The organism is Pseudarthrobacter sp. Pseusp20, from assembly GCF_059492155.1.
In genome coordinates this window covers 839,809-895,984 of the sequence record NZ_CP168521.1, presented here as the reverse complement: position 1 = coordinate 895,984, position 56,176 = coordinate 839,809, and the positions used below count along the sequence as shown (strand labels likewise).

Sequence of the window (56,176 nt, the reverse complement as noted above, 5' to 3'; positions counted from 1 at the left end):
GTCCGGCGCATCCAGGAACCACCACGGCGCTCCCAGGTACACCGACGGGTAGAACCCGGCCAACGGGGCAAGTTCCCGGGAGAACACCGTCTCGTCGAGCGTGAAGAGGACCAGGTGGAAGTCCTTGGCGGTCCCGAAATCCTGCAGCAGGGGCCGGATGGCCTCGGTGTAGTTGACCGCCACAGGAATATCGTGGCCGGTATCCGCCCCGAACGCCTCGAACGTGGGGGCATGGTGGTTGCGGAAGGATCCGGGGTGGACGGTCATCACCAGGCCGTCCTCCACGGACATCCGCGCCATCTGGTAGATCATGTGCGCTTCGAAGGCTTCCCTGTCAGCTGCATCCGCCTGGCCGTTGCGCCCGCGCTCAAAAAGCCGCTCCGCCTCGGCGTCGTCCAGCTTCAGGGTGGCAGGAGTGAAAACGCCGTGGTCGGCCGAGACGGCGCCCCGCTCCACGAAATGCCTGCGCCGGGACTCAAGCGCCTTGATGTACCCGGCGTAACCCGAAGCGCCATCCCCCGCCGAAGCGATCAGGCGGTCCACGTTGTCCCGCCAGGCCGGGTGCGCCATGTTCAGGTACTGGTCGGGGCGGAAGGTGGGCAGGACGCGCCCGGCAAAGGATGGGTCCGCGTGCAGCGCGGCGTGACTGTCCAGTGAGTCCAGGGGATCATCCGTGGTGGCCAGCACCTCGATGTTGAATTCCTTGAACAGCTCGCGCGGCCGGAAGCCCGGCTCAGAGAGCTTGGCCTGCAGGGCGTCGTAAAGCCGGTCCGCGTTCTCCCGGGACGGTTCCTCCGCCAGGCCGAACACGTGGGCGAACTCCTGCCGGATCCAGTAACCGGATGCCGTTCCCTCAAAGGTGGGCCAGGCGGCACAGAAGTGGCGCCAGACCTCCCGTGACGCGGCGGGTTGGCTGCCCAGCCCCAGCTGGTCCATGGGCACCCCGCCGGCGTGGATCAGCCGGGTGACGTAGTGGTCCGGGGTGACCAGCAGGGCAGCCGGGTCCGGGAAAGGGGTGTTCTGCTCGATGACCGCAGCGTCCACGTGCCCGTGCGGGGAGATGATGGGCAGCCCTTCCACATTTGTGAACAGTGACCGTGCGATGCTCCGGACACCCGGATCAGCCGGCAGCAGCCGGTCGGGGTGTTCCGCAATCGGCGTTCCCACGGGTCATCGCCTCCCTGCGGGGACGGAAAGTCCCGCCAGCGCGGCCGCGGAGCGGAGGTAGTCAAGGTTATCTGCCGTCCGTTCAGCCAGCGGGAGTTCGGTGGAGAAGTCCTCCACCGTCACCCAGCCGTCATAGCCATGGGCCGCTAGTGCCTTGAAGTACTCCAGCACGCTGCCCTGGCCGGAACGCAGCGGGGCCCACTCGTTCCGGAAGATGGCGGCACCGGAGTCGTCGGTATTGCCGCTGTTGACCCAGACGGCGTTTTTGACGTGCACGTGGGCCAGGTAGTCTCCCAGGAGCTGGAACGCGGGGAGGTAGTCCTCCTGGCCTTCGATCAGCAGGTTGCCGAGGTCATGGATGACTCCCACGTGCCGCGGATCGAGTCCGTCCAGCAGCCGCAGCGCGGACGAGGCCGAAGCGGTGATGGTGCGGTGGTGCAGTTCCACGAGTGCCTTCACGCCGTGGTGGGCAGCCCGTTCGGCGATCCACTCGAAGTCACGGCGGGCACCGGCAAACAGCTCAGGGTACGGGGTACCGCTGGCCGGTTCGTTCCCCCAGACGGCCGTTCCCAACGGAGGGGTGGTCACCCGGACCTGCCCGGCGCCGAGCCTGGCAGTGGCGGCCAGCATCCGGTCAACGTCCGCATGGTTGTCGCACCGTGCATATCCCCCGATGCCGGAGAATTCCAGGCCCGCGCCGGATGTGAGGGCGGCAATCCGGTCCAGCTGGTCCTCCATGCCGGTGAGCGGGACGGTGGCCTTGTTGCCGGCCCAGAAGCCCGGCTCGGCAGCGTCGGCCTGGTCGGTGATCCGCCACTCAATGCCATCCCAGCCCTGCCGGGCCAGGTGCTGCACTGCTTCGTCGGGGGTCCATTCGGGGGTTGATGCGGTAAATACTGAAAACTTCATGGCTCAGGCGCTTTCTGCCGAAGTGCCGCCGGTGCGGACTTCGAGGTCGTTGTACTTGCCGGCCAGGACATCGTCGAAGAGGACGGGCTGGCCAAGCGTGGCCGAAACGTAGACGGAACGCACCGCGGCGAGTGCGTTGACGGCGTCGCTGACGGTGACGCCGGCCTGCCGCCCACCGGCGATGGCGCCCAGGATGTCCCGGTACTGCCGGACGTGGCCGGCCGGATACACGGTGGGGTCCGCGGCCTTGTAGTCCTCCTCGGGGTATTTGGCCAGTTCCTGTTCCGCCTGGTTGCCCCCGCCCTGAAGGCCCATGTCCGCGGACTCGCCGCCCGCGTCCTTGCTGTGGAAGTACTGCAGCCGGTCGTTGTCCACCACCGCCGAGCCCTCGGACCCCATGAGCTGGACGCGTACGGTCAGCCCCGGGTAGGCAGCGGTGGTGGCGTGCAGGACGGCCAGGCCGCCGTTTTCGAAGGTGATGGTGGCAACGGCGGTGTCTTCCACCTCGATGCGTTCGTGCGCAAGCCTGGCGGTGTGCGCATGGATCTCAACGGGGCGTCCCATGAACCACAGCAGCAGGTCCACCGTGTGGACGCCCTGGTTCATCAGCGCACCGCCGCCGTCCATGGCCCAGGTGCCGCGCCAGTCGCCGGAGTCGTAGTACCCCTGGCTGCGCCACCAAGCCACGGAAGCGATGGCGGACGTCAGCCGCCCGAAACGTCCTTTGGCCACAGCGTCGGCAACGGCGACGCTTGACTGGTCAAACCGGTGCTGGCTGATCACCGAGGCAACAATCCCCTTGCTGGCCGCTTCCTTGGCTGCGGCTTCGATTTCCTGGGCCCGGGTGAGGTCAACGTCGAGTGGCTTTTCGATCACCACGTGCTTACCGGCGGCCAGGACTTCCAGGCCCTGCTGGATGTGGAGGCCGCTGGGGGTGGCCAGGGACACAAGATCGATGTCCTCAGCCGCAAAGGCCTCCGCCTGCGTGCTGTACAGCGCCGGCCTCTGGCCGCCGCGCTGTTCGATAAAGTCCGCCAGGGCCTCGGCGGCGGCCGGGATGGCATCCACCAGTGCCACGATCCGTGCTTCCGGAAACGCCTCGAGGGCTACGGCGTGGGTGCGCCCGATGACGCCGCATCCGGTGATGGCTACGTTAAGGGTGCTCATGCGGTCTGGACTCCTGCTTCTGCGGTGACTTTTGCAAAGGCGCGTGCTGCGATGCCGAACGCGGTGGGGCCGGAGAAACCGCCCAGTCCGTGGGCACCGGCGAGGTGCGGCTCCAGGGAGGCGAAGCCCTGGTACCCGTCTGCCTTCAGGGCCTCCACGGTGCGGAGCACATCCCCGTCGCCTTCACCTGCCGGCACCACGTGGCCGTTTTCGAACAGTGCGTCCTTGACCTGCAGGTACTCAAGGTGCGGACGCAGTTTGGCGTATCCCTCATCGAAGGGCTTGACCCCCACCTGGACGAAGTTCGCGGCATCCCATGCCACCTTCAGCGCGGGCGAGTTGACCGTTTCGATGATGTCCAGGACGCGGTCTGGTACGTCGCCGAAAATGTCTTTCTCGTTCTCGTGCAGCAGGATCACGCCCGCTTCCTCAGCCACATCGGCGAGCGCCCGCATGCGTTCGATGACGGCATCGCGGATGGACTCCACCTGTACGGACTCGCCGTAGTAGAAGGAGAAGATGCGGATGTACCTGGCGTCCAGGACCTTGGCGGCGTTGACCGCCCGGCGCAGCCGTTCCACTTCGTGCTCCACCGGCAGGCTGACGTCCACCTTGCCAATGGGGGAAGCGACGGCGGAGACCTTCATGCCCTTCTCCGCCAGCAGGGATGCCAGGGACTGGAGCTGTTCATTGCTCAGGTCCACGATGTTGGTGCCCCAGGCGCTGCGGACTTCAATGTGGTTGGCGCCGAGGGCCTGCAGCACTGCTATCTGGACCGCTGGGTCGTCGTCGATCTCGTCGCCGAAGCCTGACAGCTGCCACGTGACCTGGGTGGTCGAAACCATGGTTATTTAACTCCTCCGGCGGTGAGCCCGCCTACTAGGTAACGCTGGAAAATCAGGTAAAGAATGACCACAGGAGCGGCGCAAACCAATGCCGCCGCCATCATCTGGCCGTAGAACGGAATGGCGCCGCCTTCCTGCGAAGCACCAAAGATTTGGAGTGCGACGGCGGCCGTCTGGCTTTCCGGGCGGGTCATCACCGAGGCGAACAACACGTCATTCCAGCCCAGCAGGAAGGCGAAGATGCCCGAAACCACGATGCCGGGCCAGCTCAGCGGAAGGATGATCCGGAACAGGACGCCAAGGTGGGACGCGCCGTCGATCCGTGCTGCTTCTTCAAGTTCCTTGGGAAGCCCGCGAAGGTAGGTGACCATCACCCAGGTGGAGAACGGCATGGCGAAGGTGAGGTAGGTCACGAACAGGCCCCACTGGGTTCCGATCACCTGTATGCCGAGGTAGGTTGCCGCCGAGGAAAACAGGACGAAGACCGGCAGCACCATGAGGGTTCCGGGCACCGACTGCAGTGCCAGCAGCCCGCGGAGGATGGTCAGCCTGCCGCGGAAGCTGTAGCGGACCAGGACGAACGCAGTGGAGATGGACATCGCTGCGGAGACCACCGCGGTTGCTCCCGCCACCAGGACGCTGTTGGTGAGGCCGGTGGCCAGGCCAACGCTGGTCCAAATCTTCGAGTAGTTATCGAATGTGACTGAGGACGGCCAGAACTCGCCATTGGCCACCCCGATGTCCGAGTTCACCGAAGCCAGGAAGATGTACAGCACAGGGATCAGGACAAGTGCGCCGAGGAATACCAGGATGATGACCAGCAGGGGGCCCGGAAGGAGCCGGAGCACCTCATGTTGGCGGTGCGAGCCCGGACGGTCAACATCAACGGTTGACGCACTCCGCCGGGTGGCTGTCGTGGTGCTCATTTCTTCGCTCCTGGTGTTTCGGCGTCGTCAAGCTTGACGGCACGGAGGTAGACGAACAGCGGAATGGCGATCAGCACCAGGGAAATGAAGGCCATTGCGGCGCTGAGTCCAAAGCGGAAGCTCTGGAAGCTGGTGACGTAGGTCAGGATGGGGAGGACTTCGACGTCGGCCGGCGCAGGGACGCCGAACAGCACGAACGGGAGGGTGAAGTTGTTGATGTGGTGCAGCATCCCGATCAGGAAGGCCAGAGCCAGCGGGCCCTTCAAGTACGGGAACACCACGTACCGGAGCTTGTTCCACCACAGCGCACCGTCGAGTGCCGACGCTTCGTGCACCTCATGGTCCACCGACTGCAGGCCGGACAGGGCCAGCAGGTAGATGAACGGCCACGATGCCCAGATCTGGACCAGTACCAGCGTCCAAAAGGTCTGCGGGCCGTTGAGCCACAGCCCCACGTGGATCCCCACGGTGGCCAAGGCCTCGTCCACGATCCCGCCGGGCTGGAGCATGGTGCGCCAGACGGTGGCCACCACGAAGGATGGGAGGACGTACGGGATGAGGAAGACCGAGCGGATCACTGCCCGGCCCTTGAACGCGTTCTGCGTGGCCACCGCGGCGGCGATGCCCAGCGGCAGCGTCACCACCATGGCCAGCAGCGAGTAGCTGACACTGAGCCAGACGGCGTGCAGCAAGGGCGATGCCGTCACCGCTTCAACGAAGTTTTCGGCTCCGATGAGCGGCGCACTGATCCATTTCCGCAGGGTGTACTGGTCCAGGTTGAGGACGGACATGTAGATGCCCAGCAGCAGCGGGACCACGATGATGATGATCATCAGGACCCCACCCGGGATCAGCATCCAGAGCGGCCGGTTGCGTTCGCTCATTCCCTTGCGGCGTAGGCCGCCCCGGTGGCCGGGCTGTTGCCCGGCGTCGTGTGAATCGCGGGGCGCCCGGCCCGCGGCGGAATCCACCGCAGGCCGGACTTCATGAGAGGCGTCGGTTGACATCAGAACCTATCCTTTGGAGGCCCGGTCCAGGGAAGCCTGGCCCTTGTTCTGGGCGTCCTTGATCCTTTGTTCGAGTGCTGACTCGTCCACCTTGCCCGCGGCCAGGTCGGGGATCGACTGCACGGTGACGTTGAGGAGGCCGAGCTGGATATCGCCCCAGGCGCCAGTGAACGGTGTGGCCTTGGACTTGGCGGCGGCGTCAGCCACCGGCTTGAGCTTGGGGTCTGTCAGAGCGGCCAGGGCTTCGGCGTTTGCAGGCAGGTCGCCGAAGGTCTTCTGGTAGTTCAACTGCTCGTCCTTGGAAGTGATCAGTTTGATGTAGGCGAAGGCAAGGTCCTTCTGCTTGGAGTAATCAGCCACCACCAGGTTGTCGCCCGAGAGGATGCTGGCGGCCTCGCCATCGGACTTGGACTGCGTCTCGCCCGGTGCGACCGTGGGCATCAGGGCGTACTCGTACTTCCCGGCAACTGCGGACTTGTCCAGGGTGGGGATGGAGCTGGAAGTGGTCATCATCAGGTAGCCGGCCTTGCCGCTGGCGAAGGCCGCCACGGCGTTGCTGTTGCTCCAGCCGACGGAAGCAGGGTCAACGACCTTGTCCTGGGTCAACCAGCCGAAGTACGTCTGGTAGGCCTTCTTGACGGTGGGGTCGTCCATCTTGAGCTTGTTACCGTCGACCAACGGGTTTCCAGCCTGGACGGCCATGGCCCAGATGAACTTCCAGGGGTCATAGTTGTCCTTGTAGCCCGTGGCGATGCCATAGGTATCAGCCTTGGTCATCTTCTTGGCCTGGGCTGCGAGCTCGTCCCAGCTGGTTGCGGGCTTGTCAATGCCGGCCGCGGCGAGCAGGTCCTTGTTGTACGCCATCACGAACGGGCGGCTGACGAAGGGGATGCCGGCCTGGTGGTCCTTGTCCGGGCCGGAAATACCGAGGGCAGCCTGGTTGAAGCGGTCCTTGCCGCCAACCTTCTTCCAGTCGTCATCCGAGAGGGTGACGAAGGCCTTGGTGGCATAGGCCGTGGGGGTGAAGGTGGTGCCGAGTCCGTAGACATCCGGCCCCTGGCCGGAGACCACGGAAGTCTGGATGCGGGTGAGCTCGTCGTTGGCCGAGGCGAAGGTTTCAAACTTCACGTCGGCCCCGGTTTCAGCCTTGAACTTGGCTGCAATATCGCTCTGCCACTGTTTCTGCTGCTCGGGGTATTGGCTGAGAACGCCAGTCAGGACGTTCAGCGTCTTGCCCGTCCCGTCCACTTTGCCGTCCGCATTCGTGGACCCTCCCCCACCAGTCCCGGAACCCGAACCGCAACCGGTCAGGGCCAGTGCTGCAGCCGTAACAATCGCCGCAAGCCCAGTAGTCGATTTAAACCTCATTGTTTTTCTCCTCTAGGACACCCACATGGCCACATCCGTCCTGTGGCGGAAATCACTGCAGGCGACTCGAATGCCAGTCTAGGAAGGATGCAACAACTCCGGCAAGCGGTTGCCAAAAGTTGCCAAAAATGGTGGGATTAAGGCACAGAGTCAGGGGCCTCGCCGGCGTTAATTGTCGACGGCGGTTCGTCCAGCCAGCGAGGAAAGGTCCAGCGTCATGGCTGATCTACCCGTCGAAGCCACCACGCGCGGTGCGCTAGACCTTAACGCCAGTGCAAACCGGCCGCCCACCATCCGCGACGTGGCTGAACTGGCCGGAGTGGCCACCTCCACGGTGTCACGTGCCCTGTCGCGGCCGGACCGGGTCAATGCGAGGACCCGGCAGCGGATCGAAGAGGCAGCCGCGGAGCTGAACTACGTGCCGAGCTCCCAGGCGCGGGGACTCAGTTCGGGGCGCACCAACGCCGTGGCGGTGCTGGTGCCCGATATCACCAACCCGTTCTATTTCGACATCATCCGGGGCACGCAGCACCAGCTCAAGGCAGCTGGTTACACACAGCTGCTGGTGGACACTGAAGAATCCAACGAGGTGGAACTCGATGCATTGCACAAGATGCGCAAATCCGCCGACGGTTTCATTCTCGCTGCCTCCCGCCTGACGGACGCCCAGCTGGCGGAGGTCTCGCGGACGCAGCCCCTGGTCACCTTCAACCGCGCATCCACCAGCGCTCCCACGGTCATGATCGATACGCCGTCGGCCATCATCCAGGCCCTGGAACACCTGGCCTCCCTGGGCCACCACAAGGTCTGCTACGTCGCCGGACCACCCACGTCGTGGTCAAACCAGATGCGGTGGAAGGTCTTCGAGGAGGACGCGAAACGGCGCGGTATGGAGGTCCACCGGATCGGGCCCTACACCCCGAAGACGACGTCGGGGGCTGCCGCGGCGGACGCGGCGGTCAGGACGGGTGCCACTGCCTGCATCGTCTTCAACGACCTGTTGGCCATCGGCATGCTCCAGCGCCTCCAGGCCCGCGGCATCCGCGTCCCGGAGGACATGAGCATCATCGGGTCCGATGACATCTTCGGCGCGGACTTCTGCAACCCGCCCCTGACCACCATTTCAAGTCCCATCGAACAGGCCGGCCGGGTGGCGGTGTCCATGCTGCTGGCCCAGCTCAACCCGCTGGCGGGAAGAGCCGCCCGGCAGCTGGCGGTCATGCCCACCCACTTGACTATCCGGGAGTCCACAGGCCCTGCACGACTATAGGAAGGCGAGGCTCATTTCCCCCCCGGACGTCCGCGGCGGGCGATGGCGTCAACGACTTCCTGTCTGGAAAGGCCCCGCTGGCGCGGGTCCAGGTGGGGGCCGCTCCGGCGGGCGTACGACGGCGGGAGCCACCCGCCGTCGTACGCCCGCCCTGGAAAATCAGTGCTTAGGCTTCCACCAGCCTGGACCCCGCCGGAACCCCGGCCGGAACCTCCGCGGGAACACCGGGCTCACCGCGCCCGTACAACCAGTCGTTGTACTGGAAGTTGTTGTCGCCGCGGCTCTTGAACAGCATGTTCCGCAGGATGCGTGCCACGCCGCCCACGTGCCAGGACTCGCCCCAGATCCGGGCGGTGCGCTGCACTCGGGCCGTCCGCGCGGCGCGGGCTTCGTTGAACTCGCGGAAGGCAGCTTCCCAGGCGCCGGCGTCGATGCCCTCGGGCGTGAAGACCTTTTCGCGGGCCACGTCCTGCAGGACTGCCGCGTCCTCCAGCGCCTGGCAGGCACCCTGGGCCAGGTACTGCAGCATCGGGTGGGCGGCGTCGCCGATGAGTGCCATGCGGCCGGAAACCCAGTTCTCGATGGGGTCGCGGTCGTACATGGGCCAGCGGATGCCGGTGGCCAGGTTCTTCAGGGCTTCCTGCACGGCGGGGACGCAGTCCTTATAGGCTGCCTCGAGCTCGTCCACGCCGCCGTACTGCTCTTCGCCGCGCTCGAAGGACGGGGACTTGAACACCGCCACGGTGTTGAGCAGCTGGCCCTTGCGCAGCGGGTACTGGACCAGGTGGCAGTCCGGTCCCAGGTAGACGATGACGTCCTCCAGGTCCGCGGCCGGGGTCTCCTCGGTGATGGGCACGGTTCCGCGGTACGCCACGTAGGCCGAATTCACCGGACCGTCATTGGCAACGGTGCCGCGCAAGGTGGACTTGAGCCCGTCCGCAGCCAGGATGGCGTCGGCTTCGAAGACCTCGCCCTTGGCGGCGTAAGCGCGGGCCCGGTCGCCGTCGGTTTCCACCTTCTGCACCAGGACGTCGTTCACCAGGGTGACGCCGGCTTCCTGGCAGGCTTCGAGCAGGATCCGGTGCAGGTCGCTGCGGTGGATGACGACGTAGGGGGCGCCGTAGCGCTCCTCGAACTCACCGCCCAGGGTCTGGCGGGTCAGCTCCTCGCCGGTGATGGCGTCGCGGAACACCAGGTGCTTGGGCTGGACGCCAATTTCCAGCGCCTTCTCCAGCAGGCCCCAGCGCTTCAGGACGCGGGATGCGTTGGGGGCCATCTGCAGGCCCGCACCCACTTCACCGAAGGCCGGTGCCACTTCAACCAGGGTGACGTCGGCGCCGTTTTCGCGAAGCGCCAGCGCTCCGGCAAGCCCGGCCATGCCGCCGCCCACCACGAGGACGTCGGTGGACGCTTTGACGTTAGACATTGGAAACTCCTACTGCTGTTGATTTCTTGATTTTGATGCCGACTGCTGCGAGCAGGACTGCTGCTGCGGCGGCTGCTCCGGCAAACGCCAGGAAGTTTGAGTTGACGCCCAGGCCCGCTGCGAGCAGGAGCCCGCCGGCCTGCGGTGCGGCCACTGCCCCGATGCGGCCCACGCCGAGTGCCCAGCCAAGGGCAGTACCGCGGAGGTGTGCCGGATAGTGGCTGGCCACGGCCGCGATAATCAGGCACTGGGTGCCGTGCGTTCCCACGCCGGCAAGCACCAGCATGAAATAGACGACGGCGACGGGCGGCCCGGACACCAGGACCACCAGGGCGACGGCGGCCACCGCCGCTGCCGCAATCGCCGTGGGAATGGGCCCGAACCTTGTGCCGGCCCAGGCGGTCAGTACCGAGCCAGCCACGGCGCCCAGGTTGAGCGCCAGCGCGAACGTCAGGGCGGAGCCAAGGTTGTACCCGGCCAGCTGCATCAGGTTGGGCAGCCAGGTGCCCAGCCCGTACCAGGCGAACAGGGTCACCAGGGTGCCGATGGCAAACAGCAGGCTGGTGCCGAGGTAAGGCGCCCGGAGCAGGGAGCCGAATCCCACGGACTCCTTCGGGGTGCTGCCGCCGGTTGTCTTGGGTGCTAGTGTTTCCGGCAGGTAGCGGAACCCCAGCGGGATCACTACCACCAGGGCGACGACGGCCACGAGGAACATGATGGGCCAGCCGAAGGCCGGAATCAGCGGAATGCCCACCAGCGCGGCGAGGGAGCCGCCGATGGGAACGCCGGACATCATCAGGGTGGCGATGGTTGACCGCCATTTTTCCGGCACGAGTTCGGCCACCAAAGCGTTGGCTGAGGGCACCAGGCCCCCCAGTCCGATGCCGGCCAGCAGGCGGAGGCCGCCGAAGACCGGCGCATTGGGGGCAAAGGCGCAAAGGATGGTGAACGCGGAAAACACGATGGCGCAGCCGATGATGGTGCGCCGCCGGCCCCAGGTATCGGACATACGGCCGGCGAAGACCGCTCCGATCATCATGCCGACAAAGGCCATGGACCCGATGGTCCCGGCCGTGGCCTTGGTCAGGCCCCAGCCGGTGTCGCTGATGAGTGAGCCCTGGACGGTGCCGTAGACGATCAGGTCGTAGCCGTCGAAAACGACCAGCAGCCAGCACACCAGGACGGCAAGTACGGAACGCCGGGGGAACCCGGAAAGGCCTGCGCCCGAGGTGGGGGCGGCCATGCGCTGCGGCGCTGCAGCGGAAGTTGTGTGATTCATCCCACCACTGTGCTGGCAGTCATACCAGCGCGCCCATATTATTCTGTCATGCAGAATCTTCCTGCCCGGCGGAAGCCCACCTACTCCATCGAAGCGGTGGATAACGCCCTGCAGCTCCTCCAGCTCCTGCGGGACGTCGGCAGCCTGCGGCTCAAGGACGCTGCGGCGGAGCTCGGCGTTGCGCCGTCCACGGCACACCGGCTCCTGGCCATGCTGGTGTACCGGGGCTTCGCGGTCCAGGATGAAACGCGCCGGTATGTGCCGGGCCCCGCGATGGGCGCCGGCCCGGCGGGCTTGAGCTGGACACGCCAGCTGCGGGACATCTCCCGGCCACACATGGAACTGCTGTGCGCGCGCACCAACGAGACCGTCAACCTCATGATCCGGGTGGGCACAAAAGTCCGCTTTTTGGACACGGTGGAAAGCACCAACATCCTGCGCGTCGGGGACCGGCAGGGGACCCTGCTCCCCGCGCATAAAGCCTCGGGCGGGAAGGCCATCCTGGCGGAGCTCGATCCCGCCGTGCTGGAGCAGCTGTTCCGCAGCCCCAACGCGGAACTGGGCGGCGACTACATCCCGGACGCCGACTACCCCGCGTTCCTGCGCGAGCTTGAGTCCGTCCGCGCCAACGGATTTGCCGCCAACTTCGAGGGTACCGAGGAGGGCATCAGCGCCTTTGGGATGGCCCTGCACAACGGCAAGGGCATGGTGGTGGGCGCCCTGAGCGTGGCCACTCCCGTGGCACGGTTCCGGCCCCTGTTCGACGCCGGGCTGGTGGGCGTCATGATGGAGACCCGGCGCCAGCTGGAAATAGACATCGCGGCCAATCCGGCGGACGGGGCAGCCGGAAGCTGACCGGCAGGGCCGAAGGAATTCTGCATGCCAGAATATGCTGGGGATCACAGCAGATCTTCCCTAGGGTCGAATCCACGTCGCAGTCAGTCCGCACGCAAGGAGAAGGCCAGTGTCGATCAGCGCTGAAAACCAAACGCACGAATCCGTGGCGCAGGAACACCATGTTCCCGAGCCCACCCCGGAGGAGGCTGCGCAGCTTGAGCAGCTGTACCGGGATTTCGATAAGGAAAACCTGATTCCGTTGTGGACGGAGATCGCGGACCTGATGCCCATGGTCCCGTCCCCGAAAGCAGTGCCGCACGTCTGGCGCTGGAATGACCTGTACCCCCTGGCCGCCCGCGCCGGGGACCTGGTGCCGGTGGGCCGCGGCGGGGAACGGCGCGCCATTGCGCTGGCCAACCCGGGCCTGGCCGGCACGCCTTACGCCACCCCGACGTTGTGGGCGGCCATCCAGTACCTGGGCGGCCGTGAAACGGCCCCGGAGCACCGCCACTCGCAGAATGCGTTCCGGTTCGTCGTCGAGGGCGAGGGCGTGTGGACCGTGGTGAACGGGGACCCTGTCCGGATGTCCCGCGGCGACTTCCTGCTCACCCCGGGCTGGAACTTCCACGGCCACCACAACGACACCGACCAGCCCATGGCGTGGATCGACGGGCTGGACATCCCGTTCGTGCACTACGCGGACGCCGGGTTCTTCGAGTTCGGCACCGAACGCGTCACCGACGAAGCCACCCCGGACATCTCCCGCTCCGAGCGGCTCTGGGCCCACCCCGGACTCCGCCCGCTCTCCGGCCTCGATGACACCACCAACTCCCCCATCGCGGCGTACCGGTGGAAGTACACCGACGCCGCCCTGCGCGAACAGCTGCTCCTCGAGGACGAGGGCCACCCGGCCACCGTGTCACAGGGCCACGCCGCCGTTCGGTACACCAACCCGACCACGGGCGGGGACGTCATGCCCACCATTCGCGCCGAGTTCCACCGGCTCCGCGCCGGCGCCTGGACGGAGACGGTCCGCGAGGTGGGCTCCAGCGTCTGGCAGGTCTTCGAAGGCACAGGCACCGTGACCCTGAACGGCGAAACCAGGGCCCTGGCCAAGGGCGACCTCTTCGTGGTGCCGTCCTGGGCCGCCTGGTCACTGCAGGCCGAATCCGAGTTTGATTTGTTCCGGTTCAGCGACGCACCCATCTTTGAGCGCCTGAACTTCAACCGCACCTACATCGAAGGACGCACCAAGTAATGAAACTCCTCACCCTCCGCCTCCCCGCCGGCACCGGCAGCGGCAAGAGCACGACGGCGGTCCGCCAGGACGGCGAGACCCTCACCGAAATCCCGGGCTTTTCCGATGTCGGGGCACTCCTGCAGGACCCCAACTGGGAAACCATCGCCAAGGATGCCAACGGCGCAACGCACGCGTTCGACGGCGCCGACCTCGCCGCCGTCGTGCCTTCCCCGGGCAAGATCATCTGCGTGGGCCACAACTACCGCAACCACATCAAGGAGATGGGCCGCGATGTCCCCGAGTACCCCACCCTGTTCGCCAAGTACGCCGAGTCGCTGATCGGGCCCAACGATGACCTCGCGCTGCCGCAGGAATCGGACACCGTGGACTGGGAAGCCGAGCTCGCCGTCGTCATCGGCAAGGCCGGCCGGCGCATCCCGGAGGCAGAGGCTGCCGGGCACATCGCAGGGTACTCCGTGCTGAACGACATCAGCATGCGCGACTACCAGTTCCGCACCATCCAGTGGCTGCAGGGCAAGACCTGGGAGAAGTCCACCCCGTTCGGCCCGGCCCTGGTCACCAAGGACGAATTCACCCCCGGGCCGCTGATGACCTCGGCAGTGGACGGCGACGTCCAGCAGTCCACCCCCACCAGCGACCTGGTCTTCACCCCGGAATACCTGGTCTCCTACATCTCCACCATCATCACCCTCAACCCCGGCGACGTCATCGCCACCGGCACCCCCGGCGGCGTGGGCCACGCCCAGAACCCCAAACGATACCTCCAGGAAGGCCAGGTCCTGGTCACCACCATCGAAGGACTCGGCCAGCTGACCAACCGCGTGGTCAAGGAAGCCTGATGGTCGCCCGGCACGACCAGACCACCGACCCCGTCCTGCTCGACGGGCTCCTGCAGGCCCGGCGCGGCACCGCGTTCTTCGCCCGCAAGCTCAACGAGCTCACCGACGCGGAACTGGACGGGGGCTCGCTGCTGCCCGGCTGGACCCGCCGCCACGTTGTAGCCCACGTGGGCTACAACGCCAGGGCCATCGCCCGTCTGGTCGAGTGGGCGGCCACCGGGGTGGAAACACCCATGTACCCTTCCGTTGAGGTCCGCAACCACGAGATCGACTTCGGGTCCACCCTCAGTCCCATCGCCCTGCGGAACCTGTTCGACCACTCCGCCGTGCACCTGAACGTCGAATGGCGCGACCTGCCCGCCGCCAACTGGCACCACAAGGTCAAAACCGTCCAGGGCAGGACCGTCCCGGCCGAAGAGACCGTGTGGATGCGCACCCGCGAAGTCTGGGTCCACGCCGTGGACCTGGACAACGGGGCCACCTTCAAGGACATCCCTGCACCCGTCCTGGAACGCCTGCTCAAGGACATCACCGGCGCCTGGCATGCGCGCGGCACCGACGCCGGGCTCCTCATCACAGTGGACGGCACCGGCTTGTCGTTTGGGGACACCGCCGCCCTGTCGCCCACCGTGGTGTCAGGTTCACTGGCCGCCATCGCCCAGTGGGCCGCGGGCCGCGGCACGGACGGAACCACGGCGAAGCGCGACGGCGAAGCAGCTACCCCGGCGCCGCCGGCACCGGCCTGGATCTGACAGGCCGCCGTGGCACCCGCCACAGCACCGCACCAGAGGCGGGCCAGCACCGGCTGGCCCGCCTTTCGGCGTTCCTGCCCGCATGTCCCGTCACGTGCGGTGCGTCGCCTCAGGCTGGAGCCTAAAAAGGATCCCCTGGACTTGGAGGAGGTTCCATAAAATCAGCCCAGGACGCTGGATAGCATGAGGTGACCGGACAGAGCCGTCCGGTGGGATCGACGCAAAAGGACAACCCATGGCCGCGGTTACGGTGGATGACATCCTCTCGGATCTTCCCCTCGGCTTCGCCAGCCTCATCCTTCGCCCGGCCCCCTCGGCGCCGGACATCGAACGGTTCCTGATCGTCGACGCCGACGATGAAGCAGCCCAGGCCGGCAAAGCCTTTGTCCTGCTCATCGGGGTCCGTGGCCGTTCGGCGCTGCCTGCCCTCCGGCGCCTCCTGAAGGACCCGCCCCCGGTGGTCGCCGTCAAGGGCCAGCGCGAAGACCTGGCGGAAGCGGAAGAACTCCTCCGCGCAGCCGGATCGGGACTGCTGCTGGTGGATCCGGCAGCAGACTGGGACCGCCTGCTCTCCATTGCCAAGGACCGGATCCAGCCGCGCAGCTACCAGAGCGAAGTGCTGACCCTGCTCGAGGAAGACCTGTTCGCGATCGCCCAGACCACAGCGCGGCTCACGTCCAGCCACGTGCTCATCGAGGATGCGGCCAACAAGGTCCTGGCCTACTCCACCGTCACCAATGACATCGACGAACTCCGCAAGGCTTCCATCCTGGCCCGGCGCGGCCCCCGCAAATACGAACTGCTGCTCAAGGATCTTGGCGCCTACCGCGAACTGCACCGCACCCGGCAGCCGGTCCGGGTACCCGCACGGCCCCAGGACGGGCTGCGGGAACGGGTGGCCATCGCGCTCTTTGCCGGCGAACGGATCATGGGCTACATCTGGCTCCAGGAGACCGGAGCCGGCTTCGGCCCGGACGTTGAGTATGTCCTCACGGGATCCGCGGCACGCGTCTCGGCCGAACTGATCCGGTACCGCAACCAGCAGTCCGTCCATATGCGGGAGGACCGGATTGTTCGGATCCTGTCAGGTCCCGCGGAGGCCGCCGCCAGCGCGCACAGCGGAAAAATCCCTTCGGAACGTCCCGCCGCCCTCATCCTCATCGGCATGTCCGACGCCGACTCGCGCGCCGACGACGCCGCACTCAAGCACGGGGAACTTGCCAATCTCGCCTCCATCCACGCGGCCGCGTACAAGCCCACCGCCGTCGTGGGCCAGTTCAAGGGTGACACCGCCATCATCGTGCCTGACCTGCAGTCCAGCACCGCGGAATCGGGGCTGCGGTCCCTTGCCGAGGCAATCGTCCGGGATGCCCGCAAGCACCTCGGCATCAGTCCATTCGCGGCCGTGGGCCCCTTGGTGCCGGACCTGTTGTCCCTCCATACGGTGACCGGGGTGACGGAGGCGCTGCTGGCCTGCGTGGGCACGGCAGAACCCGGCACGGTTGCCGCGGTGGGCGATTTCGAAGCGGAAATCCTCTACCGCGAGGCGGTGCGGAACTTCCACACCTCACCGTTCCGCCACCGCGGCCTGGCAGCGCTCCTCCAGGAGGACGCCGAACTCGCCGACACCCTCCGCACGTATTTCGATGCGTCCTTCGACGTCGCCGAATGCGCCAGGCGGATGAACCTGCACAAGAACACTGTCTACTACCGGGTGGCCAAAGCCACCCGGGTGACCGGCCTCGACTTCGGCAGCCCCAGGGATTCCCTGGTGGCGCTGCTCCACCTCCAGGAGTGGGCCTCCACTTCCTACGACACTTCAGGCAGGAAATGACCACAACACTCGGCGCACCACCCCTGGACATCCTCCTCGAGGACATCGTCCGGCGTCACCGTCCGCGGAAGGAAACGGGTGCAGTACCCCGCAACATCCCCTTCCTGGCCAAGGTCCCCTTCGACCGGTTTGGCATTGCCGTCGCCACCACGTCCGGTGACGTTTTTTGCTCCGGTGACGCCGATGTCCCCTTCTCCATCCAAAGCATCTCCAAGGTCTTCACCCTGGCCATGGCGCTGCAGGGCGGCCGGTCCGCCCGGCTGTGGTCTCGGGTGCTGCGCGAACCGTCCGGAACAGCCTTCAACTCCCTGGTTCAGCTCGAGGCCGAACATGGCATCCCGCGCAACCCCTTCATCAATGCCGGGGCCCTGGTGGTCACCGACCACCTGATGCAGGAGACGCCCGACGCCGCCGCGCACCTCCTGCGGTTCCTGACCGGACAAGCGGGTCACCAGGGACAGGCGGACAGCCGGGGACAGGGGCCGTTCATTGACGAGGCAGCTGCCGCCGGTGAACTGGCCGGCAGCAGCCGCAACCTTGCCCTGGCGCATTTCCTGAAGGACTTCGGGAACCTCACGCAGCCTGCGGAATCAGTGGTGGAGAATTACGTCCGCCAGTGTTCGATCATGATGACCTGCGCGGAGTTGGCCAAGGCCGGCCTGTTCCTTGCCAATGACGGACAGGGAGCCGCCGGCACCGTGTTGTCCCGGAGCGAGGCCAAGCGGATCGGCTCCATCATGCTGACGTGCGGCATGTATGACGCCGCCGGCGAATTCGCCTACCGCGTGGGCCTGCCCGGAAAGAGCGGGGTGGGCGGCGGAATACTGGTCATCGTGCCGGGCCAGTGCGCCATCTGCGTCTGGAGCCCGCGCCTGGATGCCAAGGGCAATTCCCTCGCCGGCACGGCAGCCCTTGCCGACCTCTCCGACCGCACCGGCTGGTCAGTTTTCTAGTTTTTCCCATCCAAGACAGATCTTCCCCGGATCGAAAGGAAATACCCATGCCCAACAACCCCAATGACGAGGTTGGCTTCGACCACATAATTGATGGTGGTCACGCGCATGCGTCGGAGACCTCCCTGCACGCGGAGGACAAGGGTTACCACAAGAACCTCAAGCCCCGGCAGATCCAGATGATCGCGATCGGCGGCGCGATCGGCACCGGCCTATTCCTGGGCGCCGGCGGCCGGCTCAACGCCGCGGGCCCGTCCCTGGTCATCGCCTACGCGGTCTGCGGGTTCTTCGCGTTCCTGATCCTGCGCGCCCTGGGCGAACTGGTCCTGCACCGGCCCTCCTCGGGCTCGTTCGTCTCCTACGCCCGCGAATTCTTCGGCGAAAAAGCCGCGTTCGTCTCCGGCTGGTTCTACTGGATCAACTGGGCCACCACCACCATCGTGGACATCACCGCCACCGCCCTCTACATGCACTTCTTCGGCAACTACATCCCCTGGATGGCCGACGTCCCCCAGTGGGCCTGGGCACTGACCGCCCTCATCGTCGTCCTGGCCCTGAACCTGGTCTCGGTCAAGGTCTTCGGCGAAATGGAATTCTGGTTCGCCCTGATCAAGGTCGCCGCCCTGGTCGCGTTCCTCATCATCGGCACCTACTTCGTCATCTTCGGCACCCCCGTGGACGGCCAACAGGTCGGCATCAGCCTCCTGTCCGACAACGGCGGGATCTTCCCCAACGGCCTGCTGCCCATGATCATCCTCATGCAAGGCGTCCTGTTCGCCTACGCCTCCATCGAACTCGTCGGCACCGCCGCCGGCGAAACCGAAAACCCCGAAAAAATCATGCCCAAGGCCATCAACTCCGTGGTCTTCCGCATCGCCGTGTTCTACGTCGGCTCCGTGATCCTCCTGGCCCTGCTGCTGCCCTTCACCTCCTACCAAAAAGGCGTCAGCCCCTTCGTGACCTTCTTCGGCTCCATCGGCGTCCAGGGCGTAGACGTCATCATGAACCTCGTCGTCCTCACCGCCGCCCTGTCCTCCCTGAACGCCGGACTCTACTCCACCGGCCGGATCCTGCGCTCCATGTCCGTCAACGGCTCCGCACCCCGCTTCGCCTCCCGCATGAACAAAGCAGGCGTCCCCTACGGCGGCATCGCCATCACCGCCACCGTCTCCCTCCTCGGCGTCCCCCTGAACTACCTCGTCCCCGCCGAAGCCTTCGAAATCGTCCTGAACATCGCCTCCGTGGGCATCATCATGACCTGGGCCACCATCGTCCTGTGCCAAATCCAACTCAAACGCTGGGCCGACAAAGGCTGGGTCACCCGCCCCTCCTTCCGCATGTTCGGCGCCCCCTACACCGGCTACCTCTCCCTGCTCTTCCTCATCGGCGTCCTCATCATGGTCTTCATCGACTCACCCCTGACCATGCTCGTCACCGCCATCGCCTCCATCCTCATGGTCGCCGGCTGGTACGCCTGCCGCACCCGCATCCGCCAAATCGCCGAAACCCGCGACGGCTACACCGGAAAGTCCCCCGTCATCGCCAACCGCACCCCCATCTACTGACCCCATCCCTTCCGCCAACCTTCCGAGCCAAAGAAAGAACATGACACCAGAGCCGCAGCCCACCCTGACCTCCTCCCCCACCCGGCCCGCCGCCGTCGTCCATCACCAGGACACCGTGGCGCCCGCCCTGAAATCCGCGGGGCACGTGATCGTTGACTCGCTGGTGGCGCATGGCGTGGAACGCACCTATGTGGTTCCCGGCGAGAGCTTCCTGGATGTGCTGGACGGCCTGCACAACTCGAAGATCGAAACCATCGTCTGCCGCCATGAAGGCGGTGCCGCGTACATGGCGGAAGCCGACGGAAAGCTGAACCAGCGCCCGGGCGTGGCGATGGTGACCCGGGGGCCCGGCGCGGCCAACGCCCACGTAGGGCTGCACACCGCCTGGCAGGACTCCACGCCGATGCTGCTCTTCGTGGGCCTGATCCCGTTTGCCCACCGGGACCGCGAGGCGTTCCAGGAATTCGACATCAAGTCCTGGTTCGACACCGGCGCCAAGCGGGTGATGGTCCTTGACCACCCGGAACGGGCCTCCGAGATAGTGGCGGAGGCCATGTTTGCGGCAATGAGCGGCCGGCCCGGGCCCGTGGTGGTGGGCCTGCCCGAGGACGTCATCCGGCGGGAGGTCAGCCCTGCGCTGCATCCTGCGATTCCCGTGGCCGCAGGCGGGATGGGCAGCGCTGATGCGTCAGCCCTGGAAGCGGCGCTGGCGGAATCGTCCAAGCCGCTGTTCGTGACCGGCGGCAACGACTGGACGCAGGAGGCCGCGGACCAGCTCACCGCCTGGCTGGAACGGCACCACATCCCGGCGGCGGCGGAATGGCGGACGCAGGGAACAGTGCCCTTCGATTCGCCGTCCTACGTGGGACCGATCGGCTATGGCCGGCCGCGCCCCACTTACGACCTGCTGGAGGAGACCGACCTCCTGGTCTTCGTGGGAACGGTGCCGGGCGACGTCATTACGGACGGTTTCGTCTGCCGGCAGGACTGGAACAAGGAAAATTTCCTGGTCACCGTGGACCCGTCGCTGCGGGGAAGGTCCGGCCCGGTGTCGCGGCAGATCCTGGCCAAACCGGAAGCGTTCGTGCGCGGCCTGGAGGGCATCAGCCTGCCCGTGAAGGAAGAGTGGACGGCCTGGACGGCCAGGATGCGCGCCGAGCAGGAGCGCTTTGCCACGCTGCCTCCTGCTGCCCCGGCGGCCGGGCAGGCCCGGATGGACACCCTGATGGCCAACCTCGTCCCCCGGCTGCCCGACGATGCGGTGGTGACGTTCGGTGCAGGTGAACACACCAACTGGGCGCACCGGTATTTCCCCACCCGCCGCTACGCGTCCATGATCAGCGCGCGGAACGGGTCCATGGGCTACTCCGTCCCCTCGGCCATCGCAGCGTCCCTGGCCGAACCGAAGCGGCGCGTGGTCACCATCGCCGGGGACGGCGAATTCCTCATGAACGGGCAGGAGCTGGCCACGGCTGCCCAGTACGGGGCCACGCCGCTGGTGGTGGTCATGGACAACCAGGAGTACGGCACCATCCGCACGCACCAGGAGCGGCACTATCCCCGGCGCGTCTCCGGTACCCAGCTGAAGAACCCCGACTTTGCGCTGATGGCCAGGGCTTTCGGCGGATTCGGGGTCACGGTGACCGAGGACCGAGATGTCCCGGCAGCGCTGGATGCAGCCCTGGCAGCGATTGACCGGGACGGCGTATTCGCCCTCATCCATCTCGTGGTGGAGCAGCGGGTCAAGGCGTACTAGGCCAAGCGGAAGGCCGGCACGAAAGTGCCGGCCTTCTTCCTTGCTCTTGCTGCGGGCGGTTAGAGCCGGTCCGTCCGGTCCTCGCCACCCTTGTGGCCGGCCCCGCGGAGGTTTTCCTGGACTTTGCCGAACAGGTCCTTGATGGTGGATTCCGCGTTGGTGATGACGTCCACCGGCACAAAGACCTCATGGGTCAGCGGCAGGTCATATTCGTCCTTCAGGTGGGTGCCGTTTCCAACCCCCGTCAGCGACAGGTAGACCATGGCCTCAGTCCGGGCGATGCCCGCGAGCTTGCCGAACACAACCGTGAACTCGTTCGGTTTGAAGCTGATGGTCTGCCCGATGTGGCTGCGGCCCAGTTCCCCGGCGGTTACGGCCTTCTCCGACTGGCTTCCGGTGTAGTCCATGAACTTCTCCTTCGATCGCCAACACGTATGCAGGCAGTCTAACCCTGCCGCTCCATGCCGGCACAGGGTCTCTGCTGGAGGGATGCACAACAAGGGACCGGAACCCGTGGCCATTCCTCCATTGAGCCGCGCCGTGGCGCAGCGGTTTGATGGCATCACCGGGGCCGCAGCAGCCGCCCCGGCCAAGCCTCTTCAAAGGAATATCCGTGACTTCAATGACGAGCCGCGTAAAGAGCCCTGTCCGCTGGGACGCCGTCCAGGTCGGCGACAGCGTGGAACTCAGGAGGGATGGGCACACCGCCTTCAGCGGCCTGGTGGATGCCCGGACCGATGACGGCGACGTGGTGTGGGTGGCAGCCCCCGCGGGAGGCCGGCGCTTGTTCCATATCGCCGACGGCTACGACCTGGCAGGGGTGCCGGCATGACGGACTGCCCGGACGATTGCCCCTACTGCACCGGGCCGGAGACTGACTAAGGGGCCGGTAGAATCTTGAGGGTCCGGGCACCGGCTCCGGACCCGTAGGCGGAACCGGCCCTGCACCCTGCAGTGCCGGCGGACAGCAGGAGGAGCAGCCGTGCGTGGTTCCCTCCCGCAGGTCCCTTTCCACCTCCTCCGTGCCTCGACCCTGGCCGCCGGCACCCTGGCCCTCGCCGGCGGCGCCCACGTGGTTGGCGGAGGCCGCCTTCCGGCCCCGGGCATCCTCCTGGCCGTGCTGGCCCTGACAGCACTGGCCAGCACGGCCGCAACCCGCCTTCGGCTGGCGTTTCCGGCCATGGCCGCGCTCCTGGGCGGCGGCCAGCTGGCCCTGCACGAGCTTCTCACCGCCTTTTCCGCTCCCCTTGAGAGCGCAGCAGGTGCGCCGGCGGCGGCCCACCTGCACCAGGTCCCCCTGGCCGGGTTCGCAGCGTTCGCTCCCCTGGCGGAGCACCTGAGTCCCGCAAATCCCGCGCTGGCACCACTGATGCTCGCAGCGCACGCGGCGGCCACGCTGGGCTGCGCCCTCCTCCTCGCCAAAGGCGAAGCTGCCCTGTGGGCACTGGCCGACTGGCTGCGGCCCTTTGCCGGCCTTCCCGGGCCGGTGGCACCTGTCCCTGCCGTCCGCCTCAACGGACTGTTCGGGCACGTTCCCTTGCACCGCTCCCCCTGGCGCAACGTCCGCCAGGACAGCCGGCGCGGCCCGCCTTCCGCCGTCGTGCTTCCCTGCTAAAGCCCCGCACCGGCCTTCCGCACGGCGTCGGGGTACACATTTTGCACGCCCTGTATCAGTGGTGTGCGCCAGAAAGGCAACCCATGACAACCCCGTTTTTTCGCCGTGCCCTGACCGCATCCGCAGCCGCCGCAGGCTCAGCCGTTCTCCTGCTCGCCGTGGCGGGCGGCGCCTCAGCGCATGTTGGCGTGACCCCGGACAAGACCGGCGCCGGTTCCTATGCCCTGCTGACGTTCGGCATTCCGCACGGCTGCGGCACGTCCCCCACCACGAAGGTGGCCATCACGCTGCCCCCGGAATTGAATGACGCCCAACCCACGGTCAACCCCAACTGGACAGCGGAAAAGGTGACCGAACAGTTCGCCGAACCCCGGAAGCTCCCGGACGGAACCGCCATCACGCAGCGGACCAGCCAGATCGTCTATACGGCCAAGACGCCGCTGAGCCCCGAACTGCGCGACGCCCTGGTCCTTTCCGTGCACCTGCCGGACATGGCCGGGACAACCCTGAACTTCCCCACGCTGCAGACCTGCGAAAGCGGCCAGACCGACTGGTCCCAGGTCGCCGCTGACGGCCAGGACCCCCACGGGCTGAAAGCCCCCGCCCCCTCGCTCACCATCACGGCGGCGGACAGCGCGGACGCCCACGGCGCGGCAGGAGCTGCCCACGGCACCGGACAGGCGGCGGGGACGGACAGCGGCGCGGAGGCGCGCAGCTGGACCGGGCTTGCTGCCGGCGTGGGCGGACTGGTCCTGGGCGGGGCGGCACTGCTGCGGAGCAAGGGCAGGCTCCGCGCGCCGGGCAGCAACACTGCCGCCGGCACTGCCGGCCGGGAGCCGGCCGGCAAGCCCTAGGGTCGTAATTGGTGCCCGGATCATCACGATCCGGGCATCAAATTGCCCCTACTGCAGGTGGCATCGTTGACGCGGGCAACGGCTACCGCGAAGGTGGTCCCATGAGGTCTCAGAAAATTTCCCAGGGGTTTGCCATGACGACGGCGGCCGCAGCGGCAGCGCTGCTGCTCACCGCGTGCGGCCCAAGCCAGCCGCAGTCCCAGACTACGACGGCGCCCGCCACCGGGCAGGCCAGCCAGTCCCCCTCGCCGACCGCGTCAACGGCGCCTCCGGCGTCCTCGGCGCCGGCCACGTCGACGCCGGCTTCCCCGTCCCCCGTCAGCCCTGCCGGCACTCCGGGCCTGTGCAAGGCGGCCGGGCTCACGGCGGCCACGGATCCGTCCGGTGGCGGCGCTGCCGGCAGTGTCTACATGAAGCTCAACCTCACCAACAGCGGCTCCGAGCCGTGCATCCTCAGGGGCTTCCCGGGCGTCTCCCTGGTGGCAGACGCCGCCGGCGCCCCCATTGGCGCCCCCGCCACGCGGGATGAGTCCGCAGGTGTCGTGGACGTTCTGCTGGCCCCCGGCCAGACGGGCGCTGCGGTGCTGCGCTACACGCAGGCAGGCAACTACATGGACTGCTCCCCCGTGGATGCTGCCGGCTACCGGATCTATCCGCCCGAGGACACCGATTCCCTGTTCCTCCCGCAACCTACCCGGGCCTGCGGCAACGCAAACATCACACTGCTCAGCATTGGAGCGTTCCAGCCCGCCTGACCCCGGGACCTGACCCAGGAGGGAACCGGGAATGGAGGGATGCACAAACTGGCCTGCGAGGGCCGTGGACCGTAGGCAGGTTGGACTGGCATGACGTCGATTTGGCTGGACCGCAGGGATCCCTTCATTTCTGATCCGTTTGAACCGGACACCAGGTATGACACGGTGGTGGCGGGGGCCGGCCTCACCGGCCTGGTCGCCGCACTGCTGCTGGCCCGCTCCGGGCAAAGCGTACTGGTACTGGAGGCCCGCCGGCCGGGGGCCGTGACCACCGGCAACACCACTGCAAAAGTAACGCTGCTGCAGGGCACGTTCCTGTCCCAGCTGGCCCGCCAGTATTCGCAGAAACAGGTGCAGGCGTACGTGGACGGAAACCGGGAGGGCCAGGCCTGGCTGCTGCGCTACCTGGAGGAGCACAACGTGCCCTTCCAGCGCCGCACCGCCTACACCTATGCTGCGTCAGCACAGGGAACGGAAAAGCTGCGGGAGGAGGTCAGCGCCGCCACCACTGCCGGGCTGGACGTGGATTACGTCCGCGACGCGGGTTTGCCGTTTCCCGTCCACGGGGCCGCCCGGCTGCGGGACCAGGCCCAGATCAATCCGATGGAGGTCCTCGACGCACTGGTGGCGGACATCCGCCGCCGTGGCGGCCGGATCGTCAGCGGCGTGCGCCTCCAGGACGTCACCGGCGATGCGCCCTCCGCCGTCAGGACCGACCGTGGCAGTGTCAGGGCGGACACGGTCGTCCTTGCCACCGGAATCCCCGTCCTGGACCGCGGCCTCTATTTCGCCAAGCTGAAGCCAAGCCGCTCCTACGCGGCGGCCCTTGCCCTGCAGGATGACCAGGCACCTCCGCCGGGCATGTATATCTCCGTTGAGCAGCCCACGCACTCCCTTCGCGACTATGAGGTGGACGGCCGGAACCTGCTGCTTGTGGGCGGTCACGGCCATCACGTGGGGCGGACGGACTCAGAGAAAGCGCACCTCACCGGGCTGCTCGACTGGGCGGGCCGGCATTACCCCGGTGCGGTCACCACGCACACGTGGTCGGCACAGGACTACATGCCCACCAACCTCATGCCCTTCTTCGGAAAGCTCCCGCGCGGCAAAGGCCGGATCTACTTCGGCACCGGCTACAACAAGTGGGGAATGACCAACGCCGTCGCCGCCGCGCTGGGCATCTCGGCGGACATCCTGGGCGGCCAGGTGCCCTGGGCGGACACCATCCACCACCGCATTACATCGCCGGCAGGTGCGTTGTCCGCCGTGGCGCTCAACGCCGGCGTTGCCGCGAGGATGGCCTCCGACTGGGGGAAAGTGACCACTGAGGGCCGCAGGATTGACGGCCTCAAACGGGGAACCCGCGGACCCACCGTTCCCGCAGCGCCTGCCCCCGCAACACCTGATACCGCAGGCCCGGCCGCCGTCCCGGCCGAAGGCCAGGGCAAGGTCTACCGCGAGGGCAACCGGCCGGTGGCTGTATCCACCGTGGAAGGAACCACCTGCAGGCTCTCGGCGGTCTGCACGCACCTGGGCGGCATCCTGCACTGGAACGACAACGAACAGACGTGGGACTGCCCCCTGCACGGGTCCCGCTTCACGAACCAGGGAAGGTTGCTTGAAGGCCCGGCCACCAAGGACCTGCCGGAGTCCGAAACTGTTTGAACAGGAATTGATCAGCTATTGAACAGGGATTTGCCGGCCGAGGCCCTGCAGGGCTGCCGTCTGCCTTGGCCGAAATCCCGGGGTTGGACGGGGTGATGTTCGGCTTCGGGCGGAACCCCGGCCGCCCGGGAGTCGGGTGTCAGTGCCTTGCGGCATGATGGAGGCATGAACCAGGAACAGCGTCCTGCCGGCAGCAGTGTTTCCGGTGCGGCCGCCCCCATGGGCCAGTTCAGCCGGCCCACCAGGGACTGGTTCCTTGGCGCGTTTTCCGAGCCGACTCCTGCGCAGGCCGGGGCCTGGAACGCCATCTCCTCAGGATCGCATGCGCTGGTGGTGGCCCCCACCGGCTCCGGAAAGACCCTCGCGGCCTTCCTCTGGGCGCTGGACAGGCTGCTCGCCTCGGCGTCCCAGGCCCCTGATCCCGCCGCTGCCGAAGCGCCCGCAAAAGGCAAGCGGGCCCGGGCGCCAAAGCGCAAGACCCGTGTCCTCTACATTTCGCCCCTTAAGGCTTTGGGCGTTGACGTGGAACGGAACCTGCGGTCCCCGCTGATCGGCATCACCCAGACGGCAAAGCGGCTGGGACTTCCCGCCCCGCTGATCACGGTAGGGGTCCGGTCCGGGGACACTCCCGCTGCGGACCGCCGGACGCTGTTGACCAACCCGCCGGACATCCTCATCACCACCCCGGAGTCGTTGTTCCTCATGCTCACCTCCAAGGCCCGCGAAACCCTTGCCGAGGTGGACACCATCATCATTGACGAGGTCCACGCCGTGGCCGGGACCAAGCGCGGGGCCCACCTTGCCGTGTCCCTGGAGCGGCTGGACGCGCTGCTGCCCAAGCCTGCGCAGCGCATCGGGCTTTCCGCCACGGTGGAGCCGCGGGAGCTGGTGGCCCAGTTCCTGGCCGGTTCAGCCCCCGTGGAGATCGTCGCCCCGCCGGCCAGGAAGAACTGGGACCTCACCGTATCGGTGCCCGTGGAGGACATGTCGGACCTGCAGGGCGCGGCAGGGGCGTTCGACTCCGGCCCGGCTTCCGGCCTGCAGCCGCAGGCTTCCATCTGGCCGCATGTGGAGGAAAAGATCGTGGACCTGGTGCTGGCCAACCAGTCCACCATCGTCTTCGCCAACTCCCGGCGGCTTGCCGAACGCCTCACGGCGCGGCTCAACGAGATCTACGCCGAACGCCAGCTGATTGCCGTCGGCGGGGGCTGGGACGATCCCGGCCCGGAAGGGCAGGCCGGCGCGCCCGGCACGCCGGGGGGACCGCCGTCGGGCATTCCCGCTTCAACCGCCACCCCTGCGCACATGATGGCCCAGGCCGGCAGCTCCGCGGGCGCTGATCCGGTCCTGGCCCGCGCCCACCACGGTTCCGTGTCCAAGGACCAGCGCGCGCTCATCGAGGACGACCTCAAGTCCGGGCGGCTGCGCTGCGTTGTGGCTACGTCGTCCCTGGAACTGGGCATCGACATGGGTGCCGTGGACCTGGTGGTGCAGGTGGAGTCGCCGCCGTCCGTGGCCAGCGGCCTGCAGCGGGTGGGACGCGCCGGGCACCAGGTGGGCGAGATTTCCCAGGGCGTCCTTTTCCCCAAGCACCGGGCAGACCTGGTCCACACAGCCATCACCGTGGAGCGGATGCTGGGTGGCAAGATCGAGCGGCTCAGCATCCCGGCCAATCCGCTGGACATCCTGGCCCAGCAGACCGTTGCCGCAACCGCCCTGGGCAGCATCGACGTGGAGGAGTGGTTCAGCACCGTCCGGCGCTCGGCACCTTTTGCTTCCCTCCCCCGGTCAGCATTCGAGGCGACCCTCGACCTCCTGGCGGGGCGCTACCCGTCCGACGAGTTCGCCGAGCTGCGGCCACGGATCATCTGGGACCGCAACGCCGGCACCATCGAGGGGCGGCCCGGAGCCCAACGCCTGGCCGTTACGTCCGGCGGCACCATCCCGGACCGCGGCCTGTTCGGCGTCTACATCATCGGCACCGAACAGGAGGGTGCTGCCTCCCCCTCCGGGGACGGCAAACCGGCGCGCGCACCAAAGGGCGGCAGGCGCGTGGGCGAGCTGGACGAGGAAATGGTCTACGAGTCCCGGGTGGGGGACGTCTTTGCCCTGGGCGCCACCAGCTGGAAGATCGAGGACATCACCCACGACCGCGTCCTGGTCTCCCCCGCGTTCGGGCAGCCCGGCAAGCTGCCGTTCTGGAAGGGCGATTCGCTGGGGCGGCCCGTGGACCTGGGCCGCGCACTTGGCGCCTTCGTCCGCGAACTGTCCGCGTCCGACGCCGGCCCTGCCACCGAGCGCTGCAAGGCCAGCGGCCTGGACGACTTCGCCGCCAACAACCTCATCCAGTACCTCAACGAGCAAAAGCAGGCCACCGAGGTGGTCCCCAGCGACACCACCCTGGTGGTGGAGCGGTTCCACGACGAACTGGGCGACTGGCGCGTGATCCTGCACAGCCCGTTCGGCATGCCGGTGCACGCGCCCTGGGCATTGGCTGTGGGGCAACGGCTGCACCAGCGCTACGGACTGGACGGCTCCGCCATGGCCGCCGACGACGGCATCGTGCTGCGGGTGCCCATGATGGAGGACGAGCCGCCCGGCGCCGAGCTGTTCCTCTTCGATCCCGAGGAACTCGAGCAGATCGTCACGGCAGAGGTGGGCGGCAGCGCCCTGTTTGCCTCGAGGTTCCGGGAGTGCGCTGCCCGTGCGCTGCTGCTGCCGCGCCAGACCCCGGGCAAGCGCCAGCCGCTCTGGCAGCAGCGCCAGCGGTCGGCCCAGCTGCTGGACGTGGCCAGGAAGTACCCCACGTTCCCCATCGTGCTGGAAACAGTCCGCGAATGTCTGCAGGACGTCTACGATCTGCCGGCGTTGAAGGACATCGCCGCGTCCGTGGAACGGCGTGAGCTGCGGATCCTGCAGACCACCACCCAACAGCCCTCGCCGTTCGCCAAGTCCCTCCTCTTCGGTTACGTGGCCCAGTTCCTCTATGAGGGCGATTCCCCGCTCGCCGAACGGCGGGCCGCCGCCCTGGCCCTGGACTCCACCCTCCTGAACGAGCTGCTGGGCCGGGTGGAACTGCGCGAACTCCTGGACGCCAAAGTCATCGAGGCCACCGAACGCGAGCTGCAGCGGCTGGCCCCTGACCGGCGTGCACGGGGCATGGAGGGCGTCGCGGACCTCCTGCGGTTGCTGGGCCCGCTGACGGCTGGGGAAACGGCGGCACGGCTCCAGGGTTCACAGCCGGCAGGGGACGCAATCCAGGTGCCCGAGCCCGGTGACGCTCCGCCGGTCGAGGCTGCGGCAACCGTGCAGGAGGCGGCGGCCCACCTGGCCGCGCTCCAGCGCGCCAACCGCGCCATCAAGGTCAACATCGGCGGGGTTGAACGCTTCGCCGCCGTGGAGGATGCAGCCCGACTCCGCGACGCCATTGGCGTTCCGCTGCCCATGGGCGTTCCGCTGGCCTTCATCGAGCCGGTGGCCGATCCCCTGGGCGACCTTGTCTCCCGGTATGCCCGGACCCATGGGCCCTTCACCGCTGCCGAAGCCGCTGCCCGGCTGGGCCTCGGTGTGGCTGTGGTGGGTACGGCCCTGAAACGCCTGGCAGCGGATGGACGCGTGGTGGAGGGGGAATTCCGGCCCCACGTCACCCCGCCCGAAACCGCGCCGCCGGAGGCCGGCGAACCTGCCGGACCACCGCCAGCCGATGAAGCCGCCAGCGCTCCCGTCCCCGACGTTGCGCACACTATCCCCAGCGAATGGTGCGACGCCGAGGTGTTGCGCAAGCTCCGCCGTCGTTCCCTGGCCGCGCTGCGTGCCGAAGTGGAGCCGGTGGACGCTGCCGCCTACGGACGCTTCCTGCCCGCGTGGCAGCATGTCAGGACTCCCGGCGGCGGCCGCGGCCAGCCCTCGCTGCGCGGCCTGGACGGCATCATCACCGCCATCGACCAGCTCTCAGGGGTGCCCGTCCCCGCGTCAGCCTGGGAGCCCCTGGTGCTGGCCACACGGGTATCCAATTACCAGCCCGCGATGCTGGATGAACTGATGGCTGCAGGTGAAGTCCTGTGGTCGGGGGCCGGGGCGCTCCCGGGAAACGATGGCTGGATCAGCCTTCACCTGGCGGACTCGGTGGAACTGACCCTCAACCCATCGCCCGAGTTTGAACCGGGGGACGCCGGCCAGCGGCTCCTGGACCACCTGCGGAACAACGGCGGCGGGTATTTCTTCCGCCAGCTGACCGAAGTGGCGGGCGGTATGGACGCCGTGCTGAGCGACCAGGAGGTGGTGGCTGCGCTGTGGGACCTCGCATGGGCCGGCAGGATCACCGGTGACACGTTCGCCCCGGTCCGGGCCTTGATCGCGGGAGGCCACACGGCCCACCGCCAGGTGGCAAGGGCACCACGTGCCAGGGCGCCGCGGCTCAGCCGGCTGGGCCGCTCCCACGGCACCGGCCTGATGGGCTCCCCCGGGCTGGCCGGCGGCCGGTATGGAACGCAGGGTGCCGCCACTCCGCCCACCGCCGCCGGGCGGTGGTCGGCGCTTCCCGAGCCTGAACTCGATCCCACCATCCATGCCCGCGCCACGGCGGAACTCCTGCTGGACCGCTATGGCGTGGTCACCCGGGGCTCGGTCATGGCCGAACAGATCGTGGGTGGCTTCGGCCTGATGTACAAGGTCCTGGCCCGGCTGGAGGAGGCGGGCCGCTGCCGCCGGGGGTACTTCATCGAACATCTTGGTGCCGCCCAGTTCGCTGTTCCGGCCACCGTGGACCGGCTCCGCTCCTACTCGGAAGACACGCAGCTGGCTAAGGCCGAACCGGTGGCCCTGGCCCTCGCCGCCACCGATCCCGCCAACCCCTACGGTGCGGCCCTCCCCTGGCCCGCGCTGCAGGACGACGCCGGAACCGGCCACCGTCCCGGCCGGAAGGCCGGCGCGCTGGTGGTCCTGGTGGACGGTGCGCTGGTTCTGTACGTCGAGCGTGGCGGGAAGACCCTGCTGGCCTTCAGCGATGACGAGGCCGTCCTGGCGGCGGCGGGTGCCGCGCTGGTGGGGGTGGTCACCCGCGGTGCGGTGGACAAGCTGATCATGGAGAAAGTGAACGGGCACGGCATCCTGGACACCCCGGTGGCCGCTGCCCTCAGCTCCGCCGGCGCCTACTCCACCCCGAAGGGATTGAGGATCCGTGCCTGAGGGCGATTCGGTTTGGCGGGCCGCCCGCCAGCTGCACCAGGCTTTAGCCGGACAGACGCTGCTCGCCTCGGACTTCCGCGTGCCCCGGTTCGCCACCCTCAACCTGGCCGGCTGGACCGTTGCCGAGGTGGTTCCCAGGGGCAAGCACCTGCTGATGCGGGTGGTCAGCCCGGAGGACAAACGGCTGACCATTCACTCGCACCTGAAGATGGAAGGCGCCTGGCAGGTGTATTCGCCTGGCGGAAGGTGGCGGAAGCCGGGATTCACCGCCCGGTGCGTGCTCCGCACGGCCGTGGCAGACGCCGTCGGCTTTTCCCTTGGCATTGTGGAAGTGGTGGCCACAGCCAATGAGGACTCCATCGTGGGATTCCTCGGCCCGGACCTCCTGGGCCCGGACTGGGACCCGGACGAGGCGGAACGGCGCATCCGTTCGCGCCCTGAGGTGCCGGTGGGGGTTGCCCTGCTGGACCAGCGGAACCTCGCAGGCATCGGGAACATTTACCGCTGCGAAACGTGCTTCCTGTCCGGGGTGCATCCCGCCACGCCGGTTTCCGGGGTCACGGACGTGCGGACCCTGATGACCGATGCCAAACAGCTTCTGGAAGTGAACCTCGGGCCCGGCCGCCGCGTCACCATCCTGAATGCCCGCGGCATGCCGGTGGGCAGGATGGCAGGCAGGCCCGGCTACTGGGTGTACGGCCGGGAACGCCAGCCCTGCCTGAAATGCGGCACGCCCATCCAGCGCGGACTCCTGGGCAAGCCAAACGGTGAGGAGGAGCGGGACATCTACTTCTGCCCGAAATGCCAGCCCGTACCCAGTTGATCTTTAGGCGCAGGTGGTCCTGTCAGGCGCAGCCCTCCGGAGCCATAGCGGTCCGTGCCTTGCCGTCGGTCTTCGGAACGGCGGCAGGAACCATGAAGCGCGGCAGCAGCACGTGGACCAGCGGACCAATGGCCAGGGCGTAGACCACCGTGCCCACGCCCACCGAGCCTCCCAGCAGCCAGCCGATGGCCAGCACGGACACCTCAATCAGCGTGCGCGACAGCCGGACTGACCACCCGGTCCGGCGCGCCAGTCCCGTCATCAGCCCGTCGCGGGCACCCGGCCCGAACCCGGCCCCGATGTAGCAGGCTGAGGCGACGCCGTTCACCAGGACGGCCCCTGCAAGAAGCCCGGCCTGGCCGGCCACGTGGGGTACGGCAGGAATCAGGGCCAGGCCGACGTCCGCAAATACGCCCACCAGGACCGCGTTGCAGAGAGTGCCGAAGCCGGGCATTTGCCGGAGCGGTATCCAGAGCAGCAGCACCAGGAAACTCACAGCGATGACCACCACACCGATGCTCAGACCCGTCCGGTTCGCCAGCCCCTGGTGGAACACGTCCCAGGGGTCCAGCCCCAGCCCGGCGCGGATGAACATGGCCAGGGAGATGCCGTACATGGCGAGGCCGGTGAAGAGCTGGAGGAGTCTGCGGGTCATCATGCAAACAACCATTCCATGCAACTGGCATTGGAATACATAGCCAGTTTGAGATACTGGCTACATGTCCACCACCTTGAGCGCCACCGCCCTGTCCCGCCTGCTTGGCACCTGGAACAACGGCACCGGCCCGGCCTACCGGGAACTGGCCGATGTGGTTCGGCTCCTGATCCTGGATGGCCGTGTGGCCCTGGACAGCGCGCTGCCCAGCGAACGGTCCCTTTCGGCAGCCCTCGGCATCAGCCGGACAACCGTTACCGCCGCCTACTCCAGCCTCCGGGAACAGGGCTTCCTCAGCAGCGGCCAGGGCAGCCGCGGCAAGACGCGCATCCCCGAACTCACGCCGTTCGGCCGGGCGCTTTACGGCCCGCAGCCGCGGCCGGCCGAACCGTTTACCGCACCTGGCCTCACCGCACCGGAAGGGTTGATCGACCTTGCCTATTCGGCCTTGCCTGCCAGCGGCGAGGTGGTGCACCGGGCCTTCGCCGCGGCATTGACGGAGCTTCCCGCCCTGCTGCCGGGATTCGGCTACGACGCCCTGGGATTAATGCCCCTGCGCCAGGCGATTGCGGACAGGTATTCGGCAGCCGGGGCGCCCACCCAGGCAGGCCAGATCATGGTGACGTCCGGCGCGCAGCATGCCCTGACCATCATCATCCGCACGTTGGCAGGCCGGCAGGACCGGGTCATGGTGGAACACCCCAGCTACCCGCACGCGCTGGATGCCATCCGGGCGGCCGGCTGCCGTGCCGTCCCGGTGGCTTTCACGAAGTCCGGCTGGGACCTGCCCGCCATGGAGTCGGCCATGGCCCAGCAAAAGCCAAAGCTCGCCTACCTGGTCCCCGACTTCCACAACCCCACGGGCATGATCATGCCGGACGCCCAGCGCCGGCGGCTGGTCCGCGCCGCCGCCGCTGCCGGAACCGTGCTGGTAGCGGACGAGACACTCCGTGAACTGAACCTGGACGGCGTCGCCACCACTCCACTGGCCGCCTTCGGCAGCACGGTGGTGTCCATCGGATCCCTCAGCAAGTCGCATTGGGGCGGCCTGCGCACCGGCTGGATCCGGGCCTCGGAAGCGATGATCCAGCGGTTTGCCGCGGCACGCACCACCCTGGACCTGGGCGGACCCGTCATGGAACAGCTCGCCGCCGCCCACCTGGTGCGGGCCCTGGACGAACCGCTGCCCGCGCTGCTGGAGACCCTCCGCGGCAACCGGGCAGCACTTCTCGGCCTCCTGGCCGAACATCTGCCCACCTGGCGCACCACGCGTGCAGCCGGCGGCCTGTCCATCTGGTGCCGGCTTCCCACGCCCATCAGCACGGCATTGACAGTGCTCGCGCCGGACTTCGGGGTCAGGCTGGCGGCGGGACCCCGGTTCGGCATCGGCGGCGCGTTCGAACGCAACCTGCGGGTGCCGTTCGCCCTTCCACCGGACAAGCTCGAAACGGCGGTGCTGGCGCTGCGCGCCGCCCAGGACAAGCTGGACTCGGCTCCCCAGCTGCGGCGCTCGCTCACCCATGCCCCCGCCGTCGCCATCGCCTGACCCGGGCCCGGACCGGCCGCCGTCGGAATCGCCGGAACGGTGCCAAATCGCCGGAGAGGTACGGCGATCCCGCACCGTTCCGGCGATTTGGAGCGCCACACAGAACGTTAGGGGCAGTTACGCGTACACGCGCTCCAGGAAACCGCCCCAGGCCTTGGCCGTGGTCGCGGAATCGGCGGTGCCGCTGAAGTCGTGCACGGTCATGCCAACGGGGGCACCGAAAGCGTTGCGGCCGAAGAACCGGTAGAGGGCGTCCGGGGTGCGCACGCCCAGGAAGTGCTCATTGGAGAAGTCCACCTCGCCTGTCAGCCGGCCCACGCCGTCGAGCTCCACATCCACCGCAGCGCCCTGCCCGGCCGCGCCGGCACGCAGCGCTTCGCGAAGCCGGATGAAACCATCGGGGGCCTGGGATGCCGCCGGTGCCTGGACGTCCGTAAACACCACAGGCCTGCCGTCGAAGTACTGCAGGTACTGGCCCAGCGTGTGCAGGTAGAACTCGGTGTGGCGGCTGGCGCCGTCGTACTGCTGGTCCCAGTTGTCCGCGAAGATGCCGCTGTGGACGTAGTGGAGCCGGGCCCGGCCGCCGTCCAGCGGTTCCAGCACATGTTCCAGCTGGTTGAACCAGCCGTCGGGCCCGTCCATCCGGGAGACCAGGTGGTGCGGGTACTCCTCCACCGTCCTGACGTCCGGCCACTGGTCCGTGGGGAACATCCATGCGGGCGTTCCATTGGTCACCGCTTCCCACACCCGCTCGGGCGTGCCGGGGAGCTCCGTGTCGTAGACGATTTCGAAGTTGCGGTTGTCGGTCATTTGTCCTGCTCCTTGCCTGGATGGGATTCGTTGGTTGCCGTGGGGGCACCGGTTTCTTTAAGGGCCGGGTGCAGCGCCACGACGAGCCGGTGCCGCCGCCCCCGTGGTGACGGGGCGTCGTCGTGATACTTGTCCACCAGCCGGGTGACCTCGGTGCCGAGCTCCTCGGCGAAGGCTGCACGGTCCGCCGCGGTGCGGAACGTGATCTCGCCATCAATGGCGAACGTAGCCAGCTTTTGCCGGGCAGCGGCGGCGCCGGCAATCAGCTTGCCCACCTCCTGGACCATCCGGCCCGCGAGCGCCAGCAGCCAAAAGGCGGAGAAGCGGTCTGCAAACCGTCGCGGGTCCGGGGACACCTCATTCAGCGCGATAGGTGAGATGAGGTAGGACGCCGCCGTGGCCTGCAGGACCCGCTCGGTCACATTGCCCTTGCGGCGTTCCTCCACCAGTTCCACCAGCCCGTGCCGCTCCAGCGCCTTGAGGTGGTAGTTCACCTTCTGCCGGGGCAGGCCGACACGGACAGCCAGCTGCGTGGCGGAAGCCGGCTGGACCAGCTCGCGCAGGATCCGGGTGCGGATAGGGTCCAGGGATACCTCGGCCGTGGCCGGGTCCTCGATGACGGCGATGTCCTGCATGCCTCCACTATCGCAACCGACAACTTTTATTGTCAAGAACTTTTTTATCGTCGGTGGCGGCTGGACCCGGCCCAGGAGGGCCACGGCGGCCCCGGTAGAATGGGCGGGTGATGCAATCCCCCCTTCCCGTGCGCGACGGCGTGAACGCCACCCGCCTGCGCCTTCCGGAAGAGGGTCCGTGGGACACGGCAATGGACTACATGATGCACCGCTGGGGACATATCGATCCGCAGGGCATCGAGGACAGGTTCGACGCCGGCGAGATCGTTGGCGAGGGCGGCGTCCCTTTGGACCGCGCCACTCCGCTGCAGGACCACACCTTCATCTGGTACTACCGCACGCTGCCGCCGGAGACGCGGCTGCCCGTGGAAATCAGCATCCTCCACCAGGACAACCACCTACTGGTGGTGGACAAGCCGCACTTCCTGCCCACCACCCCGGGCGGCACGTACATCCAGGAGTCGGCCCTGGTGCGCCTGCGCAACCAGTTGGACCTGCCGGACCTGATCCCCATGCACCGGCTGGACCGGATGACCGCCGGCGTCCTGCTCTTCTCCACCAACCCGCAGACCCGCGGCAGGTACCAGGTGCTTTTTGAGAAGCGGCAGGTGCAGAAGGAATACGAGTGCGTCTCGGCCGCCGAGCCCGCGCAGGGGTACCCCGCCATCGACCTTCCCGTGGTGGTGCGCAACCGGATGACCAAGTCCCGCAGCTACCTGCTGGCGGAGGTCATCGACGGCGAGCCGAACGCGGAAACCAGGATTGAGCGGCTGGAAACGTTCGACGGCGGCCCGGCGGCGGTTGCCGCGGGCACCGGTGCCGGCGGCAGGCCGCGCCTGGCCAGGTACCGGCTGGAACCGCACACCGGAAAGACCCACCAGCTGCGGGTGCACATGGCCTCACTGGGGCTGGGGATCGTGAACGACGCCTTCTACCCGGACCTGCTGGACAAAGCCCCGGACGACTACGCCAGACCGCTGCAGCTGCTGGCACGCGGCATACGGTTCGTGGATCCGATCTCCGGCCGGCCGGTGGAGTACCGCAGCGGCCTGGAACTCAGCGAAGCGGCCCCAACACGTCCCTGAACACCGCCTCCACGTCCGCGGTGTGCAGCACGAACTCCACCAGTTCCAGGCCGCTTGCCGGATGCGAGGCCCGGAAACCATCAACGGCCTCCAGCGCCGCCTGCGCCACCGCCGCAGCCGGCCACCCATAGGCTCCGGCCCCCACGGCCGGGAAGGCAAGCTCCCCGGCTTCCAACCTGTCGGCCAGCCGCAGGCTTTCGCTGAAGCAGGACACCAGGAGCGCACGGTTGGTCTGTCCGGCGCGGCGGTTGGGTCCCACCGTATGGATCACCCAGCGGGCCGGCAGCCGGAACGCCGGCGTGGCCACGGCGGCCCCGGTCTGCAGGCCGTGCGGCAGCGCCGTGACACGCAGCTCCCGGCACGATGCCAGCAATTCCGGCCCGGCGGCCCGGTGCAGCGCACCGTCCACTCCCCCGCCGCCCAGCAGCGAAGGGTCGGCGGCGTTCACCACCACGTCCACCCGCCGCTGCGTAATGTCGCCCTGCAGAACCGAGATCCGCATGCCGCCAGTTTCCCAAGTGCGGTACCTTGTGGCAATGGACTTCGGCGGCATTGACAGCTGGGGGGCGGCCCTTTATTTCTGGGTCATCCCGGTGGTGATCGGCGACGCCATTTTTCCGCCCATCCCGTCGGAGATGGTGGTGATTACCGGAGGCGCGCTGTCCGCCGACGGCCGGGCCAACGTGTTCCTGGTGCTTGTCCTGGCCGCCCTGGCCTCCTGGATGGGAGACATGGTGGTGTTCCAGCTCTTCCGGCGGCGGCTGAGCCATGTGCTGGACCGCTGGAAATGGGGCCGCCGCGTCCACGCCGGCATCCACGCCGGACTGGCCAAGGCGGGCCGTTCATCCACCTACGGCACCATCATCGGGGCCCGGTTCATCCCCGGCGGCAGGCTGGCCACATCGGCCGCCTCCGGGATCGCGAACGTCTCCGTGCGGGGCTTCAGCCTCTGCGCCGGGCTGGGGGCGGTCCTGTGGGCATGCTGGCTGGTGGGGCTGGGCTACTTCACCGGTTCGGCCACCAAGCTGCCGTTCTGGGCCAGCTCACTCATCGGCGTGGCCGTTGGCCTGGTGATCGGCGCCGTCGTGGGGATCATCGTCACCCGGCGGCGCGGTGACCGGTCGCCGGTGGAGGACGAGCCGATCCCCGACGCAGGCTAGACGGGCAGCCACTTGCCGCGGCTGCGCCGCAGCACGCTGAGCGAGCCTGTCAGCGCAACGCGTTCGACGGCGTCGCGCATCATGGCTGCCGACTCCACCGCCTGCCGGTTCTCGCCGCTGTACCCGCTGGCTTCGACGAGGAAGCGCAGGTTCAGCTGCGGCACGCCGCCGGCGAGCTGGAGCTGGTGCGCCTCCACGTGGTGGCGGGTGCCCAGCGCCTCCACGGCCGCGTCCATGACAGCCTCCGGCGGATTGCCCGGCCGCAGCCCGGTGATCTTGAGGCGGGTCTGGAAGGAAGGCATGCCTCCAACCCTATCCACACCCCCGCTCACATCCTGCTCCTGGACCCGAAACGCCCGCCCACCTTCCGGACGGGAGGTGGGCGGGCGTTCCATGGAAAGCCGCCAAACGTGAGCGGGCGTGTGCCTAGCCGGTGTTGCGGAGGCCCGCCGCCACGCCGTTGACGGTGATCAGCATGGCCCGCTGGAGGCGTTCGTCGATTTCCGCTCCGCTGATCCCGGCTTCGGTACGGATGCGGCGCAGGAGTTCCACCTGCAGGTAGCTGATGGGGTCCAGGTACTGGTCGCGGATTTCCAGCGAGCGCTTCAGCGTGGGCTGCGCGTCCAGGAGCAGGTTCTCGCCGGTCAGCTTCCGGACCTCGGCAACGGTGAGCTCATACTCGTCCCGGATGCTCCGGAACAGGTGGTGCAGCTCCTCCGGGACCAGGGTGGCCACGTAGTAGCCGGCGATGTCCATGTCCGTTTTGGCGAGCGTCATTTCCACGTTGGACAGCACCGAGCGGAAGAAGTGCCAGTGGTCCATCATCTCCACCAGCTGGGCGGAATGTCCGGCCTCGCGGGCGGCCTTGAGCCCGGAACCGACGCCGAACCAGCCGGGCACAATCTGGCGCGACTGGGTCCAGCCGAACACCCAGGGGATGGCGCGCAGGCCGCCGAGTCCGGCGCCGGAGTCGGGGCGCTTGGAGGGGCGGGAGCCGATGTTGAGGGAACCCAGCTGCTCCACGGGCGTGGAGGCCATGAAGTAGGCGGGCAGGTCCGGGTGGTCGATCAGCTTGCGGTAGCGGTCGAAGGCGGCATCCGAGATGGCCTCCATGACGTGCCCGTAACGCTCGCGCTGGTCCTCCGAGGTCCGCGGATCGCGGTGCAGGGCCGAACCCTGCAGCACCGCGGCGAGGGACAGCTCCAGGTTTTCCCGGGCAAGCTCGGGCAGGGAGTACTTGTCGGAGATGACTTCGCCCTGCTCGGTGAACTTGATTTCGCCTTCCAGGACGCCGTTCGGCTGGGCAAGGATGGCGTCGTAGGTGGGCCCGCCGCCGCGGCCCACGGAGCCGCCGCGGCCGTGGAACAGGCGGACACGCACCCCGTGCTTGGCGGCCACGTCGCGCAGTTTGCGCTGGGTCTTGTGGATCTCCCACTGGCTGGTCATCACGCCGGATTCCTTGTTGGAGTCCGAGTAGCCCAGCATCACTTCCTGGATGTCCCCGCGCAGCCGCACCAGTTCGCGGTAGGAGGGGTCGGACAGCAGCTGGTCCACGATCTCGGCCGAGGCGCGCAGCTCCTCGACGGTCTCCAGCAGCGGCGCGAAGCCGAGCTTGGCGTAGGGCTTGTCGCCAAAAAGGTTCACCAGGCCGGCTTCGCGGGCCAGCACGGCGGCGGCCAGGACGTCGTCGGCGCCGCGGGTCATGGAGATGATGTAGGTCTCGATGACGTCCGGGCCGTACATGCGCAGGGCTCGGCGGATCTCGCGGAAGACGTCATAGGTTCCGTCCGCGGCGCCGTCGAGCTTGATCGGGTGGCCGGACAGCGGGCGGCGGGAGGCCAGCTCGGAGCCCAGGACCTCGAAGCGTTCCTCGCGGCTCAGTTCGGCGTAGCGGAGCCCCGGGCCGCCGATCCGGTCCATCAGCTGCCCCACGGCGTCGTGGTGGTGGTCCGCGTGTTCGCGGATGTCCAGGGTGGCCAGGTGCAGGCCGAAGGAGGCGATGGCGCGGCGGACGCGGGCCAGGGACCCGTCCGCGGCCAGGGCGGCGGAATGGTTGCGCAGCGACAGTTCCAGCAGCTGCAGGTCCGCCATGAGTTCATCGGTTGCGTTGTAGTCGCGGCCGTGCTCGTGGTTGGAGTTTGCGGCCACCCGCTTGCCGGTGTTGATGAGCTTGGCCTTGATGCAGGTGAGCTTCAGCCGGTACGGCTCCTGGGCGTTCAGCTCCAGGACCCGCTTGTCCAGGCCGGGCAGCCTCTTCAGGTCCTCATCGATGGACTTCAGCAATGCCTCGTCCGCGCCTGCCAGTGCCGTGGAGTTGGACAGGATGGAAATCAGCTCATCGATCATGCCGATGCTGATCCGGATGGCGCTCTGGTTCTGGATCTGCAGGATTTCGCGGGTCACGGCGGCGGTGACATTCGGGTTGCCGTCGCGGTCGCCGCCGATCCAGGAGCCGAACCGGATGGGGGCGTCCTTGGACGCCAGGGTGACGCCGTGTTCGCCCAGGAGCTCGGAGAGCTCGGACAGCATCTCCGGCATGGCATCGGTGAGGATGCCGCCCAGGTAGTAGATGGCGTTCCGGGCCTCATCCACAGGGGTGGGCCGAACCTGGCGCAGCTCGTCGGTCTGCCACATCTGGTCAATGATCTCGGCCAGCTTCCGGTCCTGCCGGCGGCGTGCGGTGGACCCTTCGGCGGTGGGCTGGGCCAGGACGTCGGAGAGCTTGCGGATCTTGTCCAGGACGGAGCGCCGGGAGGCCTCGGTGGGGTGCGCTGTGAAAATGGGGCGCACGTCCAGCCCGTTGACCACTTCCTGCAGCACCCCGGGGCCGGCCTGGGTGGCGATCTCCGCCACGGTCTTGGCCAGCCAGCCGTCCTTCTCGGCCCGGGTCCGCAGGCCGCGAACGCGGTGGACCTGCTCGGCGGCGTTGGCCAGGTGGAAGTAGAACGCGAAGGCGCGCACCAGGTCGGTTGCCTGCTCGATGGGCAGGGATCCGAGCAGTTCACGGACCTGGGCAACGACGTCGTGCGCGCTCCAGGGGCCGGTGGCATGTGCACCGCCGCGGGCTGCTTCCTTGGATTCCTTGGTCAGGAGCCGGACCTGCTCCACCAGGTCCAGGAGTTCGGGTCCGTGCTGGCGGACCAGCGATTCCCCCAGAAGGGTGGAAACGCGGCGGACGTCCGCGCGCAGTTCGGAGGCGAGATCTGTTTCGGGCGCTGTTGCAGTGTGTGCCATTGAAGCAATCTTTCGAGGGTTATGGACTTGGCTCGTACACTGCGCTGGATACTGTGAGCCACGTTACTAGCTAAAGATGCTACCCCCGGTGCGGTGCAGCAGTGGAATCCGTCTCAAAAGATGTCGCGGTACCCCACATGGCGCTTCACGGCGTCCAGTTCCACGCGGAGCTGCTCCACCTCGCTGCGCCAGGCGGCATCGTCAGCCTTACGACGGCGGGCCCTCCCCGCCTGGACGGCGGCGGCCGCCAGCCCCACCGGCACCGAAACGGCCAGGGCCCAGCCGGCGGCTGCGAAGAAGTCCAGGGCCACAGGCAGCGCAGCGCGGAAGTCGATGAAGTCGTTGACCCCGCCGGCCATGCCCGCCAGGGCCCCATCAAGCGGCTCCAGGAACCGGCCCACCACCGGCGTCCCGGAAAGCGGCGGCGGAACGAGCTTGGCTTGCGCGTCCCCGCCCCAGCGCCCGTCCGCCAGGTGGTTCAGGACGTAGATGCCGGCGCCAACATTGGCTGCCATGAAGACGACGACGGCGGCGAGCGCGGCGAGGTCGGCCCGCCTGCGTCGCCATGCCAGCACCATGGCGCCGGCAACCAGCGCCGCCAGCCACGTAAGCGCCGCCAGCCACTCCCGATTCACTCCGGCAAGGATGTCCACCCCTCCATTCAACCCCGGCGGACCACCGTGCAACTGGAATCCGGGATGCCCAGCGGGTTGCCGGCGTCCGTCCGGCGGAATGAACCGTCCATGCCTGCGGTTGTAGCGGGGGCAACGCAACCGGAAGGAACCATGGCCACCACCCCAGCCACCCCCGCTAACGCCCCTGCCGCCAAGGTCGAGCGCTGGCAGCGCTTCCGCACCAGCCGGGACAAAGCCCTGGCAGCGCCGCACGGCTGGCTCACCCTCACCTCGTTCCAGTGGCTCGAAGACGCCCCCGCCGCCGTCGACCTGGCCCCGGGCCTGTGGTCCACGGACCCCGGAGGCACCGCGGCGTTCCTCACCGCTGCTCCGCCGGACGGGCTCACGCTGGTGGAGACGGGGGAAAAGGTGGACGGCACGGTGTCCGCCGTCCTGGCGGACGAGGAGTCGCTGATGTGGGTGCAGTTCGGCGGCCCCAATGGGGACCAGGTGGTGGTGGAACTGGCCATGCGCGGCGGGCGGTACGCCATCCGCACCCGGGACTCTGCATCTCCGGCCTTCACCGGGTTTGACGGCGTCCCCACCTACCCGTACAACCCGGACTGGGAGGTGGCGGGCCGGTTTGAGCCCTACCCGGCCCCGGTGGACGTGCCGATCAGCACCGCGAACCCCCTGGTGGACGGCGTGCACCGCAGCGTGGGGGAAGTGGTGTTCAGGCTGCCCGGCAGCAACCATGAGTTCCGGCTCCAGGCGGAGGAAGAGAAGCTCGGCGCCCTGACCGTCACGTTCCATGACGAGACCAACGGCGACACCACCGACGAATGGCGGAAACTCTCCATGCCCAGGCCCCGGCACGATGCCTCGGGCAGGGCGACCGTGGTGCTGGACTTCAACCGGGCCATCAACTACCCCAGCGCCTTCACGCCCTACGGCACCTGCCCCATGCCGGTGAGGAACAACAGCCTGGACATCCGGGTGGAGGCAGGCGAGAAGCAGCCGTACCCTGCCTAGGAGATGGCGGAGATCCCGGTGATGGCCCGGCCCACGATCAGGGTGTTCACCTCGAACGATCCCTCGTAGGTGTAGATGGCCTCGGCGTCGGCGAAGATCTTGGCCATCCGGTAATCGGTGACGATGCCGTTTCCGCCCAGGATGGAACGGCCCAGCGCCACGGTTTCCCGCATCCTGGCACTCAGGTAGGACTTGGCCAGCGCCACCTGCGGCATGTCGGCAGCACCCTGGTCCTGCAGCCTGGCGATCCCGGCCATCATGGCCATGCTGGCCACGGCGTTGCCCAGCATGGTCACCAGCTGCTGCTGGATCAGCTGGAAGTGTGCCAGCGGGCGGCCGAACTGCTCGCGTTCCACGGCGTACTGCCGGGCGACGTCGAACGCCGCCAGCTGCTGGCCCACCGTCTGCCAGGCCACCATGATCCGCGAGCTGCGCAGCAGTTCCTTGGTGTCCTCGAAGCTGTTGATCCCGCTGAAGCGGTCCGCCTCCGGTACCCGGACCTCCCGGAACACGATGTCCGCGTTCTGGACAGTGCGCAGCGCGATCTTGTTCTCGATCCTGCTCCGGCTTACCCCCGGCAGGGTGGCGTCCACGACGAAGCCCCGCACGGAACCGTCCCCCTCGTCCCGTGCCCACACCAGCATGTAGTCGCAGAATGTCCCGTTGCCGATCCACCGCTTGGCGCCGTTGAGCACCCAGGTGTCGCCGCCGTCGTCCGGCTCCCCGGTGCTGGACGATATCCGCCGTGCCCGCGTCTCCATGCCGCCCGCCACGTCGGACCCGTGCAGGGGTTCGGTGAGGGCGAAGGCGCCCGTGGTGCGCAGCTCCGAGGCGTCAGCCAGCAGCCGCTGCTTCTGGTCCTCGCTGCCGAAGGTGTGCAGGGACTCAACGAAGAGATCGTGGTGGACCAGGAAGAAGGTGGCGATGGAGGTGTCCACCCGGGTCATCTCCGCAATGACCAGCCCGGCGAACAGGTGGCTGTAGCCGCGGTGGGCGGGCGTGCTCAGTTCCAGCGCAGCCAGCTTGGGCAGGATGTGGGCGGGGAACTCGGCCTTGTTCCACCAGTCCCCGGCGTACGGCGCCACTTCGGCGGCCAAAAAGTCCCGCAGCTCGGCCAGCTTGTTCCTCTCGGCCTGGCCCAGCAGGGATTCGACGGCGAAGAAGTCCGCCGCGGGCAGCTGTGACACGTCAGGCGCGCTCATTTCGGCCCCATCCGGATGGCACCGTCAAGGCGGATGGTTTCGCCGTTCAGCATGGCGTTGTCCACGATGTGCGCCACCAGGCTGGCGTACTCCGCCGGCTTGCCCAGCCGGGACGGGTGCGGAACCTGGGCGCCCAGCGAGTCCTGGGCCTCCCGGGGCAAGCCGGCCATCATGGGGGTCTCGAAGATTCCCGGCGCAATGGTGACCACGCGGACCAGCGAGCGCGCCAGCTCCCGCGCGATGGGCAGCGTCATGGCGGCCACCGCCCCCTTGGACGCGGAATATGCAGGCTGGCCGATCTGCCCTTCAAAGGCCGCCACGGAGGCGGTGTTGATGATGACGCCGCGCTCCGGGCCGCCCAGCGCGGTGACGGCAGGCTCGGTGGCCACCATCGCCTCGGCCGCCAGCCGCAGGACGTTGAAGGTGCCGATCAGGTTCACCTGGATGACACGGCTGAACGTTTCCAGCGGCAGCACGCCGTCGCGTCCCAGGACCTTTCCGGGGGTGGCGATCCCGGCGCAGTTCACCACGATCCGGAGCGGCCCCATCCCTGCGGCGGTCCCGACGGCGGCCCGCACGTCCGCCTCGCTGGTCACGTCAGCGGGGGCGAAGACGGCGGACTGGCCGGCTTCGGCCCGGCCGTTGAGTTCGTCCGCGGCTGCCTGCCCGTTGGAGGACGGGAGGTCAACGAGCACTACGGAGGCCCCGCCGTCGAACAACCTCCGCGCCGTGGCAGCTCCCAGCCCGGAGGCACCGCCTGTCACCAGTGCGACGCAGCCCTTGATGTCCATACATCCTCCTTGATGCGTGTCCCCATGCCGCGGCGCGGCCTCGAGCAACAGTTAATGAATGTTAACTGAAATGCGCCACCGCCGCACGCGCCCGGGCTGCGTGTGCCCCGTTAGGGTGGACGGCATGACCTCCAGCAGCACCTCCTTGACCGCCTGGCAGGACAGGGCGAACCACGCGGCCCAGTCGGTGACCACGCTGTTCGGCCGGAAACTGCTGTTGCTGCCCGGAACCCACCTGGGCGCCGTGCTGTGGCAGGGCAAGCACCCGGCGGGGCAGGACCAGCCTGCGGCGGAGCAGGGACAGGAGCCCGGCGGCCGGCGGCTGGGACGGTGGCTCGCGGCGCTCCGGCGCGTCCGGCCGGCCGCGGGCCTGGTCCTCCCGTGGCACTACTGGTGGCAGGCCCATTACGTGGACTGCCTGGTGGATACCGGCTGGCGGGAGCTGGGCGGCGGAGCCACCCCCGCGGCCCGGTTCAACGGCCCGGACCGGCCCAGCGCCGGACGCCTGGCCTCGCGCCTGGTCACCGGCATCAGGCTGCGCAACGCCCTGACCTTCGTGAACAGCTACTACGACGACATGGCGTGGCTGGCGCTGGCAACGCTGAGGCTGGACGGGCTGGCTGAGGAGACACGGCGCCCCGGCCGCCGCCGCAACGCCACGGTCCGCGCATCGCTGACGCTGCAGTTCGACGCCGCATGCACCGATGACCTGGGCGGCGGCACGTTCTGGAGCAAGAAGCGGGACTTCAAGAACACCCCTGCCACGGCCCCCGTGGCGTTGTTCTACGCCCGCACCGGGCAGCGCGGCAAGGCGCAGGCGCTGCTGGACTGGCTGGACGCCACCCTCTTCGACCGGGACCAGGGCCTGTACCTGGACGGTGTGCGCCCGGACCCCGCCGGCGGCGTGGTGGTGGAACGCGCCGTGTACACCTACAACCAGGGTCCCGTGCTGGGGGCCCTCCTGGAACTGGGCGGCGACGCCAACCTCGCACGGGCGGCAGCCCTGGTGGACGCGGTAAACATGAAGCTCACGGCCGTGGACAGCCCAGTGCTCCGGTGCGAAGGAACGGGCGACGGCGGCCTCTTCACCGGGATCCTCTGCCGCTACCTGGCGCTCGCGGCAGCCGACACCCGGCTGCCCGCAGCCACCCGTGCCACGGCTGCCCGGCTGGTGACGGACACCGCGGAGGCGTTCTGGTCCGGCCGGCGCTCCGTCGGCGCCGGGGAGGCCAGGGCACGGCTTGAAGGCACCAGCATCTTCTCCATCCATGCCGCCCACCCGGCCGCTGAGGCGTATCCCCCGGGCGCCGCCGTCGAGCTTTCCACGCAGCTGCAGGCGTGGATGACGCTGGAGGCTGCCGCGGCAGTTGCCGCGGCAGTCACCGCGGCAAGTCCCGACGGCAGCGCGCCAACCGCTGGCTAACGGATGCCGGCCAGGGGCGTGACGGTGCCGGCCCCAAGCAGCACCCCGCCGTCGGCCGCCAGGCGGGCCTCCCTGGGGCCCGCGGGCGGAAACACCAGGGAGGTCAGGGACTGCCCGCCGACGAAGACCTCGATCGATGAGCGGTCCACGTATGCCGTGAGGTGCACCGTGTCCCCCGTGGGCCGGACCTGGACGGAACGCGGCTGCCGGTACTCGGTGTCGGCTGCCGGGTCGGCGGCCTTCCGTTGGCCGCCTGCCACCGTGTCACCGTCGCGGGCCACATAGGCCCGCCCGGCAGTGAAGTCGTAGCCAATGGTGGCGTAGGTGCTCCCGCCGCTTTGCAGGAGCAGCCGGGCTTCACCGGTCCCGTTCCCGGGTTTCTCCAGTTCGACGTCGACCTTGAAGGCGCCGCCCTCGGGAACCGGCAGCGGCTGCCCGTCCCCGATGCTGCCGGCCTGCAGGTGCGCCGGGTCCCCCTCCAGCGACCGGAGCCCGGCGGTGGGCGATGACGCCAGCACCGGGCGGCCGCCCTCGGAGGTGAGGCTGATGTCCCGCACCACCGAGGCGGCCCCCTGCCAGTCCTTTGTGGGCAGCTGCCGGGCGTAGGCCCAGTTGTTCATCCAGCCGATGGCGTGCCGGGAGGCCGTCCGCCGGCCGTCGTCCAGGCGCGGATCCTCCCAGGTGACGGCCGCGTAGAAGTCCGGGCCGCCGTCGAGCCACTGATGGCTGCCCTCGGGGGTGAAGGCCTTGCCGTCAAAGCCGCCGGTCCAGTAGGCCAGCCCCGTGCTGCGGCCCTCGGCGGAGCCGTTGGCGCTCGCCGCCAGGACCCAGGTGCGCTTGGCGGGGTCGCCGTCGACATCCATTTGGAAGAAGTCCGGGCACTCCAGGATGCCCAGCCCGTCCTTCTGGAAACCCGACACATAGGTCCATTGCAACAGGTCCTTCGAGGTGTAGAAGCCGATCTTGGAACCCTCGGCAAGCAGCATCAGCCACTGGTTGTTGGCGTCGTCCCGGACGATGCGCGGATCCCGCCAGTGCTCGGCGCCGGGGTTCTCCATCACGGGGTTTTGCCCGTAGCTTTGGAAGCTGTAGCCCTTGTCCGTGGAGTAGAACAGGGACTGGCGCTGGACGCCGTCGTGCTGCTGGGTGAGGACGGCGACCACCGCCCCCTTGCCGAACCCGGCCGTCCCCTCGGTGTCCACCACCGCGGATCCGGTCTCGATGTCGCCCAGGCCATTGCGGAACTTCTGGATGGCCACGCCCTCGTTCTTCCAGTGCACCAGGTCCGTGCTGGTGGCGTGGAACCACTCGGTGCCGTTTCCGTCCGGGTAGTCAGCGTTGTAGAGGTAGTAATAGTGCCAGACGCCGTCCAGGAGGAAGGGCCGCTGGGGATCGTTCATCCAGCGCTGGTCCGGGCTGAGGTGGTAGGCGGGGCGGTAGCCGGGATCTGCAGCCGTGGGTGCGGCCGTGGGCTGCCCGGCCGGCCGGCTGTCGTCACGCTGGGCATTTCCCACGAGCACCAGCGAACCGGCCAGGGCCAGGGCTGCAACCGCGGCCACCACGGACCACAGGAGGGGCCGCCGCCGAAGGGCTGCAAACGCGGTTCTGAAAAAGGTGGATGGCATGTCGTGTCAATCCGTCGCTGAACGCACAAGTGCCGTCCCCCGGGTTCGGGGAACGGCACCAGCGCAAGTGAACCGTCAATTTTACCGGCCCGGCGCCCGGGAACCGAATCCCGGAGCGTCATGAACTATTGCCGGTCCTGGCCGGCAGGGCGCTTCTTCTGCGGAAACGGGGTTTCGCCGCGGGCCAGCATCTCCACGAACCCCGCGATCCGGCGTTCCCGGGTGGCTGCCTGCTTGGCCGAATTGGTCCTGTACACCAGGGCGAACAGGTTGGTTTTAGTGAGGACGTCGAACATCGCCTGGGCCTCGGGGTTCGCGGCAATCGCGGCAGCCAGGTCTGCCGGAACCTTCACGTCGGCCTGCCCGCCGTACGCTGCGTCCCAGCGGCCGTCCGCCTTGGCCGCCTCCACCGCCGCCCTGCCGGCGTCGGTCATTTTCCCCTCCTCTTCCAGGCGCGCAACGTGCCCCACGTTCCGGGCGGACCAGACGCTCCGCGGACGCCGCGGCGTCATCCGCTGGAAGGAGCTTTCATCATCCCGGCGCCGCAGCTGCCCGTCGATCCAGCCAAAGCAGAGTGCCTCGTCCAGCGCCGCCGGGTAGTCCAGGCCGGTTACCGTGCCGCCCTTCTTGTGCAGGACCAGCCACACTCCCGGGCTGGTCCTGTGGTTTTCTTCCAGCCATGCACGCCAGGCGGCAGCGTCAGGTACCAGCAGTTCCTCGAGGTCATCGGCCATGGCCCCATTCTGCCCGGAGAATCCCAGGCCACAAGCCCTGTGTGCGCCGGCGCTTCCGGTGGCATCATGGCCATACAGCAGCCGTCACCCACGGCCGCCCGTCAACCAGCATCAAGGACAATGCCATGCTCCGAGTCCGTCCCGTCCACTTCACGTCCCGCATCGAGCCCTGGAAGCAGTTCCTCACCGCCCTGGGAATGGTCCAGACAGAGGACGACGGCGGGTGGCAGGTCTTCGACTCCGCGTCAGGCCGCCTGGCTTTGCACGGCGCCGAGGCAGGGTCCGGCCAGGACGGCCGCACCGTGTTTGGGGTGGAAGTGGGCGACGTGGCGGAGTTCGCCCGCCGCACCAACCTGTCCGCCCAGGAGGGCGGACCGCAGGCGGACGGAACGCAAGAGGAACCAACGCAGCCGGCCGAACTCGTCGCAACGGACCACGGTGAGGCCTGCCGGGTCACCGCGCCGGACGGATTCAGCTTCCTGGCGGACAAGGCCGTCCACGGCGCCCAGTGCGCCGATGCCGATCCCGCACTGGCCGTCGCCGGCGTCTGGTACACCCCGGACGCGGAGGCAGCCATCCGCACCCTGCTGCACGCCGGCGCGCGTCCCCGGCCGGTGCCGGACAACGACGAAACCGCCGATTTCACGGCCAAGAACGGCGGCGTCCTCCTGGTGCGCCCGGCGTCGGGGCCCCCGCGCTCAGGCCTGGGCTTCGAATACGACGGCGGGCTGGAACCGTTGCGGGAGCGCCTCGCCGGTGCCGGTTTCTCGGCCAGCCTGACCGAGGAAGCCTTTGGGAGCACCCTTCACGTGGCCAATCCGGACGTGGGCAGCCCCAACGCGCCCGCCACGCTCTGGATCTCCCAGCACCGCCCCATGGGGTAGAACTTAACCATGAACGTGCGCACACCTGACCCGAATCCCGGCTGGCTCTCTGAAGAAGACCTCTTTGAGGCCCGCGGGCGGCTGCCCATGGTGTACGTGGAGGCCGTGCCGGTCAGGCTGGATCCGCTGGGGTACGTCAACGAGGTGGGCACGCTGCTGCAGGCCGACGCCGACGGGACCATGGTGCGGTCCCTGGTCTCCGGCCGGGTCATCTACCGCGAAACCATCCGCGCCGCCCTGCTGCGGCACATGGAGAAGGACCTGGGCCCCCTGGCGTTTCCGCAGCTGCCGCTCAGCCCCGTGCCGTTCACGGTGGCCGAATACTTCCCGGCACCGTCCCAGACGGGGTTCACCGACGAGCGGCAACACGCCGTGTCCTTGGCCTACATCATCCCGGTCACGGGCGAGTGCGAACCCCGCCAGGACGCCCTGGAACTGACATGGATGACCCCCGAGGAAGTCCTCAGCCCTGGCGTCCAGATGGAGTTCGCGGGCGGCCGCGGCGGCCTCATCCGGCAGGCCCTGGCGTTCGCAGGTGTGGGCTTCTGACATCCGCGCCGGGACCTGGGGGTCCCCGGTTTTAGGCGCCCGCCTTTGTAGACTGTAGGGCGGACCGCAAGAGAACTTAAGGACTCCCATGACCGAATCACCAGCCGCCAGGCACCACCGTGAACAGCAGGCTGGATCTCTGACCACCGGCACCCACATCCTCCTTCCGGACGGCCACCGCACCGCCGAAATCGACCAGGTGGAGCTTGAGCGGGACGATTTCGGCTCCCCGGCACTGGTGCTGGCAAGCCTCTCCGGCGGCGGGACGCTGCGGGTCGCCATAGGTGCCACCGTCACCGTTTTGGACGGAACGCACGACGACGTCACCCAGCTGCCGCTGCCGGCTGACCTCCCGGAAGCCACACCCCCGGTGGAAACCGCCGGGACCGGGCCCATCACCGTGGCGCCCGCCGTCGTCGTACCTCCCCTGCCGCCGGTACCGCCCGCGGCGACCGGACCCAGCGAGGAGGAACTCGCCCTCATCCCGGCTCCGGCCGGCACCCCTGAGTCCGTGGTGGAAGCCGCCGCCGAGGCCCACCCGGATGCCGAGGGCGTCCTGCTCCTGGCCGACCGGCTCTCCAAGGGCGTCAACTTCAAGTCCGGAAGCTGCCTGAAGGACCTTACCGACCTGGCGCACGAATTGTTCATCACGCTCAAGGATGCCGACGGGGCTCTGGCCGTGGCTGACCTCCTCACCGTGCTGCCCTATGACGGGAACCCCGGCCGGTGGACCTCGGTGGAGGCCTCCCTCGCCCTGGCCAGCTACATCTGCCGGCAGGACGGCCAGGACGAACGCGCCGAGGTCTATGAGAAGCTGATCCGCACCCCGGAAAACCAGGAAACGGATGCGTTCAAGGCACGCATGGCCGCCAAGGTGCGGCAGCGCTCACTCAACGAACCCAACCTGTACGACAAGGAAATCTTCCGCTCCATCGACAACTCCAACCACGATGCCGAGCGTGAATGGCGGTTGCTGCGGCTGGAAAGCCTGCTGTTCCTGCGGGCCCACGGCGGCTCGGAAACCATCGGGATGCCCGAGCTGGAACGCCGGATCAGCAATGAGCTGGAGGCTGTCCGGTCCTGACCGCAGGACCGGCTTCGGGGCGGGGGAAATTACCCCTACCCGGGGCGTAGCCGGAGTTGTACATTCGGGGCTATGACCAACAATCTCAGCGTAGTGATCAACGCCGACGCGCCGCAGGTCTGGACCATGCTGCGTGAACCGTCCAAGGTAGCCCAGTGGCACGGCTGGCAGGCCGAGGACCTGGAGTCCGAGATCAAGGAGATCTACTTTTCCAGCGACGTGGAGGAATCCGCGGACCATACCAGCCTCACCGTCCACGGCGGGGACACGTTCGAGCTTCACCCGGTGGCCGGCGGAACCCGGGTCAGCGTCACCCGCGGGGCCATGGATCACGACTCCGAGTGGGCTGCCTGGGACGAGGACATCACCCAGGGCTGGCTGACCTTTCTGCAGCAGCTCCGCTTTGCCCTGGAACGCCACCCGCACGGCAAGCGGCACACCCTGTTCCTGCACCTGACAGAGGGGAAGGGCTCCGCGATTGAGAAGCTGGGGCTGGCCGACCTCCCTGCCCCGGGCGAGCCGTACCAGGTCACCTTGGATACCGGAGAGGAAATCAGCGGCAAGGTCTGGTACCGGACCAGCCACCAGGTGGGACTCACGGTGCACGGCTACGCAGAGCATGGCGAGGGGCTGCTGGTGGTGGCCGACCATCCCGCCATCAAGGACGTCCGGGCAGAGGGTGAAGGGTCGCTGGTCATCGCCTCCACCTACGACCTGGGCGCCGGCAAGGTTGACGCCATCCGGTCCGCCTGGGATTCGTGGCGTTCCAGGAACTACCCGGACTCGGAACCGGTCAGCTGACGGCGCCGGCTGGTTTATTGGGGCAGCGCCAATTGCTGGCACACTGGTACCGTGCCTGCCGATCCCGCCTTTGCCCTGCCTGATACCCGGTCACAGTTTTCCTTCACGGTGGGCACCCGCCTGGCGGAGACCTGTCCGCCCTCTGCCCGGACGGCTGAAAACGGCGGGGAGTTCCTGGGCCGCACCGGCACCATCACCACGCCGCACGGTGAAATCCAGACGCCGGCGTTCATCGCCGTCGGGACCAAAGCCACGGTGAAGTCCGTACTGCCGGAATCCATGGCAGACCTGGGCGCCCAGGCGCTGCTGGCCAACGCCTACCACCTGTACCTGCAGCCGGGGCCGGACATCCTGGACGAGGCCGGCGGCCTGGGTGCCTTCATGAACTGGCCGGGCCCCACCTTCACGGACTCCGGCGGATTCCAGGTGATGAGCCTGGGCTCCGGGTTCAAGAAGGTCATCGACATGAAGACTGTGGCCGCCGCGGGCGCGCCCGGACCGGACGATGCCGTGGCCCCCGGCAAGGAACGCCTGGCCCATATCGACGACGATGGCGTCTGGTTCAAGAGCCACCTCAACGGGGACCGCCACCGGTTCTCCCCCGAGATCTCCATGCAGGTCCAGCACCAGATCGGGGCGGACATCATGTTCGCGTTCGACGAGCTCACCACCCTGCAGAACTCACGTGGCTACCAGGAGGAGTCGCTGGAGCGCACGCGCCTGTGGGCGGAGCGGTGCCTCGAGGAGCACTTCCGCCTCACGGAGGCACGGGCCGGCAAGCCGTACCAGGCACTGTTCGGCGTGATCCAGGGCGCCCAGTACGAGGACCTTCGCCGGAAGGCCTGCCGGGACCTGGGTGCCATGCCGTTCGACGGGTTCGGGATCGGCGGGGCGTTGGAGAAGGAGAACCTGGGCACCATCGTGCGGTGGTGCAACGAGGAACTGCCGGAGGACAAGCCACGCCACCTGCTGGGGATCTCCGAGCCGGATGACATTTTCACGGCCATCGAAAACGGTGCCGACACCTTCGACTGCGTCTCCCCCACCCGGGTGGCCCGGAATTCCGCGTTCTACACCCCGGACGGCCGGTTCAATCTCTCGGGCGCCAAGTACAAGCGCGATTTCGGGCCGCTGCAGGAAGGCTGCGACTGCTACGCCTGCGCCAACTACTCGCGGGCGTACATCCACCACCTGTTCAAGGCCAAGGAGATGCTGTCCGCCACCCTGATCTCCATCCACAACGAGCGGTTCGTGGTGAAGATGGTGGATGACGCCCGGCTGGCCATCGAGTCCGGCACCTTCTTCGATTTCAAGGCGGAAACCCTGGGCCGGTACTACTCCTAGGCACGTCCGCTAGGCTGGCCGGATGCTCATTGATATCCCTGCCGCGGAAGGTACTGCAGAGGCCTTGGTGGCCCGCCCGTCCACCGGAGCCGGTCCTTTTCCCGGCGTCATCCTTTACATGGACGCCTTCGGCCTGCGCCCCCGCATCCAGGAGATGGCCCAGCGCATCGCCGACTGGGGCTATGTGGTGCTGGCCCCCAACGTTTTCTACCGGGACGGAACGGCCGCCGAACTCGCCCCCGCCACGGACATGACCACCCAGCAAGGCCGGGAAGCGGCGGGCAGGGCCGCCTTCCCGCGGATTGGCCGCCTGACTCCTGACAAGGCGCTGCCGGACATCGACGCGTGGATTTCGGCGCTGGCGGCACTGGACGGCGTCACCCCCGGCCCCATCGGCACCGTGGGCTACTGCATGGGCGCCCGGCTGGCTGTGCGCACCGCCACCTCCCACCCTGAAGTGGTGGCTGCCTGCGGCGGCTTCCACGCCGGCGGACTGGCCACTGACGAGCCGGACAGCCCGCACCTTGGGCTCGGGAAGGCGCGGGCCCGGTTCGTGTTCGGCCACGCGGACCATGACCGGAGCATGGCTCCCGACGCCGTCGCCCGGCTGGGCAAGGCGCTCCAGGCTGCGGGGCTCGAGGCGTCCAACGTCATCTATGAAGGGGCGCCCCACGGGTACACGATGGCGGACACGTCGGCCTTCCACCCTGATGCCACCGAACGCCATTTCCGTGAGCTGCGTGCCCTCCTGGACGGGACACTGAAGGGCTGACCCGGCCGGCCGCCGTCGAACTCGCCGGAAAGCTGCCGGATCGCCGGAACGTTGCGGCGAGCCGGACGGGTTCCGGCGATCCCGGGAGGCAGGACGGTCCTGGCAGGTTTTCCACATGACGACGGCGGCGCCTTCCTGAGCTGTCGCAGCGGCAGGATCCTGTCGGGATGACACCCCAGCCGCCAGTCCGCCTCCCCTCCCTTCCGAGCACCGGCAACCTGTGGCGGACGGGGCAGTTGCACGAGAGGGGCCTCAATTCCCGGGCCATCAAGGCATTGGTCCTCCACGGGAAGCTGGTACGTCTTCGCCACGGCTGCTACATCCGCGCTGAGCTGTGGGAGAAGCAGACAAGTCCCGTCCGCAGCAAGCAGTTGATTCGCGCCCACGCGCACGGGACGCTGACCAGGTCTGCGGGCGGCTATGTGTACAGCCATACCTCTGCCGCCCGGCTGCACGGTCTGCACTTGTGGGCAGTCGATGACACGATCCACCTTCTGCTGCCGGGGAACCCTTCCAGCGAGCGGCTCGGCAAGGATGTCCGGGGCCATACCCGGCCGTGGACAGCGTCGGAGGTGGTAACCCTCGGCGGCCTCAGGGCGACCTCGCTGGAGCGGACGGTAGTGGATTGCGCCATGATGCTGGGTTACCGGCAGGCCCTGGTGCTCACCGATCACGCCCTCCGGCTTGGGGCCGACAAAACCCTCCTGGAAAGCATGGCCGAGGGCCTGGAGAGACGCCGCGGGGTCCGGACTCTCCGGCGCGCCCTTACCCACGCAGATCCACGTTCGGAGTCAGCTGGTGAAACACTAACCCGCGAACTCCTGACGCGGCTGAAACTTCCCCTGCCGGAGCCTCAAGTGTTGGTGGCAACACGTGCTGGCCGGTACCGGCTGGATTTCGCCTGGAAGGATAAGAAGGTGGCACTCGAATTCGACGGGAAAACGAAGTACTTCGACTACGGGCCAACGGCTGAGGTGCTGTTTCAGGAGCGGCAGCGGGAGAAGGCCCTGACCGAGAATGGCTGGACCTTCCTTCGCCTGACATGGGCCGACCTTTTCCGTGAACATGAGTTCAAAGCCCGTGTCCTTGCTGCGCTCCGGCCCTAGCCACGCCGCCGGAGCGCCAAACCGCCGGAACGGGACCAGGCCGCCGGTAATTTCCGGCGATCCGGCAGCTTTCCGGCGATCCCACGCGATCAGCAGTTGGAACGTACGACGCCGGGCGGCAGCTATGCGGCGTTTGTCACCGCTTCCGCGGCGTGGTCCGCGACGCCGTAACTGGGCTCGCGACGCTTGACCCAGTTAATGACCAGCGAGGTCACGGGGACGAAGAGGAACTCCACCACGGTCTTGTAGACGAAACCCACCAGCACGTAGTTCACGAAGCTGCCGGGGTCGGCGATGCCGATGACGGGTGCGGCGATGCTGCAGAAGATCAGCGTGTCCACAAACTCCCCGGCGCCCGAGGATCCCATGAGCCGCGCCCATAGGGACTTCTCCCCGGTGCGGGCCTTCATCCGGACCAGGATCCAGGAATTGATGGTCTGCCCCGCCAGGAATGCCAGCAGGGAGGCCAGGACGATTTGTGGCACGGGGCCAAGCGCCCCTTCCAGGGCGGACTGCTTGGCGGCACCGTACTCGTCGTCGAACCCGGGCAGCGCAATGACAACCCAGTAGCAGAGGGACGCGAAGACGGACAGCGCGAATGTGGTGAAAATGGCTTTGCGGGCCACCTTGAAGCCGTAGACCTCACTGATCACGTCGCCGAGGATGTAAGCCAGCGGGAAGAGGAAGAAGCCGCCGTCGGTGACGATGGGGCCGAATGCCACCACTCGTGCCATTCTCGCACCGGGCCGCGTGGCAAAGCTCCCCAAGGAGAAGGGTTGATTAGCCCGGAAAGTTTTTGAACATGTTCAACTATTGTGGCACAGTGCTTTTGAACATGTTCAAAGAATGGGGATGCCGATGGCAGCGAAGAGCGAACAGACCAGGCAGCTGGTGGCGGACACGGCGCTGCGCATGTTCCGAGATATCGGGTTCGAGAAGACCACCATGCGCGCCATCGCCGCCGGGGCAGGCGTCTCCGTCGGCAACGCCTATTACTACTTCGCGTCCAAGGATGACCTGGTCCACGAGC

The 56,176-nt window shown here is 67.8% G+C and carries 51 protein-coding genes (2 of these 51 running past the window's edge); 29 read left to right on the top strand and 22 right to left on the bottom strand.

Annotation, left to right across the window (positions count from 1 at the left end):
* The 7 genes in view from uxaC to ACEN9K_RS04325 are tightly spaced (at most 6 nt apart) and all read right to left on the bottom strand, a layout consistent with a single transcriptional unit that may run on beyond the window.
* Nucleotides 1-1,167, bottom strand: partial view of a glucuronate isomerase gene (gene uxaC, locus ACEN9K_RS04355; RefSeq protein ID WP_495635234.1) — the 5' portion only. Its footprint begins 237 nt before the window's first position; 1,167 of the gene's 1,404 nt are visible here — the first part of the coding sequence; the start codon lies at nt 1,165-1,167; its stop codon lies beyond the left edge, outside the window.
* A gap of 3 nt (nt 1,168-1,170) precedes the next feature.
* Nucleotides 1,171-2,076, bottom strand: coding sequence for a sugar phosphate isomerase/epimerase family protein (locus ACEN9K_RS04350; protein WP_018772182.1), 906 nt, complete (start codon nt 2,074-2,076; stop codon nt 1,171-1,173).
* Between the two features lie 3 nt (nt 2,077-2,079).
* Entirely contained in the window at nt 2,080-3,243 is a 1,164-nt protein-coding gene (locus ACEN9K_RS04345; RefSeq protein ID WP_134165124.1) for a Gfo/Idh/MocA family protein, read from the bottom strand.
* Nucleotides 3,240-4,088, bottom strand: coding sequence for a sugar phosphate isomerase/epimerase family protein (locus ACEN9K_RS04340; RefSeq protein WP_495635233.1), 849 nt, complete (start codon nt 4,086-4,088; stop codon nt 3,240-3,242). Before ACEN9K_RS04340 ends, ACEN9K_RS04345 begins: the two co-directional genes overlap by 4 nt.
* Before the next feature lie 2 nt (nt 4,089-4,090).
* Complete coding sequence (locus ACEN9K_RS04335; RefSeq protein WP_018772179.1) at nt 4,091-5,014, bottom strand: carbohydrate ABC transporter permease; 924 nt, start codon at nt 5,012-5,014, stop codon at nt 4,091-4,093.
* Complete coding sequence (locus ACEN9K_RS04330) at nt 5,011-6,021, bottom strand: carbohydrate ABC transporter permease (protein ID WP_495635232.1); 1,011 nt, start codon at nt 6,019-6,021, stop codon at nt 5,011-5,013. Before ACEN9K_RS04330 ends, ACEN9K_RS04335 begins: the two co-directional genes overlap by 4 nt.
* A gap of 6 nt (nt 6,022-6,027) precedes the next feature.
* Entirely contained in the window at nt 6,028-7,389 is a 1,362-nt protein-coding gene (locus ACEN9K_RS04325; RefSeq protein WP_026266211.1) for an ABC transporter substrate-binding protein, read from the bottom strand.
* Nucleotides 7,390-7,606: 217 nt separating this feature from the next.
* On the opposite strand from ACEN9K_RS04325, the gene ACEN9K_RS04320 reads away from it, so the two are divergent.
* Entirely contained in the window at nt 7,607-8,659 is a 1,053-nt protein-coding gene (locus ACEN9K_RS04320; RefSeq protein ID WP_223993796.1) for a LacI family DNA-binding transcriptional regulator, read from the top strand.
* Nucleotides 8,660-8,825: 166 nt separating this feature from the next.
* Here the strand turns inward: ACEN9K_RS04320 and ACEN9K_RS04315 are convergent, their stop codons facing one another.
* Both ACEN9K_RS04315 and ACEN9K_RS04310 read right to left on the bottom strand, forming a co-directional pair.
* Nucleotides 8,826-10,085, bottom strand: a complete 1,260-nt coding sequence (locus ACEN9K_RS04315; protein WP_056391235.1) for an FAD-dependent oxidoreductase — start codon at nt 10,083-10,085, stop codon at nt 8,826-8,828.
* Nucleotides 10,078-11,364 carry an MFS transporter gene (locus tag ACEN9K_RS04310; protein WP_056391238.1) on the bottom strand — a complete coding sequence of 429 codons (1,287 nt, stop codon included), beginning with the start codon at nt 11,362-11,364 and terminating at the stop codon, nt 10,078-10,080. Before ACEN9K_RS04310 ends, ACEN9K_RS04315 begins: the two co-directional genes overlap by 8 nt.
* Nucleotides 11,365-11,412: 48 nt before the next feature.
* Between ACEN9K_RS04310 and ACEN9K_RS04305 the strand changes: the two genes are divergently transcribed.
* From ACEN9K_RS04305 to ACEN9K_RS04270, 8 genes are all read left to right on the top strand, one after another.
* The gene (locus ACEN9K_RS04305) at nt 11,413-12,219 is read left to right on the top strand and encodes an IclR family transcriptional regulator (protein ID WP_018772173.1); all 807 of its coding nucleotides are present in this window, start codon (nt 11,413-11,415) and stop codon (nt 12,217-12,219) included.
* Between the two features lie 109 nt (nt 12,220-12,328).
* Nucleotides 12,329-13,459, top strand: a complete 1,131-nt coding sequence (locus ACEN9K_RS04300) for a cupin domain-containing protein (protein ID WP_056391241.1) — start codon at nt 12,329-12,331, stop codon at nt 13,457-13,459.
* The gene (locus tag ACEN9K_RS04295; protein WP_495635231.1) at nt 13,459-14,301 is read left to right on the top strand and encodes a fumarylacetoacetate hydrolase family protein; all 843 of its coding nucleotides are present in this window, start codon (nt 13,459-13,461) and stop codon (nt 14,299-14,301) included. Before ACEN9K_RS04300 ends, ACEN9K_RS04295 begins: the two co-directional genes overlap by 1 nt.
* Nucleotides 14,301-15,053, top strand: coding sequence for a maleylpyruvate isomerase family mycothiol-dependent enzyme (locus ACEN9K_RS04290; RefSeq protein ID WP_495635230.1), 753 nt, complete (start codon nt 14,301-14,303; stop codon nt 15,051-15,053). Before ACEN9K_RS04295 ends, ACEN9K_RS04290 begins: the two co-directional genes overlap by 1 nt.
* A 235-nt stretch (nt 15,054-15,288) precedes the next feature.
* Nucleotides 15,289-16,887 (top strand): PucR family transcriptional regulator, encoded by a 1,599-nt coding sequence (locus ACEN9K_RS04285; RefSeq protein ID WP_018772169.1) that lies wholly within the window; start codon nt 15,289-15,291, stop codon nt 16,885-16,887.
* Entirely contained in the window at nt 16,884-17,840 is a 957-nt protein-coding gene (locus ACEN9K_RS04280) for a glutaminase (RefSeq protein ID WP_018772168.1), read from the top strand. The genes ACEN9K_RS04285 and ACEN9K_RS04280 overlap by 4 nt, the downstream gene beginning before the upstream one ends.
* Before the next feature lie 47 nt (nt 17,841-17,887).
* Nucleotides 17,888-19,405: an amino acid permease gene (locus ACEN9K_RS04275; protein ID WP_495635229.1), complete on the top strand. Its 1,518-nt coding sequence runs from the start codon at nt 17,888-17,890 to the stop codon at nt 19,403-19,405.
* Between the two features lie 40 nt (nt 19,406-19,445).
* Complete coding sequence (locus tag ACEN9K_RS04270) at nt 19,446-21,161, top strand: thiamine pyrophosphate-dependent enzyme (protein ID WP_495635228.1); 1,716 nt, start codon at nt 19,446-19,448, stop codon at nt 21,159-21,161.
* Between the two features lie 59 nt (nt 21,162-21,220).
* Here the strand turns inward: ACEN9K_RS04270 and ACEN9K_RS04265 are convergent, their stop codons facing one another.
* Nucleotides 21,221-21,568, bottom strand: coding sequence for a hypothetical protein (locus ACEN9K_RS04265; RefSeq protein ID WP_018770854.1), 348 nt, complete (start codon nt 21,566-21,568; stop codon nt 21,221-21,223).
* Nucleotides 21,569-21,783: 215 nt separating this feature from the next.
* Between ACEN9K_RS04265 and ACEN9K_RS04260 the strand changes: the two genes are divergently transcribed.
* The 7 genes from ACEN9K_RS04260 to ACEN9K_RS04230 all read left to right on the top strand — a co-directional run bounded on the left by ACEN9K_RS04260 (nt 21,784) and on the right by ACEN9K_RS04230 (nt 32,060).
* Nucleotides 21,784-21,993, top strand: a complete 210-nt coding sequence (locus ACEN9K_RS04260; protein WP_018770853.1) for a hypothetical protein — start codon at nt 21,784-21,786, stop codon at nt 21,991-21,993.
* A 150-nt stretch (nt 21,994-22,143) separates the two neighbouring features.
* Entirely contained in the window at nt 22,144-22,776 is a 633-nt protein-coding gene (locus ACEN9K_RS04255) for a hypothetical protein (RefSeq protein ID WP_134165133.1), read from the top strand.
* An 83-nt stretch (nt 22,777-22,859) separates the two neighbouring features.
* Nucleotides 22,860-23,630: a YcnI family copper-binding membrane protein gene (locus tag ACEN9K_RS04250; RefSeq protein ID WP_134165134.1), complete on the top strand. Its 771-nt coding sequence runs from the start codon at nt 22,860-22,862 to the stop codon at nt 23,628-23,630.
* A gap of 101 nt (nt 23,631-23,731) precedes the next feature.
* A complete protein-coding gene (locus ACEN9K_RS04245; protein ID WP_478222369.1) occupies nt 23,732-24,385 on the top strand; it encodes a DUF4232 domain-containing protein in 654 nt (217 codons plus the stop codon).
* Nucleotides 24,386-24,475: 90 nt separating this feature from the next.
* Nucleotides 24,476-26,050, top strand: coding sequence for an FAD-dependent oxidoreductase (locus ACEN9K_RS04240; RefSeq protein ID WP_495635227.1), 1,575 nt, complete (start codon nt 24,476-24,478; stop codon nt 26,048-26,050).
* A gap of 165 nt (nt 26,051-26,215) precedes the next feature.
* Nucleotides 26,216-31,237 (top strand): ATP-dependent helicase, encoded by a 5,022-nt coding sequence (locus tag ACEN9K_RS04235; protein WP_495635226.1) that lies wholly within the window; start codon nt 26,216-26,218, stop codon nt 31,235-31,237.
* Nucleotides 31,230-32,060: an Fpg/Nei family DNA glycosylase gene (locus ACEN9K_RS04230; protein WP_223993778.1), complete on the top strand. Its 831-nt coding sequence runs from the start codon at nt 31,230-31,232 to the stop codon at nt 32,058-32,060. Before ACEN9K_RS04235 ends, ACEN9K_RS04230 begins: the two co-directional genes overlap by 8 nt.
* Nucleotides 32,061-32,082: 22 nt before the next feature.
* On the opposite strand, the gene yczE is transcribed toward ACEN9K_RS04230, so the two are convergent.
* Nucleotides 32,083-32,718, bottom strand: coding sequence for a membrane protein YczE (gene yczE, locus ACEN9K_RS04225; protein ID WP_018770845.1), 636 nt, complete (start codon nt 32,716-32,718; stop codon nt 32,083-32,085).
* Nucleotides 32,719-32,779: 61 nt separating this feature from the next.
* On the opposite strand from yczE, the gene yczR reads away from it, so the two are divergent.
* Nucleotides 32,780-34,261: a MocR-like transcription factor YczR gene (gene yczR, locus ACEN9K_RS04220; protein ID WP_478222372.1), complete on the top strand. Its 1,482-nt coding sequence runs from the start codon at nt 32,780-32,782 to the stop codon at nt 34,259-34,261.
* 117 nt (nt 34,262-34,378) lie between these two features.
* Here yczR and ACEN9K_RS04215 read toward each other — a convergent pair whose 3' ends face one another.
* Nucleotides 34,379-35,071, bottom strand: a complete 693-nt coding sequence (locus ACEN9K_RS04215; RefSeq protein ID WP_488315101.1) for an SRPBCC family protein — start codon at nt 35,069-35,071, stop codon at nt 34,379-34,381.
* On the bottom strand, nt 35,068-35,706 hold the full coding sequence (locus ACEN9K_RS04210; RefSeq protein ID WP_495635225.1) for a helix-turn-helix domain-containing protein: 639 nt from the start codon (nt 35,704-35,706) through the stop codon (nt 35,068-35,070). The genes ACEN9K_RS04215 and ACEN9K_RS04210 overlap by 4 nt, the downstream gene beginning before the upstream one ends.
* 110 nt (nt 35,707-35,816) lie before the next feature.
* Here ACEN9K_RS04210 and ACEN9K_RS04205 point away from each other — a divergent pair, with 110 nt between their 5' ends.
* The gene (locus tag ACEN9K_RS04205) at nt 35,817-36,791 is read left to right on the top strand and encodes an RluA family pseudouridine synthase (protein WP_495635677.1); all 975 of its coding nucleotides are present in this window, start codon (nt 35,817-35,819) and stop codon (nt 36,789-36,791) included.
* On the opposite strand, the gene ACEN9K_RS04200 is transcribed toward ACEN9K_RS04205, so the two are convergent.
* Nucleotides 36,763-37,293 (bottom strand): O-acetyl-ADP-ribose deacetylase, encoded by a 531-nt coding sequence (locus ACEN9K_RS04200; protein WP_056392153.1) that lies wholly within the window; start codon nt 37,291-37,293, stop codon nt 36,763-36,765. The two genes, ACEN9K_RS04205 and ACEN9K_RS04200, sit on opposite strands and share 29 nt — an antisense overlap.
* On the opposite strand from ACEN9K_RS04200, the gene ACEN9K_RS04195 reads away from it, so the two are divergent.
* Nucleotides 37,292-37,951 carry a DedA family protein gene (locus ACEN9K_RS04195; protein ID WP_018770839.1) on the top strand — a complete coding sequence of 220 codons (660 nt, stop codon included), beginning with the start codon at nt 37,292-37,294 and terminating at the stop codon, nt 37,949-37,951. The two genes, ACEN9K_RS04200 and ACEN9K_RS04195, sit on opposite strands and share 2 nt — an antisense overlap.
* Here ACEN9K_RS04195 and ACEN9K_RS04190 read toward each other — a convergent pair.
* The 3 genes from ACEN9K_RS04190 to ACEN9K_RS04180 all read right to left on the bottom strand — a co-directional run bounded on the left by ACEN9K_RS04190 (nt 37,948) and on the right by ACEN9K_RS04180 (nt 41,838).
* Nucleotides 37,948-38,253: a hypothetical protein gene (locus tag ACEN9K_RS04190; RefSeq protein ID WP_056392155.1), complete on the bottom strand. Its 306-nt coding sequence runs from the start codon at nt 38,251-38,253 to the stop codon at nt 37,948-37,950. The genes ACEN9K_RS04195 and ACEN9K_RS04190 overlap by 4 nt on opposite strands.
* Nucleotides 38,254-38,377: 124 nt before the next feature.
* Nucleotides 38,378-41,185 (bottom strand): phosphoenolpyruvate carboxylase, encoded by a 2,808-nt coding sequence (ppc, locus tag ACEN9K_RS04185; RefSeq protein ID WP_134165142.1) that lies wholly within the window; start codon nt 41,183-41,185, stop codon nt 38,378-38,380.
* Between the two features lie 113 nt (nt 41,186-41,298).
* Entirely contained in the window at nt 41,299-41,838 is a 540-nt protein-coding gene (locus ACEN9K_RS04180; protein WP_018770836.1) for a hypothetical protein, read from the bottom strand.
* 132 nt (nt 41,839-41,970) lie between these two features.
* Between ACEN9K_RS04180 and ACEN9K_RS04175 the strand changes: the two genes are divergently transcribed.
* Nucleotides 41,971-42,831, top strand: a complete 861-nt coding sequence (locus ACEN9K_RS04175) for a DUF1684 domain-containing protein (protein ID WP_495635224.1) — start codon at nt 41,971-41,973, stop codon at nt 42,829-42,831.
* Here ACEN9K_RS04175 and ACEN9K_RS04170 read toward each other — a convergent pair.
* The gene (locus ACEN9K_RS04170; RefSeq protein ID WP_134165143.1) at nt 42,828-44,033 is read right to left on the bottom strand and encodes an acyl-CoA dehydrogenase family protein; all 1,206 of its coding nucleotides are present in this window, start codon (nt 44,031-44,033) and stop codon (nt 42,828-42,830) included. The two genes, ACEN9K_RS04175 and ACEN9K_RS04170, sit on opposite strands and share 4 nt — an antisense overlap.
* Complete coding sequence (locus tag ACEN9K_RS04165; RefSeq protein WP_056392160.1) at nt 44,030-44,824, bottom strand: SDR family NAD(P)-dependent oxidoreductase; 795 nt, start codon at nt 44,822-44,824, stop codon at nt 44,030-44,032. The genes ACEN9K_RS04170 and ACEN9K_RS04165 overlap by 4 nt, the downstream gene beginning before the upstream one ends.
* Before the next feature lie 124 nt (nt 44,825-44,948).
* Between ACEN9K_RS04165 and ACEN9K_RS04160 the strand changes: the two genes are divergently transcribed.
* A complete protein-coding gene (locus ACEN9K_RS04160; protein WP_495635223.1) occupies nt 44,949-46,247 on the top strand; it encodes a glycoside hydrolase family 76 protein in 1,299 nt (432 codons plus the stop codon).
* On the opposite strand, the gene ACEN9K_RS04155 is transcribed toward ACEN9K_RS04160, so the two are convergent.
* Together ACEN9K_RS04155 and ACEN9K_RS04150 are read right to left on the bottom strand one after the other, a co-directional pair.
* Complete coding sequence (locus ACEN9K_RS04155) at nt 46,244-47,872, bottom strand: glycoside hydrolase family 32 protein (RefSeq protein ID WP_495635222.1); 1,629 nt, start codon at nt 47,870-47,872, stop codon at nt 46,244-46,246. The genes ACEN9K_RS04160 and ACEN9K_RS04155 overlap by 4 nt on opposite strands.
* Nucleotides 47,873-47,997: 125 nt before the next feature.
* Entirely contained in the window at nt 47,998-48,606 is a 609-nt protein-coding gene (locus ACEN9K_RS04150) for a YdeI/OmpD-associated family protein (protein ID WP_056392165.1), read from the bottom strand.
* A 125-nt stretch (nt 48,607-48,731) separates the two neighbouring features.
* Here ACEN9K_RS04150 and ACEN9K_RS04145 point away from each other — a divergent pair, with 125 nt between their 5' ends.
* The 7 genes from ACEN9K_RS04145 to ACEN9K_RS04115 all read left to right on the top strand — a co-directional run bounded on the left by ACEN9K_RS04145 (nt 48,732) and on the right by ACEN9K_RS04115 (nt 55,146).
* A complete protein-coding gene (locus tag ACEN9K_RS04145; RefSeq protein ID WP_495635221.1) occupies nt 48,732-49,490 on the top strand; it encodes a VOC family protein in 759 nt (252 codons plus the stop codon).
* A gap of 9 nt (nt 49,491-49,499) precedes the next feature.
* Nucleotides 49,500-50,039: an NUDIX hydrolase family protein gene (locus ACEN9K_RS04140; protein ID WP_018770827.1), complete on the top strand. Its 540-nt coding sequence runs from the start codon at nt 49,500-49,502 to the stop codon at nt 50,037-50,039.
* 88 nt (nt 50,040-50,127) lie between these two features.
* The gene (locus ACEN9K_RS04135; RefSeq protein ID WP_495635220.1) at nt 50,128-51,123 is read left to right on the top strand and encodes a DUF6707 family protein; all 996 of its coding nucleotides are present in this window, start codon (nt 50,128-50,130) and stop codon (nt 51,121-51,123) included.
* Between the two features lie 72 nt (nt 51,124-51,195).
* Nucleotides 51,196-51,924: an SRPBCC family protein gene (locus tag ACEN9K_RS04130; RefSeq protein WP_056392168.1), complete on the top strand. Its 729-nt coding sequence runs from the start codon at nt 51,196-51,198 to the stop codon at nt 51,922-51,924.
* 51 nt (nt 51,925-51,975) lie between these two features.
* On the top strand, nt 51,976-53,268 hold the full coding sequence (gene tgt, locus ACEN9K_RS04125) for a tRNA guanosine(34) transglycosylase Tgt (RefSeq protein WP_495635219.1): 1,293 nt from the start codon (nt 51,976-51,978) through the stop codon (nt 53,266-53,268).
* Between the two features lie 22 nt (nt 53,269-53,290).
* The gene (locus tag ACEN9K_RS04120) at nt 53,291-54,040 is read left to right on the top strand and encodes a dienelactone hydrolase family protein (RefSeq protein WP_495635218.1); all 750 of its coding nucleotides are present in this window, start codon (nt 53,291-53,293) and stop codon (nt 54,038-54,040) included.
* 167 nt (nt 54,041-54,207) lie between these two features.
* A complete protein-coding gene (locus ACEN9K_RS04115; protein ID WP_495635217.1) occupies nt 54,208-55,146 on the top strand; it encodes a type IV toxin-antitoxin system AbiEi family antitoxin domain-containing protein in 939 nt (312 codons plus the stop codon).
* Between the two features lie 122 nt (nt 55,147-55,268).
* On the opposite strand, the gene ACEN9K_RS04110 is transcribed toward ACEN9K_RS04115, so the two are convergent.
* On the bottom strand, nt 55,269-55,871 hold the full coding sequence (locus ACEN9K_RS04110; protein ID WP_495635216.1) for a queuosine precursor transporter: 603 nt from the start codon (nt 55,869-55,871) through the stop codon (nt 55,269-55,271).
* 133 nt (nt 55,872-56,004) lie between these two features.
* Between ACEN9K_RS04110 and ACEN9K_RS04105 the strand changes: the two genes are divergently transcribed.
* Nucleotides 56,005-56,176, top strand: the beginning of a protein-coding gene (locus tag ACEN9K_RS04105; RefSeq protein WP_488315110.1) for a TetR/AcrR family transcriptional regulator. 485 nt of this gene lie beyond the right edge of the window; 172 of the gene's 657 nt are visible here — the first part of the coding sequence; its start codon is at nt 56,005-56,007; the stop codon falls past the right edge of the window.

What these genes read in the sequence shown, in the direction of transcription:
- ACEN9K_RS04350 (WP_018772182.1), bottom strand. Translation starts at nt 2,076, where the DNA reads ATGAAGTTTTCAGTATTTACCGCATCAACCCCCGAATGGACCCCCGAC.
- ACEN9K_RS04345 (WP_134165124.1), bottom strand. Translation starts at nt 3,243, where the DNA reads ATGAGCACCCTTAACGTAGCCATCACCGGATGCGGCGTCATCGGGCGC.
- ACEN9K_RS04340 (WP_495635233.1), bottom strand. Translation starts at nt 4,088, where the DNA reads ATGGTTTCGACCACCCAGGTCACGTGGCAGCTGTCAGGCTTCGGCGAC.
- ACEN9K_RS04335 (WP_018772179.1), bottom strand. Translation starts at nt 5,014, where the DNA reads ATGAGCACCACGACAGCCACCCGGCGGAGTGCGTCAACCGTTGATGTT.
- ACEN9K_RS04330 (WP_495635232.1), bottom strand. Translation starts at nt 6,021, where the DNA reads ATGTCAACCGACGCCTCTCATGAAGTCCGGCCTGCGGTGGATTCCGCC.
- ACEN9K_RS04325 (WP_026266211.1), bottom strand. Translation starts at nt 7,389, where the DNA reads ATGAGGTTTAAATCGACTACTGGGCTTGCGGCGATTGTTACGGCTGCA.
- ACEN9K_RS04320 (WP_223993796.1), top strand. Translation starts at nt 7,607, where the DNA reads ATGGCTGATCTACCCGTCGAAGCCACCACGCGCGGTGCGCTAGACCTT.
- ACEN9K_RS04315 (WP_056391235.1), bottom strand. Translation starts at nt 10,085, where the DNA reads ATGTCTAACGTCAAAGCGTCCACCGACGTCCTCGTGGTGGGCGGCGGC.
- ACEN9K_RS04310 (WP_056391238.1), bottom strand. Translation starts at nt 11,364, where the DNA reads ATGAATCACACAACTTCCGCTGCAGCGCCGCAGCGCATGGCCGCCCCC.
- ACEN9K_RS04305 (WP_018772173.1), top strand. Translation starts at nt 11,413, where the DNA reads ATGCAGAATCTTCCTGCCCGGCGGAAGCCCACCTACTCCATCGAAGCG.
- ACEN9K_RS04295 (WP_495635231.1), top strand. Translation starts at nt 13,459, where the DNA reads ATGAAACTCCTCACCCTCCGCCTCCCCGCCGGCACCGGCAGCGGCAAG.
- ACEN9K_RS04290 (WP_495635230.1), top strand. Translation starts at nt 14,301, where the DNA reads ATGGTCGCCCGGCACGACCAGACCACCGACCCCGTCCTGCTCGACGGG.
- ACEN9K_RS04285 (WP_018772169.1), top strand. Translation starts at nt 15,289, where the DNA reads ATGGCCGCGGTTACGGTGGATGACATCCTCTCGGATCTTCCCCTCGGC.
- ACEN9K_RS04280 (WP_018772168.1), top strand. Translation starts at nt 16,884, where the DNA reads ATGACCACAACACTCGGCGCACCACCCCTGGACATCCTCCTCGAGGAC.
- ACEN9K_RS04275 (WP_495635229.1), top strand. Translation starts at nt 17,888, where the DNA reads ATGCCCAACAACCCCAATGACGAGGTTGGCTTCGACCACATAATTGAT.
- ACEN9K_RS04270 (WP_495635228.1), top strand. Translation starts at nt 19,446, where the DNA reads ATGACACCAGAGCCGCAGCCCACCCTGACCTCCTCCCCCACCCGGCCC.
- ACEN9K_RS04265 (WP_018770854.1), bottom strand. Translation starts at nt 21,568, where the DNA reads ATGGACTACACCGGAAGCCAGTCGGAGAAGGCCGTAACCGCCGGGGAA.
- ACEN9K_RS04260 (WP_018770853.1), top strand. Translation starts at nt 21,784, where the DNA reads ATGACGAGCCGCGTAAAGAGCCCTGTCCGCTGGGACGCCGTCCAGGTC.
- ACEN9K_RS04250 (WP_134165134.1), top strand. Translation starts at nt 22,860, where the DNA reads ATGACAACCCCGTTTTTTCGCCGTGCCCTGACCGCATCCGCAGCCGCC.
- ACEN9K_RS04245 (WP_478222369.1), top strand. Translation starts at nt 23,732, where the DNA reads ATGAGGTCTCAGAAAATTTCCCAGGGGTTTGCCATGACGACGGCGGCC.
- ACEN9K_RS04240 (WP_495635227.1), top strand. Translation starts at nt 24,476, where the DNA reads ATGACGTCGATTTGGCTGGACCGCAGGGATCCCTTCATTTCTGATCCG.
- ACEN9K_RS04235 (WP_495635226.1), top strand. Translation starts at nt 26,216, where the DNA reads ATGAACCAGGAACAGCGTCCTGCCGGCAGCAGTGTTTCCGGTGCGGCC.
- yczE (WP_018770845.1), bottom strand. Translation starts at nt 32,718, where the DNA reads ATGATGACCCGCAGACTCCTCCAGCTCTTCACCGGCCTCGCCATGTAC.
- yczR (WP_478222372.1), top strand. Translation starts at nt 32,780, where the DNA reads ATGTCCACCACCTTGAGCGCCACCGCCCTGTCCCGCCTGCTTGGCACC.
- ACEN9K_RS04215 (WP_488315101.1), bottom strand. Translation starts at nt 35,071, where the DNA reads ATGACCGACAACCGCAACTTCGAAATCGTCTACGACACGGAGCTCCCC.
- ACEN9K_RS04210 (WP_495635225.1), bottom strand. Translation starts at nt 35,706, where the DNA reads ATGCAGGACATCGCCGTCATCGAGGACCCGGCCACGGCCGAGGTATCC.
- ACEN9K_RS04205 (WP_495635677.1), top strand. Translation starts at nt 35,817, where the DNA reads ATGCAATCCCCCCTTCCCGTGCGCGACGGCGTGAACGCCACCCGCCTG.
- ACEN9K_RS04195 (WP_018770839.1), top strand. Translation starts at nt 37,292, where the DNA reads ATGCCGCCAGTTTCCCAAGTGCGGTACCTTGTGGCAATGGACTTCGGC.
- ACEN9K_RS04200 (WP_056392153.1), bottom strand. Translation starts at nt 37,293, where the DNA reads ATGCGGATCTCGGTTCTGCAGGGCGACATTACGCAGCGGCGGGTGGAC.
- ACEN9K_RS04190 (WP_056392155.1), bottom strand. Translation starts at nt 38,253, where the DNA reads ATGCCTTCCTTCCAGACCCGCCTCAAGATCACCGGGCTGCGGCCGGGC.
- ppc (WP_134165142.1), bottom strand. Translation starts at nt 41,185, where the DNA reads ATGGCACACACTGCAACAGCGCCCGAAACAGATCTCGCCTCCGAACTG.
- ACEN9K_RS04175 (WP_495635224.1), top strand. Translation starts at nt 41,971, where the DNA reads ATGGCCACCACCCCAGCCACCCCCGCTAACGCCCCTGCCGCCAAGGTC.
- ACEN9K_RS04170 (WP_134165143.1), bottom strand. Translation starts at nt 44,033, where the DNA reads ATGAGCGCGCCTGACGTGTCACAGCTGCCCGCGGCGGACTTCTTCGCC.
- ACEN9K_RS04165 (WP_056392160.1), bottom strand. Translation starts at nt 44,824, where the DNA reads ATGGACATCAAGGGCTGCGTCGCACTGGTGACAGGCGGTGCCTCCGGG.
- ACEN9K_RS04160 (WP_495635223.1), top strand. Translation starts at nt 44,949, where the DNA reads ATGACCTCCAGCAGCACCTCCTTGACCGCCTGGCAGGACAGGGCGAAC.
- ACEN9K_RS04155 (WP_495635222.1), bottom strand. Translation starts at nt 47,872, where the DNA reads ATGCCATCCACCTTTTTCAGAACCGCGTTTGCAGCCCTTCGGCGGCGG.
- ACEN9K_RS04150 (WP_056392165.1), bottom strand. Translation starts at nt 48,606, where the DNA reads ATGGCCGATGACCTCGAGGAACTGCTGGTACCTGACGCTGCCGCCTGG.
- ACEN9K_RS04145 (WP_495635221.1), top strand. Translation starts at nt 48,732, where the DNA reads ATGCTCCGAGTCCGTCCCGTCCACTTCACGTCCCGCATCGAGCCCTGG.
- ACEN9K_RS04140 (WP_018770827.1), top strand. Translation starts at nt 49,500, where the DNA reads ATGAACGTGCGCACACCTGACCCGAATCCCGGCTGGCTCTCTGAAGAA.
- ACEN9K_RS04135 (WP_495635220.1), top strand. Translation starts at nt 50,128, where the DNA reads ATGACCGAATCACCAGCCGCCAGGCACCACCGTGAACAGCAGGCTGGA.
- ACEN9K_RS04130 (WP_056392168.1), top strand. Translation starts at nt 51,196, where the DNA reads ATGACCAACAATCTCAGCGTAGTGATCAACGCCGACGCGCCGCAGGTC.
- ACEN9K_RS04120 (WP_495635218.1), top strand. Translation starts at nt 53,291, where the DNA reads ATGCTCATTGATATCCCTGCCGCGGAAGGTACTGCAGAGGCCTTGGTG.
- ACEN9K_RS04115 (WP_495635217.1), top strand. Translation starts at nt 54,208, where the DNA reads ATGACACCCCAGCCGCCAGTCCGCCTCCCCTCCCTTCCGAGCACCGGC.